The sequence below is a fragment of the Mesorhizobium sp. CNPSo 4670 genome, from assembly GCF_057784235.1.
In genome coordinates, this window is record NZ_JBWJFQ010000020.1 from 1 (window position 1) to 57,671 (window position 57,671).

The following is a 57,671-nucleotide window of genomic DNA, read 5'->3' on the forward strand; positions in this document are numbered from 1 at the left end:
GCGCTCAACGAAGCCGCGGGCTTCCATCTTGTCGAGCAGCCGGGCGAGTGTGATCGGCATGATCTCGATCAGGTCGGCCAGTTTGTTCTGGTGGATGCCTTCATGCCGGGAAAGATAGGCCAGCACCTGCCACTGGGAGCGGGTCAGCCCCGACGCCTGCGACCGCTGCTCGAACCGCTTTCGAAGCAGACGCGCGACATCGTGCAGCACGAAGCTGATGTTGGGTGACGATGGCATGGGAGGGGCTGGTTTTCTGAACGCGACTTTTAGTGAGCATGCTTATTATCATCATGCACATAGATGGGTGATGGCCAGCAATTTGATAACTGCAGATGCTCGGAAGAGGGTCTTTGGCGATTGCGAAGATTGGCCCTTCTCCGCTCACCGAGCGACTGCCGGCACGTTGTGATGAGGCTGTTCAGGCGGTTGCCCGACCAATGCGAACTTACAGGCGAACCGCGGTCGCTTTGGCTTTCTGTTCTTTGATCGCACCGGTGAGAAAGAAACGCCCTCGAGCAAGAGTCCGAGGGCGTCGGGCAGGTCCCTCGTCTGGATGAGTTCAGTCGTTCGGGCCGTAGCCGTTCGGATAGTATCCGCCATCGCCGCCATTGCCCATCAAGAAGGCGCTGCCGGTGTCGACGCGAAGTGTCTGGCTCAGGCCATCGATCTGGTGCAACAACTGCTGATACTCCCCGACCGACATCTCGCCACGTCCGGCCGCCCTTTGGGCCGCCTGGCTGATGTGTGCGGCCCGCATATGCAGTCTATGCGCCTCGGCCGGCTGGATCTTGTTCAACTGCATCGCATTTGCGATGCCTTGGTCCAAGCCCTGTATTTGATCCATCAAGGCCGTGACGCGGTGGCCAGGGACGCCTTGATCCGCGCCTTCTGCCGGATTGATCGAGCCTGTCACGACTGGATCAGCGTGGAATGCCTGGCCATTGATGTTGTCGGTGGCATCAAGTGCGCCGGCAGAGGCAACGCCGGCGGCGGAAAGAGCAAGCGCTGTTCCCATATAGATAGTTTTGATGTTCATCACATGGTCTCCTTCTCTGGGTTGAGCGATCGTCCCATCGACGACCGCAGTGGTAATCTGCTGGCAGTTGAGGCTGGCTGGATCGACGCTGGCACGAAGGTGCGGGCTGCCTCAGCGAGGCCCGGATGCCTTAGGTCTAGCGATGAATGGAGTTCGACGGCGGCTTGACTACGGGCAGTAATAGCGATGCCAACCGCGCCCGAGATGCGTACCGCTGGCCGGGCCGTACGAGCGGTAATCTCCGCAGTACGGCCCATATTCGCCAAGTCCAAAAAATGGGACAAACCCGGAGAAGTCGTCCAAGTCGTCACTGCGATGGAAGCGATCGAAATGGCGCCTTCTGTAGAAGCGACGATCGCCGTTGAAGCCGCGATGCATGCCGAAGTCACCACGGCCCCTGGCGAACGGATGGCCGTCGAAGCTGCGACCACCGAAGCCGCCATGACTCCTGATGAACATGGCGCCGCGATCATCGCCGCCACTAGCGAGCGACACCGTTGCGGAGCCGGTCGCCAGCATGGCGCCCAAGGCGACCGTGGCCAGGATTGTCCTTGAATTACTCATAACACGCACTCCTTCGAGCAGAAGGCTACCGGCTGCTCGCCGTAGTAATGGAGGCACGGTCGAATCTGGAGACGCGACCCTTCAGCATCACAGAGCTGGCGTTCGAGATCCTGCCGTCATGTCGGGTCGCCTTGAGGCTCCCGCCGACGGTTCTCGATCCGCCTGGACTCGAGATGGGCATTGGCCGGCAAATGGATAATTGGTGATACCCGGAAGAAGGTATTTGGATATTACGAAGACTGTCCCGTATGATCGAACCGGCGCGGGTCACGTCTGCTGTCGATGCGCCGCTCCGGAACTGGATGGCGCCGCCCGCCCTTGGCGCCGCCATGGGGCCGCGACCAGGCAAGTAGCCTGAATGGGAACAATCGGTCTGAATCGTCCGGCACTGACCATCACGATGTCGCGACGAGGCCTTCTCGCCGGGTGCGCGGTTATTGATTGGCTGCCTTTCGCTACATATTTGCGCAGGGCGTCGCGTTCCGCGTCAGAGCGAACCGCCCGACCAGGAAATTGGTGATTGGCCGGCGTCCTGGCTATCGAGAGTATTGGAAGGAGCTGTTTGGCTTCGACGAAGAATGGCTCCTATCCAGCTCACTGAACTGACCGCCTTCGTGGCAGTCGCGGAACATCTCAGCTTCACCAAAGCAGCGGCGGAGGTCGGAATCGCCCTGCCCACCATGAGCCAGACCATCCGGTCGCTTGAGGAGCGGCTCGGCGTTCGGTTGTTCAATCGGACGACGCGTAGCGTTGCCATGACGGAGGCCGGGGTTCGGCTTCTGGCTGAAGTACAGCCGATCCTCCAAGGCATAGATCAAGCTGTCGAGAGTGTAAATTCGTTCCGCGACAAGCCAATTGGGACATTGCGTTTAGCTATCTCACGGCCGACCGCCGCGATATTGGCACCTATGGTGCTCGCGCCACTCATCCAGCCGTTTCTCGCGGAATACCCTGCCATTCACCTTGAAATCCATGTCGATGATACGAGCAACGACATTGTCAGCGGCAGGTTCGATGCCGGAATTGGTGTCGGGCACAGGATCGAGCGCGACATGACGATCTTGCGCATCGCGGACGAGTTCAGGATGCTTGCGGTCGCCGCTCCGACTTATCTGACGCGCCATTCGAGACCGTCGCTTCCAAAAGATCTGCATGCCCACGACTGCATCCAATTCCGTTCGCCCTTCAACGGCTCCATACAGCCCTGGGTCTTCACCCGGGGCGACCAGCATGCCGAGATCGCCGTCGAAGGCTCCCTCATCGTCAATGACCTTGATATGCTACTGAGCGCAACTCTCGAAGGAGTCGGCATTGGCTACCTCCCGGAGCCGATTGTTGCGAGGCACCTTGCGCGAGGCCGGCTGGTGGCCTTGCTGGAGGGCTGGAATCGTACCCTGCCTGGCGTTTTCCTTTATCATCCCAGCCGTCGTCAAACGCCCATGCCGCTTCGGGTCTTTCTTAGATTCATCGAGAAATGGCGCAAGAGCGCCGTGACAGCCCATCGCTTCTCATGAAGCGGCTGCAACGGTGGTCAAGCGGCATAATACGGGCGAATAGAAGGCTCTTACGTCGTCCTCGGTTGATATGCCGTTGCGTGGGCTTTGGCCTCCAGTTCGATCTCTTCTAGCTCACTGAGCGCCGCCGTGCTCAAGTCGCAACGGATCGCCGCTCCCACACCGTTTTGGGCTCGTCGTTGTAAACTTGCGCTCCTTTATCACCCGGTAGTGCTCGGGCTCGATACAACGCTCATCATGGCAAAGGCTGGTGTGTCCGGCGGGTCTTCTTCACCTTTGCGAACAATGACGGAATGCCAGATGGCCTCGAAGTTGTTAGCGCCGGCAATGTCTGATGCGCATTCTATGGCGGCAGCAAAGTTGTGTGCATTGATGCTCGAGGGACGCTCCGAAGGTCTCTCCATTTGCCAGCCACCTTCGTTACAAGCATCTGTTTCGGAGGGCCAGACCTCAAGACGCTGCACGACGGGTTGGAACAGCAGCGCCACGGAAGCGACGAAGGCAAACGATATGGGTGGCGCGGTCTTCATGCGGCCAGTCGATAGTCCAGGCCTGCCGGAGCCCGTCATCGCGCTTTAGGCTACGAAATGCGATCAAGAATATCTTGACCTGACGAAGGCCGGCGGCAGCTGTGAACTGGACACACCGGCGCATTGGATTGCCGGTAGCCGCGATGACACCGAAGGTTTAAGGTTCGAGCGGTTGCTCCTGAAGCTTGTTTTCGCGCCCGCCCGCAGCGCCTCTGCCCCTGCAGGCCCGGGTCCCTTCAAAGAGATTCCGTCAGACTTGGCTACCAAATCGGCAGAGATCGCCGAATAGTGAGCAAGCATTTTTGGGCCTGTGGCCGAGGAACAGAACTGGCCTAATTGCACGTCGTTGCCGCCGATTACCGCACGCGTCGACGCAAGGTCTTTCGAAACTGGGAGTGTTGAGCTACGTGGGACGAGTACCATCAACGAGGGGAGAAACTTAATCTAATGGTACCGTTGGCTGGGATCGAACCAGCGACCTCCGGATCCACAATCCGGCGCTCTAACCATCTGAGCTACAACGGCACGTTCACCGAGCCGGACCAGGTGGAAAGTTCGCTTTCCGTGATCCGCTCCGTCGTTCGGCGATGCGTCCTTACGGGCTAATGGATTTTAATTCAAGACTTTTGCTAGGCAAAGGTCGCTTGCCCACAAACAGCATCGACTTTTCGCCGGACAAAGAAAAAGGCCGGCGGGAGGAGGTGCCGGCCTTTTCCTGTTACGAGCCAGCGGGAGGAGGTGCTGGCTGGTCACCCCGGGAGCAGAGGGAGGAGGTTCCACTCGCCGGGTATTCCTTGATGGCTACCATCATACGCCTAATCGTTTTTAAGAAAATGCGACCTTTTGTTGCATCTTCAGATCATGCGCAAATGTTAGGCAACCTTGATTTCCTTCATCGCCTTCTCGAAGGCGGTCTTGATCGGCTTGGAGACGTCCTCGGCCGCTTTGGAGGCGACGGTCTGGAAGTCCTTGGCCTGCTCGACGGTCATTTCGACGCGCTTGCGCAGGAAGGCGGTCTGCAGCTCGACGACTTCCGACAGCGACTTGGCGCCGATCAGGGCTTCGAGGTGCGAGAAACCAGCCTCGGCATTGGCGCGGAGAGCGGAAATGGTCTTGAGCGACAGGTCGCTGGAAACGGTCTTGGCGGTCTCGTAGGTCGACTCCAGAGCCTTCTGGGTCTCCTCGGCGCCGGTCTTCAGCTTGGCATAGGCTTCCTTCGACTGCTCAACGCCCTTTTCGGCGAAAGCGCGCATCTGGTCGGTGGCCTTGGAAGCGTCGAAGCTCGGGAATTCAACGTTTTCGATCGTGTCGGCAGTTTTGGTCCTGGACATTTTCCATCCTTTTCAGCGTCAGCGGCTTTGACAGAAAGCCGTCTCGTTCCTGTATGATGGCAATATAAAGGCAAATTTTGTGCATTGCAATATCTTTGTTGCAGTGCACCATAAATTTCTTTTGGGCCGTTAACCAAGAGCCCAGATTCCGGCCTTTGCACGTTCTGGCTTGTGGACCTTCGCGCCGCCGGCTTTTATTAACAAAGCGTTAACCGCAATTTGCCGCTCCGTGAGGGTTCGACAAGCGCATGCCGTCCGAATATTCCTTCCTCGACGTCGCCGTGCTCGATGCGGTCCGCCAGCGTTTTGCCGCCGGCGACGCGATCGCCATTCTTTCGACGGATCTGGAGCAGGTGATCTGGGCCAATGGGCCAGGAGCCGCAGTGTTCGGCTACCCCGACATCGAGGCGATCATCGGCGCTTCCGCGCAATTGCCGTTGATCGCCAGGCGCCAGATCATGGCGACCAGCGGATTTCCCGAGATTGGCGGCGACCGTGCCATCACGTTGCGGCTGGCAACGGGCATGAGCAGCCGTGCCGTCGGCTTCCAGGCCAGCGCCGTGACCATGCCGGACGCCGAAAAGGCGATCATGCTGACCGTGCCGGCGGCGCAGACGGGCTCACGCAGCGCCGGCGAAATCGCCGCTCGCGCCATCGGCGGCTTTACCGAAGACGGCCATTTCATCGCCTTTGTCGATGCCAGGGGCAATGTCGAGGCGGCCTCGGAAGGATTTTCGGCACTCGGCATCTTGCCGGAGACGCTGGCGGCGCTGGTTGCCGACGTCGCGGATGAGAGCGACCGCATCGTCAAGCGCCTCGTTCCCGGCGGCGCGACCTCCTATCCGGCAGGGCTGGCCAGATTGACCGAGGAACGGCATCTGCTGGTGGTGATCGACGAGGACCAACTCGACGACACGTCCGCTGCCGATGACAGCGGCGCGGACGCACAAGCGCCTGCCCAGATTGAAACCGCGGCGGCGGAAAGCGCGATTGCCCAGCCGGAACCGGGCCAGGACAACAGACCTGCAATCGGCATCGAACACCCAGCCGTGGACGTACCGAGCGTTCCGGAAGCCGCCGAGATTATCCCGATGCCGGCAGCGTCTGAGAATGCCGATCCAGCGGGGCAGCCTGCGGAGGCGGCGGATAACGACCCGGGGACTGCCGGCGCGACGCCAGCGCAGCATGATCACTGGTACTTCAATGCCGGCGAAGACACGCAACGGACCGACCGGGCCGCTGCAGCCGTGCCGGTTGAGCCCCCTGCCGTCGTCGCGGAGGCGGAAAATCCGACGCAGCGCGATACCGAGGCCGCCGCCCCTGTCGAACGCCCGGTCGCGCGGTCGATCGACCGCACGGCGGCGCCACTGCGCTTCGTCTGGCGCACCGATGCCGATGGCAAGTTCAGCACGCTGTCTCCGGAATTCGCCGACATTGTCGGCAAGCCGGCCGCCGACGTGATCGGCCGGCGCTTCAGGGATGTGGCGGCGACTTTCGGCCTCGATCCCTCCGGCGAGATCGCCGGCCTGCTGGAACGGCGGGATACCTGGTCCGGCCGCTCCGTGATGTGGCCGGTCGCGGGATCCGACCTGAAGATCCCGGTCGACCTGGCGGCGCTGCCTGTCTATGGCCGCAGCCGTGCTTTTGAAGGCTTCCGTGGCTTCGGCGTTGCCCGGGCCAGTGACGCGGTCGTCGATCCGGAAGCCATCGGCATGGCGCTGGTGCCCAACGGCAAGGCCCCGGAGACGCCGGAGCCGCAAGCCGTCGAACCCGTGCCTGAACAGCCCAAGGCTGAAGCGTCGAAAGCCCAGGAGCCGAAGGTCGAGGAGCCGAAGGCATCGGACCCGTTCCAGGGCGAGGTGCCGGCGCTGACCATCGTGCCGAAACCGGAGCGACGCTTTGCCGACAAGGTGATCCGGCTGGCCGAACATCGCCAGCCAGCCAACGATAAGGGCCTGTCGACGCTGGAGCGAAGCGCGTTCCGCGAGATCGGCGAAAGGCTGAAGAAGGACAGTTCCCCGGTCGAGCCGCCGGAGGCCGAGAAGCCCAGCCTCGACAATCCCAGGGGACAGGCAGCCGCGACACCTGCCGAAGCCGCGACGGAGGTGCCGACGGCGGAGACGAAGGCGCCGGCAGTCGGCGAGATTCCGTCAACACCGGATGTGGCCTCGCACGAAGAGCCGACGCTTGCCGGCGATGAGCCAGAGACCGAAACGATGCCGGTCGAGCCGTCTGAGACGGATGTCGATGCCGAGGACGAAGAAGATCTGGCGCGGCTTGACGGCGGTCACCCGGACCAAGCCGGTCGCGAGGAACCCGCCGACACCCGGCCAGGCTCGTTGCTCGACTATGCCGACCGTGACGACGAACGCGGTCCTGTCGCGGACAGCACTGACGAGGCCCCGGTTTCCGAACCAATGGCGGCGCAACCAGAGATCACCAAGCCCGTCGCCACCGGTGAAAAGCCGGCTACTGCCGATGCGACACATGGCGCCGTCGATGACGACAGCATGACATCGGCGGATTTTCGCGATGCCGAGGATAGTGAAGATTGGGCGCAGCCCGACGAAGAAGCCGCTGCCTCTGACGAGAATTTGTCCGCATCCGTGGCGGAAACTGCCGGCGCAAGCGGCGCCGCAGCACGCATCGCGCGCCCACGCCTTAATGTGCCGCCGCTCAAGGTCGAAGGGTTCGTGCCGTCGGCCTTTTCGGCCGGAGATGAGCACAAGGCTCCCGATACCTCGCTTCTCAGCAAACTGCCCGTGCCGCTGCTCATCCATTCCGGCGACCAGTTGCACTATGCGAACGAGGAATTCCTCAACCTGACCGGCTATGAGGCGCTCGACGACCTGGCGGATGCCGGCGGCCTCGGCGCGCTGTTTGCCGACCCCTACGCCCACGATGGCACCTCCGACGGCACCGATCGCGCCTTGCGACTGAAGACGCGCGATCGGCAAGAATTCCCGATCGAGGCTATCCTGCGCTCCGTCCCCTGGCGTGACGGCAAGGCATTGATGCTGGTCGTGCGCCGCACCGGCGAAGACGACGCGCCGGCGGCCCTGCATGTGGTTGGCGACGAGCAGACGCAGCCCGACATTCCCGAGCTCAAGGCACGCATCGCCGAGATGCGCACCATCATCGACACCGCCACCGACGGCGTCGTGCTGATCGGCCGTGATGGCACCATCCGCTCGATCAGCCGGCCGGCAGAAGCACTGTTCGGTTTCGACAGCGACGACGTGACCGGCAAGCCGTTCGCTTCGCTGTTTGCGATCGAAAGCCAGCGTGCGGCGCGCGACTACCTCAACGGACTGTCCGAGCCCGGCGTGGCGAGCGTGATGAATGACGGCCGCGAGGTGATCGGGCGCGAGGCGCAGGGGCGCTTCATCCCGCTGTTCATGACCATCGGCAGGCTGCCCAACGACAGCGGCTTTTGTGCCGTCGTGCGTGACATCACGCAGTGGAAACGGGCCGAAGAGGACCTGACCCAGGCACGCGCGGTGGCCGAGCGTGCGTCCTCGCAAAAGACCGATTTCCTCGCCCGCATCAGCCACGAGATCCGCACGCCGCTCAACGCCATCATCGGCTTTTCCGAACTGATGGTCGACGAGAAGTTCGGACCGGTCGCCAATGACCGCTACCGCGACTATCTGCGCGACATCAATCGCTCCGGCAACCATGTGCTCGACCTCGTCAACGACCTGCTCGATATCTCGAAGATCGAGGCCGGCCAGCAGGAGATGGCATACGAGGCAGTGTCGCTCAACGACACGCTGGCCGAGACGGTGGCGATGATGCAGCCGCAGGCCAACCGCGAGCGCGTCATTATCCGCTCCAGCTTCGCGTCGCGGCTGCCGGAAGTGGTGGCCGACCTGCGCAGCGTGCGCCAGATCGCGCTCAACATCCTGTCGAATGCAATTCGCTACACCCAAGCCGGCGGCCAGGTGATCGTCTCGACCGCCTATGAGACATCGGGCGACGTCGTCATGCGGGTGCGCGACACCGGCATCGGCATGAGCCACGCCGAGATCGAGCAGGCACTGAAGCCGTTCAAGCAGATCAACGCGTTGAAGCGCGGACGTGGCGACGGCACGGGGCTTGGACTCCCGCTGACCAAGGCGATGGTGGAAGCCAACCGCGCCCGGTTCACCATCAACTCGACACCGGGTGAAGGCACCCTGGTCGAGGTCGCGTTTCCGTCGACCCGCGTGCTCGCCGAATAAGCATTTCCGGAAAACAGTCCGGCCTCAAGCGCATGGCGCCTGTTCGGATTCAGGCGATGCGCTTATGCATGTCGTTCTCCCAAAACCTGGACCAACTTTTGGGCGACATGCATCAGAAACATGCATCAGAAAAAAGAAAAGGCGCCCAAGAGGACGCCTTAAGAGATGGGATTGCTGTCACAACGGGGCTTGAGCGAATTCAGATCCTCCGGGGGCAGAGGAACGGGATTTCTCCCTCAAGTTACGTGCGACTATCGACGCCGGGCCTTAACAACTCCTTACCGGCGCCGCGGAAAGTTTACGAATGTGTACCACTCATGAAATCTAGGTAAATTCTCGCGACATATTTGGTTAACCATGCCTGCCCGATCAGTCGGCCAACTGCGGCAGGTTCCTGAACAGCTCCAGCGCCTCGGGGTTGGCGAGCGCCTCCTTGTTCTTGATGGCACGGCCGTGGACGACGTCGCGTACGGCAAGCTCTGTGATCTTGCCGGACTTGGTACGCGGGATGTCGGTGACGGCGACGATCTTGGCTGGTACGTGACGCGGGCTCGCCCCGCTGCGGATCTTGGAGCGGATGCGCTTTTCCAGATCGTCATCCAGTTTGACGCCGGCTGCGAGCCGCACGAACAGCACGACGCGCACGTCGTTGTCGAAATCCTGGCCGATGCAAAGCGCTTCGAGTATCTCCGGCATCTGTTCGACCTGGTTGTAGATCTCCGCCGTGCCGATGCGCACGCCGCCCGGATTAAGCGTCGCGTCGGAGCGGCCGTGGATGATCATGCCGCCATGCACGGTCCATTCGGCGAAATCGCCATGGCACCAGACATTGTCGAAACGCTCGAAATAGGCTGCCTGGTATTTCTTGCCCTCGGGATCGTTCCAGAAGCCGATCGGCATCGACGGAAATGCCTTGGTGCAGACAAGCTCGCCCTTCTCCTGGCTGATCGGCTTGCCGTCGTCGTCCCAGACATCGACGGCAAGGCCAAGGCCAGGTCCCTGGATCTCGCCGGTCCACACCGGTTGCGTCGGCACGCCGAGCACGAAGCAGGAGACGATGTCGGTGCCGCCGGACACCGACGCCAGATGCACGTCCTTGCTGATGCCGTCATCGACGAAGCGGAAATCCTCCGGTGACAGCGGCGACCCGGTGGAAGAAATCGCCCGCACGCTCGACAGGTCATGCGTGCGGATCGGCTTGAGACCGGCCTTGCGCACGGAATCGATGAACTTGGCCGAGGTGCCGAAAAAGGTCATCTTCTCGGCATCGGCGAAGTCGAACAGTACATTGCCGTTTGGGTAGAACGGAGAGCCGTCATAAAGCAGCAGCGTCGCGCCCGACGCGAGCCCCGACACCAGCCAGTTCCACATCATCCAGCCGCAGGTGGTGAAGTAGAAGAAGCGATCGCCGTCGGCGAGACCCGCATGCAGCCGATGTTCCTTGACATGCTGGATCAGCGTGCCGCCGGCCGAATGGACGATGCATTTGGGAATGCCGGTCGTTCCCGACGAGAACAGGATGTAGAGCGGATGCGCGAACGGCAGCCGCTCGAAGGTGACTGGCTTGACGGCGAAAGGCGAAAGCGCCTCTTCCAGCGCCACGGCCTTGTCGATGATATCAGCGACATCGCTCGAGGTGCCGAGATAGTCGACGACTAGAACCTTGTGCACCGTGCCAAGCTTGGCCGCAACCGCGGCGATCTTGTCGGCGACCTCGATAGCCTTGCCATTGTACCAGTAGCCATCGGGCGCGATGAAGACGACCGGCTCGATCTGGCCAAAGCGGTCGAGCACGCCCTGCTCGCCGAAATCGGGAGAGCAGGACGACCAGACAGCGCCGATCGAGGCGGCAGCCAGCATGGCGGCAACGGTCTCCGGCATGTTGGGCATCATCGCCGCGATGCGATCGCCCCTCTTCACCTTGAGCGACAGGAAAAGCTGCTGCAGCCGCGACGTCAGCGCCTGCAGCTCGTTCCATGACAGCCGGCGCTCGACCTTGTCCTCGCCGCGAAACACGATTGCCTCGCCAGCGCCGGTCTTCTTCAGCAGGTTCTCGGCGAAATTCAGGGTCGCGTCGGGGAAGAAGGAAGCACCAGGCATCCTGTCGCCGTCTACAAGCACGGTCTTGCCCTTGTCGCCGACGATGCCGCCGAAGTCCCAGACCAGGTTCCAGAACCCTTCGCGGTCCTCGACCGACCAGCGGTGAAGCTCCGAATACGAAGAAAACGCTACGCCGGCTTTCACTGCCGCGGCCTTCATGAAAGCAGTCAAGGGTGCTGCATCAATCTGGTCTTGCGTCGGGGTCCAGAGCGGTACTTCGGCAGCCATGATCGTTCCTCCGCGGTCGCCACCGCTTATGCATATCGCAGCGCAGCAGAGCAAGATTTTGTTCGGTCAGTGAGACCAGATGTGCGCAAATGCCATCGCCGGGCCATAAAGACTTGAAATGCCTCAGCCCTAAGTCGTAGTGACGACTGGGGTTACACCCGTCAGGCGATTTTTGTCGGAATGGAAACATACGGGGCGATATGCCATCATCTTTGATCCGGCGCGGAATATGGGCGATCGGCACTGCCGTGCTCGTCATCGCGCTGGTCGTTGCCGCGCTGCCGTTGATCGCCTCCACCCGGATCGTGCGCGACCGCATCGCCTGGGAGATGAGTGCGTGGAGTGGTTTCCGGGTCGCCATCGACGGCTCGCCGCGCATCGAGGTCTGGCCGAAATTCCGCGCGATCCTGACCGATGTGACGCTTTCGCAATGGACCGACACCGAGGCGCCGCCGGTGGTCGAGGCAGAACGGGTCGAGGTTGACCTTTCCGCCATGGCGGCCTTGCGCGGCGACGTGGAGTTTTCGACAGCGCGGCTGGTGCGGCCGACGATCCGGGTTGAGCGAACACCGGCCGGCTTTTTCCTGCCTGCCGTCCCGACCGGCGGGCGCATCACGCGTTCCATCGACACGGCGCGCGGCGTGGTCAATGCCGATCCCGCCAAGCCCAACCTCGACAAGCTGCCGGCCGACACGTTCGGCACGGTGGAGTTCCGCGACGGTCGCATGGTCGCGTCCATCGCCGGCAAGGACGTCGAGATCCTGAGCAGCCTGTCCGGCCAGGCGAATTGGGCGGCGATGAACAGCAATGCGACGCTCTCGGCAACAGGGATCTGGCGTGGCGAAAGCGTTGCCCTGGACGTCGCCTCGCCGAAGCCGCTTGTGCTGTTTGCCGGTGGTACGGCACCGCTCACGCTGTCCTTCAAGGCGGCACCCGCGACCTTCTCGTTCGACGGCACGGCCAGCATGTCCGAAAACGCTTATTTCGACGGCCAGGCGAAATTCTCGGCGCCTTCGCTGCGGCGTGTCCTGGAATGGTCGCAGGCCGGTATCGCGCCGAGTGCTGCGATCGGCTCGGTCAGCATTTCGAGCAAGATCACAGCGACGGCAGGGCGCGTCAAATTCGACAACACCGCGATCGCGCTGGACAACAATCCAGGAATGGGTGCGCTGGATCTCTCGCTGGGCGAGGCGCAGCCGGTGATCTCCGGCACGCTCGCCTTCGATACGCTCGACCTCAGATCGTTTCTGTCGGCCTTCACGCCACTGGCGCCGACCGGAGGGGCGGAACCCGGCGACATCGACACAAGTTTTGCCGACAAGATCAATCTCGATCTCAGGCTGTCGGCAGCGCACGCCACGGCGGGGCCGATCCAACTCGCCGACGTCGCCGCCACCGCACAGGTCAAGGATGGTCTTTCCGTCTTCGATATTTCGGATGCCTCGGCCTTTGGCGGCAACATCCAGAGCAGCCTTCGCTTCGACCGCAAGCCGGAAGGCTCGCAGGTCGAGATCCGGCTGCTGGCGTCCGATATCGACGGCGGTGCCTTCGGTACGGCGGCGGGAATGACGCGGCTGGTTCCGGTCGGTACTGGAACGGTCTCGGTTATCCTCAAGGGACCGGGCAGAACCTGGGATTCCATCTTCGACAATGCCGACGGCTCGGTCACTGCAACCTTCGGACCGGGTGCGTTGAACAAGCTCAACCTGCCCGCCTTCCTCAAGCATACCGAACAAGGCGGCTTCTTCGCGCTCGACGACGTCTCCGACGGAACACTGCCGATCGACGGTGCCGAAATCAAGGCCAGCATTACGAAGGGCGTGGCGCGGATCGACAAGGCCGAAGCCAATTCGGCGAAATACAAGCTCTGGCTGTCCGGGATCGCGTCCTACGCCGGACGAGGACTGGCCCTGTCCGGCGGAATCATCCAGCCGGACCAGGCGGGAACGCAGGCCAACGGCCAGCAAGGCCCCAACCAAGCATCGTTCTTCGTCGGCGGGACGTGGACCACGCCGTTCATCTCCCCGATCAGCCGCGGCGTTTCAGGGGAATAGACGTTAGCCCCGCTTTGTCCTGACGCAATTCCCCAGGGAAAGCGCTACGCGCTTTTCCGGGGAAAACCGCAGCCACACTTTTTCCTGGAATTGCTTCAGCCGCGTTGTGCCGCCCGCTCGTCGAGTTGGCGCTGCACCTCACGCCGCTTGTTGGCGACCGAGGCGATGATGACGCCGACCGCGACAACGGCGATCAGGATGGTGCAAGCGGCGTTGATCTCCGGCGTCACGCCGAGACGCACCTGGCTGTAGATCTTCATTGGCAGCGTTGTTGCGCCAGGCCCGGAGGTGAAGCTGGCGATGACCAGATCGTCGAGCGAAAGCGTGAAGGCCAGCATCCAGCCGGACACGATCGCCGGCATGATGACCGGCAGCGTGATCTGGAAGAAGGTCTTCACCGGCGTTGCGCCCAGATCCATCGCAGCTTCTTCCAGGGAGCGGTCGAAGCTGACCAGGCGCGACTGCACGACGACGGCGACGAAGCACATGGTGAGCGTGATGTGGGCGAGCGTGACGGTCAGGAAGCCGCGGTCGAGACCGACGGCGACAAACAGCAGCAGCAGCGACAGGCCGGTGATGACTTCAGGCATGACCAGCGGCGCAAAGACCATGCCTGAAAACAGCAACCTGCCCCTGAACCGCGTGTAGCGGGTCAAGGTGAGCGCCGCCAGCGTGCCGAGCACGGTCGCAACCGTGGCCGAAATGACGCCGACGCGGGCCGTGACCCAGGTGGCGTCCATCAGGCCCTGATTGTGGAACAGCGAAACGTACCATTTGGTCGAGAAACCGCCCCAGACGGTAACCAGTTTCGACTCGTTGAAGGAGAAGACAATGAGCAGGACGATCGGCAGGTACAAGAAGGCAAAGCCCAGCACGATCGAGGTGACGTTGAAGCGGCTCCAGGTGGTGTTCATTTGTCCTGCTCCTGGGCGCGCGCCTGGGCCTGCTGGAAGAACATGATCGGCACGGTCAAAAGCAGCAGAAGGATGACGGCCACGGCCGACGACACCGGCCAGTCACGATTGGCGAAGAACTCGTTCCACAGCGTCTTGCCGATCATCAGCGTCTGCGATCCACCGAGCAAATCGGGAATGACGAACTCGCCGACGGCGGGGATGAACACCAGCAGACAGCCGGCGATGACGCCCGGCAGCGACAGCGGAAAGGTGATCTTCCAGAACGCGCTGGTCGGCGGGCAGCCAAGATCCTTGGCGGCCTCGATCAGCGAATAGTCCATCTTTTCAAGCGACGAATAGAGCGGCAGCACCATGAACGGCAGGTAGGAATAGACGATACCGATGAAGATCGCCGTGTAGGTGTTGAGGATGATCAGGGGCTGGCTGATGATGCCTGTGGCAAGCAGCAGCTGGTTGAGCAGCCCCTCGGGCTTGAGGATGCCGATCCAGGCATAGACGCGGATCAGGAACGAGGTCCAGAACGGCAGGATCACCAGCATCAGCAATGTCGGACGGATCGTTGCCGGCGCGCGTGCCATGCCGTAGGCGATCGGGTAGCCGACGATCAGCGTCAGGACCGTCGAGATCGCGGCGATGATGACGCTTGTCACATAGGCGTTGAAATAGAGGGCATCCTGCGTCAGCCAGGCGTAGTTGTCGAAGCTGAGCGCGCCAAAGCCGCCGAAGAACCCGGAGATGCCGTCCTTGAAGTCGAGCACCGGCGTGTAGGGCGGCATGGCGATCGCCGTCTGCGACAGCGAAATCTTGAAGACGATGATGAAGGGAATGAGGAAGAAAAAAAGCAGCCAGACATAGGGGATGATGATGACCAGGCGGCCAACGAAAGCCGCTCCCAGCCTGGCCAGGATGGATTGGTCGGAATTGGTTGCCGGGGCTGATGCGGAGGTGACGGCGGCGTTCGACATGACCGCCCCCTACCGCGTCAGCACGACGCCGGCGTCGGGCCGGAAAGAAACCCAGGCGCGGTCGTTCCAGCTTAGCGGATCCTCGGTGATGCGGGCCGCATTCATGGTGCTGGCCCGCACCATCTGCCCGTCATCCAGCCGGACGTGAAAAACGGTCATGTCGCCGAGATAGGCAATGTCATAGACTTCACCTTCAAGTGCATTCACCGCATCGGCCGGCTTTTTAGACGAAATCTTGATCTTTTCCGGCCTGATGGCGAACACGATATCGGCGCCTGCAGCCGTCTTGGCGGCGTTGTCGACGACGATCTGGGCTCCGCTCGAACCCGCGATGCGTGTCGTGTTTGCGGTCTGCTCGGCGACCTTGCCCTCGAACATGTTCACGTTGCCGACGAAATGGGCGACAAAGCGCGATGTCGGGGCTTCATAGACTTCGGCGGGCGTCGCCACCTGCATCACCTCGCCCTTGTCGATGATGGCGATGCGATCGGCCATGGTCATCGCTTCTTCCTGGTCGTGGGTGACGACGACGAAGGTCAGGCCGAGATTCTGCTGCAGGTCCATCAATTCGAACTGTGTTTCCTCGCGCAGCTTCTTGTCCAGCGCGCCGAGCGGCTCGTCGAGCAACAGCACCTTGGGCCGCTTGGCAACCGAGCGGGCGAGCGCGACGCGCTGGCGCTGGCCACCGGACAATTGATGCGGCTTGCGCTTGGCGAACTGCTCGAGCTTGACCAGCTTCAGCATCTCGGCGACGCGAGACGCGATCTCGGGCTTCGGCATGCCGTCCTGCTTGAGGCCAAAGGCGATGTTATTCTCGACCGTCATATGCGGGAACAGCGCATAGGACTGGAACATCATGTTGACCGGCCTCCGATAAGGCGGAATGCCGCGCAGATCCTGGCCGTCGAGCAGGATGCGGCCGGCTGTCGGCTCCTCGAAGCCTGCGAGCATCCTGAGCAGCGTCGATTTTCCGCAGCCCGACGCTCCGAGCAGGGCGAAGAACTCGCGCTCGAAGATGGTCAGCGACAGATTGTTGACGGCGGTGAAGTCACCGAACTTCTTGGTGACATTGTCGAACTGGATGTATGGCTTGGCGTTCGGGTCGTTCCACGGCGCAAAATCCCTGCGGATGCTGCCAAGCGATTTCATGTCCCACTCCGTACGTGTTTCTTGCTTCTTGCCCCAGAAAGAATCGGTCCCGGCAGGTGGCTGCCGGGACCGTCTCAGATTGCTTATTGGCCGGTGACGATCTTGGTCCAGCTGCGTGTGATCAGACGCTGGGTCTTGGGATCGTAAGGCTGGACCGTATAGAGCTTCTGCAAGGTCGCCTCATCGGGATAGACTGACGGGTCGTCGAGAAGCGCCTTGTCGACGAACTGCTGCGACGCCTTGTTGCCGTTGGCGTAGAGCACATAGTTCGACGATTTGGCGATCACTTCCGGCGTCATCATGTAGTTGATGAATTCGAGCGCCTCGGCGACATGCGGCGCATCGGCGGGGATCGCCATCTGATCGAACCACATCTGAGCGCCTTCCTTCGGCACGGAATAGCCGATTTCCACGCCTTGCTTGGCCTCGACCGCGCGGTTGCGGGCCTGGAACACGTCACCCGACCAGCCGACGGCCAGGCAGATATCGCCATTGGCGAGTGCGTTGATGTACTCCGAGGAGTGGAACTTTCTGATGTAAGGCCGGACCTTGAGCAGGGCCTCCTCGGCCTTGGCGATATCGTCGGGCGAGGTGCTGTTGGGGTCGAGACCGAGATATTTGAGCGCCGCCGGGATGATGTCGGCCGGTGAATCCAGCACATAGACGCCGCAGTCCTTCAACTTGGCCAGACTGTCCGGATTGAAGAACACATCCCAGCTGTCGATCTTGTCGGTGCCGAGTGCCGCCTGCACCTTCTTGATGTTGTAGCCGAGACCAACCGTGCCCCACATATAGTTGACCGAGTATTCATTGCCGGGGTCGTATTTGGCGGTTCGCTCCGAAACCGTGTCCCACATGTTGGAGATGTTCGGCAGTTTCGACTTGTCGAGCTTCTGGAACACGCCGGCCTGGATCTGGCGCGCGAGGAAGTTGCCGCTGGGCACGACCACGTCATAGCCGCTGCCGCCGGCAAGCAGTTTGGTTTCGAGGATTTCGTTGGAATCGAAGGTGTCATAGACGACCTTGATGCCGGTTTTCTTGGTGAAATCATCGATGATCGAACTGTCGATATAATCCGACCAGTTAAAGACGTTGACGACACGATCTTCGGCATGGCCACCGACGGTGAAAAGCGTCAGAAATACCGAGGTCGCCGAAAGCCAGAGCGCTTTGCGGATCATGCTATTCTCCTTTGGTGAGTGTTCCTTCGCCGGCTCGTCGCGGACCCCGCGCGGCCGGGCTTTTGTTTCAGACTATTGAGCTTTCCAGGAAGCAACAAGCGCCAACTGCCGACAGCATGCGGGCGGTTCGATGAGCGGCGGGTGGTGGGTTTGTGTCCCTGTCGCTGCCTGGGAGGCGTGCGGATACCGTCAAAGGCTTTCGCCGTGGCGGGGGCAGAGATACGACGATGTGGTCCGGTCTCGATCTGACCGGCAGGGAGACTTGGCAAGATACGCCTGTCTTGTTGTTGCGTAGTCTCAGCCTGCCCGCGCGGCAGCGAATTTGTCAATGGCAAAGCTGCACGCGGCGTCAATTAGGCGATGGCACCCCGGTGACCCCTGCGCGCTCGGGTCGTGCCTGGCGCTTGAATTCGAGCCCGATATGGACGAGCAGCGCCGTCACCACCACCGCGCCGCCGATGATGGTGCGCCCCGACGGCACCTCGGAATGGACCAACCAGACCCATATCGGGCCGAGGATCGGCTCGAACGTGCCGATCAGTGCGGCGACGGCCGCCGGAATCAGCCGCGCCCCGGTGGCGAAGAAGGCAAGGCCAAGACCGAGATTGATAACGCCGAAGGCAAAGAGAAAGCCCATGTCACTGGCCGACACGGCGAATGTCGATGCCTGCGAGGCGGCAAAGCCCGCCGCAAGCATGGTGCCGACGCAGGTCGCCGGCGTCATGCGCACGCCGGAGAACCGCCGGGTGATGACGGTGGCGATCGAGAACATGACAGCAATCAAGAGCGCCAGCCCGTCGCCTATCGGCGAGACGGCGCCATCAAGCGATTCCGACACCATGATGGCGACACCGGTGATGACGGCGGCAATCGCCAGCCAGGTCGCGACACTCACCCTCTCGCGAAACAACGCCCAGGCAAACAGCGCCGCCAGAAGCGGCACGCCGGCCTGCATCAGCAGGATGTTGGCGACGGTTGTGTAGGCAAGTGCGACGACGAAGGCGGTCGATGCCGTGGCGAAGCAGAGCCCGACGGCCAGGCCGGGCAGACCCATGTCGCGGAACAATTTCAGCGTGCCGCGCCAGCCGTCGCGCCAGACCATGAAGCAGATCAGGAAGGCCGCTGCCCAGACGGAGCGCCAGAAAATAACCGTCCAGCTGTCGCCGACGGCGATGAAGCGGGCAATGGTGCCGCCGAAACTCCACATCAGCGCCGACAGAAACACCAAAAGCATGCCGACGCGTTCCTCGCGCGGCGAGACGGTCGACAAAACAACGCTCGGTGATGGTGCTGTGTCGGTCATGGGCGCGACTGTCAGGCTTTTGTGGACGGGACGATGCGCAAGGGACGACAAAAAGATACTCCGTTCGCGTAACGCAAAGGCGAAGGCCGGGGGTGAGCCAGTGACCGACGACAATTGTGGCACCCAGTCCGGCGTCACTGGCGCCCGGCGTTACTGAAAGTCGAAGGCGCTCAGGCCGGTCACCATCTCGTCGAGGCCGAGCGGACGCGTCACCGGCGGCTCGGCGCGCGCCAGACAGCCGACGCGTTCGCAAAGCCGGCAGGCGGGCCCGACCGGCGTCGCCGTGACGCTGCCCGCCTTCGTGGTAGCTGCCGCGCCGGGAAGTGCCGCGCCATAGACGATGTCATCGCGAAAGCCGATGTCGCACCCAAGCAGCAGCGCCGTGCGGCGCGGACGCTCGGAGAAGGCGCCTTGCGGGCCTTCCAGCGTGCGGGCGATGCAAAGGAACTCGGCGCCGTCGGGCATTTCCACCGCCTCGACGAAAATCTGGCCGGGTTGGGTAAAAGCGACATGCACGGGCAGCTTGGGACAGCCGCCACCGAAGCGGCTTTGCGGAAAGCCCTGGCTGCCGGCCTTGCGGAAGCGGTTGCCGGCATTGTCGACCTCCAGCATGAAGAACGGCACGCCCTGAACGCCCTGCCGCTGCAGCATGGTCAGCCGGTTCGCCGCCTGTTCGAAGGAAACGCCGAAGCGCGAACGCAGAACGTCGATATCATAGCGCGCACGCACGGCAGCCGCGTGAAAGGCCTGGTAGGGCATCATCAGAGCATGCGCCGCATAGCGGCCGAGTTCGAAACGGGCGAGACGGCGGGCCTCGTCGGTGGTCAATTTGAGCGCCTGGATCTCGCCGGCGACCGCGACCGTCATGCGGATCAGGCAGGCCTCCATCGCCACTTCGCGCAGCTGGTCGAACGGCGAGAGCCGTTCGGACAGGAACAGGCGCTGCGAGTGGCGATCATAACGGCGGCGCCAGTTCGGCATGGTGGCAACCGGCAGCACCTTTACCACGATGCCGTATTCGCGCTTCAGCCAGGCCTTCAACGCACCGAACAGATCGTCGCCGGGATCAAGCACCGAGGTGAACGCCGCGGCCTCTTCCTCGAGTGCCGCGAAATGGTTGGGCCGGCGCTCGAAAATCTCGTGCACCTCGTCTATCGGCAAGCGAGCGCCGGAAAGTGCGGTCGCCCGACCTTCGCGCGCCAGGAGCTCGTTGAGGTCGGACAGGCGCTCGGCCTGCTCGCGATAGGCGCGGAACAGTTTTACCACCGCTGCGGACGCGTTGGGCGCCGCCTCGGCAAGCTCGATCAGTTCCTGATCTCCCGGTAGCTCGCCGACCAGCAGCGGATCGGTGAACACTTCCTTCAAGGCGGCGATGGACCCCCTTGCCTCGCCCTGCAGTTCGTGCGGATCGACCTTGTAGACGGACGCCAGCTTGAGGATCAATTGCACCGTCAGCGGCCGCTGGTTGCGCTCGATCAGGTTGAGATAGGACGGCGAGATGCCGAGCCCCTCGGCCATCGCCGTCTGCGTCAGGCCCTTGGTGTTGCGGATGCGTCGGATGCGCGGTCCGGCAAAGATTTTCTGGTCAGCCATCGACTATCCTTGACAAGAATTTACATAACTTCGCAGGGACCGTCATGCATCCGGCCTTTTACAACCTTGACAAATTTACAGCGGCTCGCGGTCAAACACAACACAGATTTTCCCTTATGTTCGTGCAAATTCCCTAATTTAACTAGCCCATTTCGCGCTGCAATGTAAATTCAGTCATATTCCGGTGCGCAGATGATCGGTGCCCGGACACGATGTAGCAATCCTTCGGAGTGACCGATGACTGACTTTTACAATCTCGTCCCCTCGGCGCCGGAAGGTCGTTTCGACGGCATCGAACGGCCCTATTCTCCGGAGGATGTGAAGCGGCTGCGTGGTTCGGTTCAGATCCGCCAGAGCCTTGCGGAAATGGGCGCCAACCGGCTGTGGAAGCTCATCCACGAGGAGGACTTCGTCAACGCACTCGGCGCCATGTCCGGCAACCAGGCGATGCAGCAGGTGCGCGCCGGGCTGAAGGCGATCTACCTGTCGGGCTGGCAGGTTGCCGCCGACGCCAACACGGCTGGCGCGATGTATCCGGATCAGTCGCTTTATCCGGCCAACGCAGCGCCCGAACTGGTCAAGCGCATCAACCGTACGCTGCAGCGCGCCGACCAGATCGAGACCTCGGAAGGCAACGGGCTTTCGGTCGAGACCTGGTTCGCGCCGATCGTCGCTGATGCGGAAGCCGGTTTCGGCGGCCCGCTCAACGCCTTCGAGATCATGAAGGCCTTCATCGAGGCGGGCGCGGCCGGCGTCCACTACGAGGATCAGCTGGCGTCGGAAAAGAAGTGCGGCCATCTCGGTGGCAAGGTGCTGATCCCGACCGCGGCGCACATCCGCAACCTCAACGCCGCGCGCCTGGCGGCGGACGTGATGGGCACACCGACCCTGGTCGTCGCGCGCACCGATGCGGAAGCCGCCAAGCTGCTGACGTCCGACATCGACGAACGCGACCAGCCTTTCGTCGACTACGGCGCCGGGCGCACCGTGGAAGGCTTCTACAACGTCAGGAACGGCATCGAGCCCTGCATTGCCCGCGCCGTCGCCTATGCGCCTCACGCGGACCTGATCTGGTGCGAGACTTCCAAGCCGGACCTAGCGCAGGCCAAGAAATTCGCCGAGGGGGTGCGCAAGCATCACCCCGACAAGCTGCTCGCCTACAATTGCTCGCCATCGTTCAACTGGAAGAAGAACCTCGACGACGCGACGATCGCCAGATTCCAGAGGGAGCTTGGCGCGATGGGCTACAAGTTCCAGTTCATCACGCTCGCCGGCTTCCACCAGCTCAACTACGGCATGTTCGAACTGGCGCGCGGCTACAAGGCACGGCAGATGGCGGCCTATTCCGAGTTGCAGGAGGCTGAGTTCGCGGCGGAGGCCAATGGCTACACGGCGACCAAGCATCAGCGCGAGGTCGGCACCGGCTATTTCGACGCCGTGTCGATGGCGATCACCGGCGGCCAGTCGTCGACCACCGCCATGCATGAATCGACCGAGCACGCGCAATTCAAGCCGGCCGCCGAATAGCAAACAGAACAACACAGAGGAAACGCCCAACAGGGCTTGGAACACAAGGAGAAGACCAATGGCATCGATAAGCCGTGTCAAGGAACGCGCCGAAGAACAGGCCACAACGATGACCGTCGACCAGCAAGCGACGATCCGCATGCTGGCCAATGATCTGCACCGCCTCAACCAGTCGGTGATGAAGGCAGTCGAGGCCGGCGTCTCGGTGGAGCTCGTGCGCTCGGCACGGCATCACGGCGGCGACGGAAACTGGGGCGATCTCTTGATCCCAGTGATCGTCACGCAGCAGAGCCACGGCTGATCGAACTCGCGCAACCGACCCTTCACCTGCGCAGTCTCTGCGCAGGTGAATTTTCTTTTTATGAAGCCCACCCGTGGACAGTTGAGTACAGTAGCGTTGCTTGAAATTCACTGTTCCCAGAGATGATTTCGGGGCCTTTTATTTCAACTTGACATAGGCCGCGATCTCACGCCAATTGCGCTCCAGATTCAACTCTGCATTGAAATAGGGGCGAGCTTCTTGGCCGACTTGTGTGCCCAGTGAATCGTGAAGGCGAGACTCCAAGACACCTGAATTTTGTTGCCCGCGACTCGGACACAGAGACGGTCCGCGATCCATCGCAAGTGCTCGTCGTCTGCAGATCGCCAATCAATCGCGTGGTGATTTCGAAGATCGTCGAGCGATCCGGGCTCAAGCCAATCTCGGAATCTCCCGACATGGCGGCTAAGATCTTGCGCTCCCTCATTCCCGGTGCGGTTGTCCTTGACGGTGGCGCCGACAACAAGGACTGCGACAATCTGATGTCCAGCATCGACGCGTTGCGGCGGGCCTCCGGCAAGTCGCTCCCGGCGGTGATCCTGCTTTCAACTAAGAATGGCACGCCGGAGAGCCTGGGCCTGTCGAGCGTCATCGACATTGTGGTCGCCAAGCCGATCACGCCCGAACGGCTGCAGCCGGTGATCGATCGCCTGATCAACCGCTAAAGCGATTCATCGTTTCATGGAGACGCAGAACCATTGTATCTCTTTGTTTGACGCAATTCCGGACGGAAAACCGCTTCACACTTTTCCTGGAATTGCTTGAGATCAGCCCGAATTGACAATGCTTTCGACCAGTCCGGGCAGTTGTCCGAGATCGGATATCTCGCGGAAGCGCGGCTCGGCCACCGGAGCCTCGACATGCTCCAGCACCCAGGTCAGTTCATGCGGCACATGGACACCCCAACCACCGGCCTCGATGGCCGGCACCACATCCGACTTCAGCGAATTGCCGACCATCATGCTTCTTGCCGGACCATCGCCGTGGCGGCTGAACAGGCGGGCATAGGTTGCGGCACTCTTGTCGCTGACGATCTCGACCGCGTCGAACAGATCTCCGAGTCCCGAGCCAGCCAGCTTTCGCTCTTGGTCGAAGAGGTCGCCCTTGGTGATCAGCACCAGGCGGAATGGGCCGGCAAGCTTCTCGACAGCATCGCGCGCATGCGGCAGGGCCTCGATCGGATGGCTCAGCATCTCGCGGCCGGCATCGAGAATTTCTGAAATCACCGAAGCCGGCACGCGGCCTTGCGTGACCTCGATCGCCGTTTCGATCATCGACAGCGTAAATCCCTTGATGCCGAAGCCATAGACGGCAAGGTTGCGTCTTTCGGCCTCCAGCAATCGCGCCGAGATGTGCCCGGCTTCGCCATGGTCGGCAAGCATGGCGGCAAAGCGCTTTTCCGTCATGCGGAAGAACTGCTCGTTCTGCCAGAGCGTGTCGTCGGCATCGAAGCCGATCGTCGTCAGTTTGCTGTCGTGCCGCATGTAAAGTCTCTCTTGGGATTGGGGTCTCGATTGGGAATTGAAGCGGCCGAAACTAGGCCGATTGGCGTGATTTTCAACCGTGTCGACCAACGCCCGGCGTGGCTCCCCTTCCCTTCCACAGGGGCGCACGGCTATAGTCCACAATCCGCAACCCAATCTGGTGAATGATGCCGCCTGCAAAAAAGGAAGTCCGTCCGTCGAGCCGCGGAGGACGGGCGCGTACGCCTGCCTTCGTGAAAAACCAACGTGGCGTCAAGAATTGGAAGGAAGCCAGCGCCTGGCTGGAATGGCGCGGCATCGAGGACATCGAGTGCATCACCCCTGATCAGGCCGGCGTCGCACGCGGCAAGATGATGCCGTCGAAGAAATTCACCTCCAACACCTCGCTGGCACTGCCATCGGCTGTCTTCATGACGACGATTTCCGGCGGCTACCCCGAGGATGGCAACGGCTTCCACTATCCGGAAGACGATGGCGACCTCAAGCTGATGCCGGATTTGTCGACGCTGACAGTGGTGCCCTGGGAAGAAGACCCGACGGCCGCTGTCATCTGCGACCTCGTCCACCAGGACGGACGCTCGGTCGAATTCACGCCGCGCAATGTGCTCAAGCGCGTGCTTGCCGCCTACGACAAACTCGGGCTGAAGCCGGTGGTGGCGCCCGAGATCGAGTTCTATCTGGTGCGCAAGAACCCCGATCCGGACTATCCGCTGACGCCACCGGTCGGCCGTTCGGGGCGCGCGATCGGCGGCGGCGCCGGCTATTCGATCGCCGGCGTCAACGAGTTCGATGAACTGATCGACGACATCTACCATTTCTCCGAGGGTCAAGGCCTGGAGATCGACACACTGATCCATGAAGAGGGCGCCGGTCAGCTCGAAATCAACCTGCGCCACGGCGACCCGATCGAACTGGCCGACCAGGTGTTCATGTTCAAGCGCACCATTCGCGAGGCCGCGCTCAAACATGAGATCTATGCCACCTTCATGGCCAAGCCCATTCAGGGGCAGCCCGGCTCGGCCATGCATATCCACCAGTCGATCATCGACAAGAAGACCGGAAAGAACATCTTTTCGGCGGAGGACGGCTCGGAAACCGAAGACTTCTTCCATTTCATCGGCGGCATGCAGAAGCATGTGCCGAACGCGCTGGTGATGTTCGCGCCCTATGTCAATTCCTACCGCCGGCTGACACAGGCGGCGTCGGCCCCGGTCAACAACAAATGGGGCTACGACAACCGCACCACGGCGTTCCGCGTGCCGCGCTCGGATCCGGCGGCGCGACGCGTCGAAAACCGCATCCCCTCCTCCGATGCCAATCCCTATTTGGCGCTGGCGGCATCGCTTGCCTGCGGGCTGATCGGCATCACCAACAAGATCAAGGCCGAGCCTCCCGTGCTGACCACCGCCAACGCGGCCGAGATCGACCTGCCGCGCAGCCTGCTCGAAGCCGTCGACCTGTTCGAGGGCGATGAGGAACTTTGCGCACTGCTCGGCAAATCCTTCGCCGCGACCTATGCGGCGATCAAGCGGGCGGAATTCGAGACGTTCATGGAAGTGATCAGTCCGTGGGAGCGGGAGTATCTGTTGCTGAATGTGTAGGGAGTAGGGGAGTAGGGGAGTAGGAACAGATGGTCGAAAAAACAGGTTCCTACAAGGACTTGCTGGTTTGGCAGCAGGCCATGGACCTTGCGGTAGCAGTTTATGGCGCTACGAAATCCTGGCCTAAAGAAGAACTATATGGACTGACCAGCCAGGTCCGACGCTCTGCAACCTCAGTGCCGGCGAACATAGCGGAGGGGTATGGCAGAGAAATCCGAGGTTCTTATCAGCAGTTTCTTCGTATAGCTCAAGGATCGCTGAAGGAACTGGAAACTCAGCTTCTGATCGCTGAACGTATCGGCATCTCGCCGAAAGCGACGTCAGATCCATTGTTGGCGAGTACCGAGAGTGTGGGAAAACTGCTTCGACTTCTAATCCGCAAACTGTCAGCCGACTAGCCTACCTACTCCCCTACTCCCCTACTCCCCTTGAGGATCATGCCCTACCAATCCCCGATTTCACCCGGCCGATCCTGGTATGAGGACACTGCCGGCCCACGGCCTGAATATCCGGCGCTGGATGGCGACCGGACATGCGATGTCGTCATCATCGGTGGCGGATTCACTGGCCTTTCGGCGGCTGCTCACCTTGCCAAGGCGGGCACGAATGTCGTGTTGATTGAGGCCTGCCGCTTCGGCGATGGTGCCTCTGGGCGCAATGGCGGGCAGCTCGGCACCGGCCAGCGCGCCTGGGTCGAGGACCTGGAAGCCGAATACGGTTTCTCCCGCGCCAAGGCGCTGTTCGACCTTGCCGAAGAGGCGAAGGCGCATCTCCTCGAGTTCGCCGCCGCCAACCAGATCGATATCGACTACATGCCGGGCCAGCTCTCGGTGGCGCACAAGCCGCGCTATGTCGACGACTACAAGGCGCATGCCGATATCATGGCGAGCCGTTTTTCCTACCAGCATATCTCGTTCATGGATGCCAAGGAGACGGCGGAGCGGCTGGGTTCGACCGCCTATTTCGGCGGCACGCGCGACACCGGCACCGGCCATATCCACCCGATGAAACTGGTGATCGGCACCTCGCGGGTGGCGGCGCAGGCCGGTGCACAGCTGTTCGAGCAGACGCCATCGACCGCAATCATTTCCAGTGGCGGCAAGGTCAAGGTTTCGACACCGAGAGGCACGCTGACAGCGCAGAAATGCCTGATCGCGGTCAACGCCTATGGCGGCACGCTCGAACCGGTGAGTGCCGCGCACATCATGCCGATCGGTTCGTTCATCGGCGCGACGGTGCCGCTGGGCGCGGACTCGACAGTGCTGCCGGGCGGCGAGGCGGTCGACGATTCCCGCTTCGTGGTGCGCTATTTCCGCAGATCGAAGGACGGGCGGCTACTGTTCGGCGGACGCGAAGTCTATGGCGTCAACGATCCGAAGGATATCCACATCCACATCCGGCGTCAGATCGTCGAACTCTATCCGGCACTCAGGGATGTCGAGATCACGCATGGCTGGGGCGGCTATGTCGGCATCACGGTGCCGCGCAAGCCGTTCGTGCGCGAAGTGATGCCCAATGTGATCTCGGCCGGCGGCTATTCCGGCCACGGCGTCATGCTGTCGAACTTCTTCGGCAAGCTCTATGCCGAAACCGTCGCCGGCAACCGCGACCGGCTGAAGCTGATCGAAGATCTGAAGATCCCGCCATTCCCCGGTGGCCGGCGCTTCCGCGCGCCGCTGCTGTTCCTGGCGCTCAACTGGTTCGCGTTGCGCGACAGGATCTAGAGGCTGTTGTGTTCCGGTGGAATTGGGACGCTATCGGTTTTTAGAGCGTGATCTCCAGCGAAAGCCGGATGCCACTTTTCGGGATCGTGCTCCAGACGGACAGGACCGCTCTCATCTATGTAATATTGTTGTAATATTTGTTGCCGTAACGGCACATTGCAGAATCCCCTCCAAAGGAGCAGAATCCCTAATGAGGGCGTAGTGATGCCACAATCAGCGATATAAAGATGCCGGTTGTGGGTTACTGACGGGGAATTCTGCGGGCTTGCCCGCTTTGATTCTTGGGACTGATGCAGATCTGGCGCCAGGTTCTTGGCATTTGATCGGAAGAACATCGGCCCGCTTATGGAGGTGGCAAGAGTGAGAGAGCCCTTCAGTTTCGGTACGCCGGAACGTCGGCGCTTTGCCATGCAGTTCGGATATGACATGCGACCGTCCTTCTGGCAGGAGGTCCGCTCGAATTCGCATCTGGTGATCGCCGCGATCGGCACAGCCGCACTGCTTGGAGTCGCCGCGGTGGCGCTATGGCTGGCGTTGCCGGCCAATGACAGGCAAGCGGCGGCGAGCCCCGAGCAAACCATTCCAACCATTCCGGTGAAAACGACGAAAATCGCTCCGGGGGGGGCAGCAGTGGCTGCATCAGCCGTGCCGCAGGCGGCGCCCAAATCGGACAAGATTTTACCAGCCGTGGCGGCCGCGCAAGCCACCATTCCGGCACTGCCAGCCAATGATCCGCGTTGGACCGGTTCGCAGTCGAAGGCCGCATCCGCTGCCAGTACGCCTGCTCCCGGCAAGGTGGCGAACCAGGCTGAACAAGCACCGGGCAAAGCCGCGGTGGCATTCGCGCAACCGGCAGCAGATAGCGATGCTGCCAGCGAACTTGCCAAGGTTGCCGCACCCACTCCGCCGGCGGCTAGCCGTCCCGATGGCGCGAAAACCGCAGCCATCCCGGCGGTGCAGCCGCAAGTGCCGTCAGAACAGCCCGCGGCGGCGGAAGGCGACGACAGCCAGGCCAAGGCGAAGCCACGCAAGGTCGAGGCCGCCGGAACAGGACAGATACTAAGGGCCGTGACCATGCGCAGCGGCCCGAAGAAAAATGCCGCTGCTATCCTCACCGTGCCAGCCAAAAGCTCGGTGCAAGTGATGAGTTGCAAGAAGTGGTGCCAGATCACCTACAACGGCAAGACCGGCTGGATTTACAAGACCTACATCAAGACCGGCGCCTGACGCCTGTCTCGATCCGCCGCCGAAACGCCGTGCAGCATTTTGATTTGCGTCGGCGCTCTCAGATGCAGCGTCCGCCGTCGACCTCCAGCGCCACACCGGTGATGAAGGCGGCTTCATCCGACGCCAGCCAAAGTGCGGCGTTGGCGATATCGAGTGGTGTCGAAAGCCGGCCGAGCGGGATCGACGCGCGGAACTTCTCGCGGATTTCAGGCGTGTCGGCGCCCATGAACTTCTCCAGCATGCCGGTCTCGCCGGCAACCGGGCAGAGGCAGTTGACACGGATGTTTTTCGGCGCCAGTTCCACCGCCATCGACTTGGTGGCGGTGATCGCCCAGCCCTTCGAGGCATTGTACCAAGTGAGGCCGGGCCGCGGCCGGAGACCCGCGGTCGAAGCCGTGGTCAGGATAACGCCGCCGCCTTGCCGATCCATGATCGGCACAACGGCGCGTGCGGCGTGATAGATCGCTTTCATGTTGACGGCGGTGATCAGGTCGAAGGTTTCCTCGTCGACGTTGAGCATGTCGCCGTTGCGGTGGGTGTAACCGGCATTGTTGACCATGATGTCGATACGGCCGAAGGCGCTCTTGGCGGCATAGACCATCTCGTCGAACTCGGACCGCAGCGAAACATCGGTCTGGGTCCAGATCGCCGCCTCACCGATCTCGCTGGCGACACGCTCCGCGCCCTTGGCGTTGAGGTCGGCGACGACGACCCTGGCGCCTTCCCCGGCAAAGCGCCTGGCGATGCCCTCGCCAAAGCCCGCCGCCGCGCCGGTGATGACGGCAACCTTGTTTTCCAGACGCATGCTTTTCCCGCTCATGATTGGTGACGTTCGACCGGAGTGCCCGCGGCACATGCAAAGCCATGACTTCTGACGGGGCCACGGCTTCTAGCCATGCTGGTCGAAAGATGTGCGGTCATCGCCGATTTCTCCTTTGGCTTTCGCTTCGATCCCGCTCTATGCTGCAACTGCGAAGGCTTCCGGGGCCGCGCCTGTCGACAAGCCTCCGAGGTATCGGGCTGTCAAGAGGCAGGCGCAACACTCAGATGTGACACCATGGCACTGGAAAATTTAAATCGATTAGATTATATCAGCCGCGTCACAGCGACCGGCGTCAGAGCGGACAGACCATGACCAGCCAGATCATCCCCGTCGATCCTTTCGACTTCATCATTTTCGGCGGCACCGGCGATCTGTCGGAACGCAAGCTTCTGCCGTCGCTCTACTATCGCCAGCGCGACCATCAGTTCTCCGAGCCGACGCGCATCATCGGCACGTCGCGCTCGAAGATGACCGACGAGGAATTCCAGGCCTTCGCCAAACAGGCGATCTCGGACCACGTCAAGGCTGCCGATATCGACGCCAAGGAACTGAAGACCTTCCTTGCCCGCCTCTCCTACGTTTCGGCCGATGCGACGACGGGCGCCGGCTTCGACAAGCTGAAGAAGGCGATCGGCGATAGCGACCGCATCCGCGCTTTCTACCTGGCGGTGGCGCCGGCGCTGTTCGGCGATATCTCGCACAAGCTGAAAGAGCACAAGCTGATCACGCCGAACTCGCGCATCGTGCTGGAGAAGCCGATCGGCCGCGACCTCGCCTCGGCGCGAGCACTCAACGACCTGGTCGGCGACGATTTCCACGAAAGCCAGATCTTCCGCATCGACCACTATCTCGGCAAGGAGACTGTGCAGAACCTGATGGCGCTGCGCTTTGCCAACGCGCTCTACGAGCCGCTGTGGAATTCCGCCCATATCGACCACGTGCAGATCACCGTGGCCGAGACCGTGGGGCTGGAAGACCGCGTCACCTATTACGACAAGGCCGGCGCGCTGCGCGACATGGTGCAGAACCATATGCTGCAGCTGTTGTGCCTGGTTGCCATGGAAGCGCCGTCGTCGATGGATGCCGACGCGGTGCGCGACGAGAAGCTGAAGGTGCTCAGGGCACTGAAGCGCATCAACGGCAACGAGGCGCCGAAGCATACTGTGCGTGGCCAGTACCGCGCCGGCGCCTCGGCCAGCGGAGCTGTGAAGGGCTATGTCGAGGAGCTTGCCCACGACAGCAACACCGAGACCTTCGTCGCCATCAAGGCCGAGATCGGCACCTGGCGCTGGGCGGGCGTTCCCTTTTACCTGCGAACCGGCAAGCGGCTGGCGACGCGGGTTTCGGAAATCGTCATCGAGTTCAAGCCGATCCCGCATTCGATCTTCGGCGACAGCGCCGGGCCGATCTTCGCCAATCAGCTGGTCATCCGGCTACAGCCGGACGAAGGCGTCAAGCAGTTCATCATGATCAAGGATCCGGGTCCGGGCGGCATGCGGCTGCGCCAGATCTCGCTCGACATGAGCTTCGCGCAGTCCTTCGACGGCCGCGCGCCGGACGCCTATGAACGGCTGATCATGGACGTCATCCGTGGCAACCAGACCCTGTTCATGCGTCGCGACGAAGTCGAGGCGGCGTGGAAATGGATCGACCCGATCCAGAACGCCTGGGAGAGCGCCAGACAGGAAGCGCAGGGCTACACAGCGGGCACCTGGGGACCGTCAGCCTCCATTGCACTGATCGAACGTGACGGGCGGACATGGCACGAGAGCAATTGAACAGCGTCGCCTATAGCTGGAACGGCTTCGCCGGGCGTCAGGAACTGGCCACCGCCCTTGCCGGCCATGTCGCCGGGCGCCTGACCAAGGCAATCGCCGAGCGCGGCACAGGGTTGCTCGCCGTCTCCGGCGGCACCACACCGGCCAAATTCTTCGCCGCCCTTTCGGTGATACCCATCGCCTGGGACAAGGTGATTGTGACGCTGGTCGACGAGCGTTTCGTGCCTGCGTCCTCGCCGCGCTCCAATGCCGGGTTGGTGGCCGCCAATCTCTTGCAGAACGCGGCAAAAGCGGCACGGTTCGTACCGCTCTATCACGAAGCCGTCGGCATCGAGGATGCGGCGGCGTCGGACAACGCAGCGCTGCAGTCATTGCCCTGGCCGCTCGATGTCGTCGTGCTCGGCATGGGACCGGACGGCCACACCGCCTCGTTCTTTCCCGATGCCGATGATCTGGCAAAGCTGCTCGACCCGTCGTCCGACAGGATCGTGCTGCCGGTTCATGCGGCGAGCGCCGTCGAGCCGCGGCTGACCTTGTCGCTGGCGCGCATTGTCGATGCCGGCTTCATCGCGCTGCACATCGAAGGCGAGGACAAGCGCACCGCTTTCGACAGCGCGGTCGCGCCTGGACCGCGAAAGCCAATCCGCGCCGTGCTCGATGCCGCACCCAAGCCCGTAGAGGTTTTCTGGGCGCCCTGATTTGAACGTGCTGAGGGTCCCGGCAGACAGCCGGATTGTGTTCCGGGACCTCGCCTGAAAGGACCGACACCATGACCGCCAGACGCGACATCGAAGCCATCACCGAACGCATCCGCCAGCGTTCCAGACCAGGCCGCGACCGCTACCTCGGCCGCATCGCCGAAGCGTCGAACCGCACCGCCAACCGGGCCGTGCTGTCCTGCGGCAACCTCGCCCACGGCTTTGCGGTGTGCAGCCCCTCGGAAAAGCTGGCGCTGGGTGCGGACACGGTGCCGAACCTTGGCATCATCACCTCCTACAACGACATGCTGTCGGCGCATCAGCCGTTCGAGACCTTTCCGGCGCTAATCAAGGACGCGGCGCGCGAGGCCGGCGGCATCGCCCAGGTGGCCGGCGGCGTGCCGGCAATGTGCGATGGCGTCACGCAAGGACAGCCCGGCATGGAGCTGTCGCTGTTTTCGCGCGATGTGATCGCCATGGCCGCGGCGATCGGCCTGTCGCACAACATGTTCGACGCCGCCGTCTATCTCGGCGTCTGCGACAAGATCGTGCCAGGGTTGGTGATCGCCGCACTCACCTTCGGCCATCTGCCGGCGGTGTTCATTCCGGCCGGGCCGATGACCACCGGCCTGCCGAACGACGAAAAGGCCAAGGTCCGCCAGCTCTATGCCGAAGGCAAGGCGGGACGCGCCGAACTGCTGGAGGCCGAGTCCAAGTCCTATCACGGGCCTGGTACCTGCACCTTCTACGGCACGGCCAATTCCAACCAGATGCTGATGGAGATCATGGGCCTGCACACGCCGGGCGCTTCCTTCGTCAATCCCGGCACGCCGCTGCGCGAGGCCTTGACCCGCGAGGCGACGAAGCGGGCGCTGGCGATCACCGCGCTCGGCAATGCCTACACCCCGGTCGGCCGGATGATCGACGAGCGTTCGATCGTCAACGGCGTCGTCGGCCTGCATGCTACAGGCGGCTCGACCAATCACACCATCCACCTGATCGCCATGGCGGCGGCGGCCGGCATCACCATCACCTGGCAGGACATTTCCGACCTGTCGGAGGCCGTGCCGCTGCTGGCGCGGGTTTACCCGAATGGTCTCGCCGACGTGAACCACTTCCACGCGGCGGGTGGGCTCGGCTTCCTGATCCGCGAACTGCTCGACGAAGGCATCCTGCACGAGGATGTGCAGACGGTGTGGGGAGAAGGTCTGCGGCCCTATGCTGTCGAGGCCAAGCTCGGCGCCGACGGCGGCGTGGTGCGCGAAGCCTCGCCGCGCGAAAGCGGTGACGAAAAGGTGCTGGCGCCGCTCAAAAAGGCGTTCCAGGCAACCGGTGGTCTCAAGGTGCTGTCGGGCAATCTCGGCCATGCCGTCATCAAGACCTCTGCGGTAAAGCCGGAGCGGCGCATCATCGAGGCGCCGGCCAAGGTCTTCGACAGCCAGCAAGGGCTGAACGAGGCGTTCAAGGCAGGCACGCTGACCGGTGATTTCATCGCCGTCATCCGCTTCCAGGGGCCGAAGGCCAACGGGATGCCGGAACTGCACAAGCTGACCACGGTGCTCGGCATCCTGCAGGACCGCGGCCAGCGCGTGGCGCTGGTCACCGACGGGCGCATGTCGGGCGCCTCCGGCAAGGTGCCGGCCGCCATCCATGTCACGCCGGAAGCAGTCGAGGATGGACCGATCGCCAGGATCCATGACGGCGACATCATCCGGCTCGACGCCGACGCGGGAACGCTGGAAGTGCTGGTGCCGGCCGGCGAATTTGCACTGCGCCGGACGGCGGATGCCGACCTCATCGGCAATGAATTCGGCTTCGGCCGCGAGCTTTTCGCCGGCTTCCGGCAACTGGTGGGCCGTGCCGATCATGGCGCCAGCGCCTTCGGCACGGCGTGACGAAATCATTGTCCTGTCGATGAAAAAGGGGCGGCTCATAGCCGCCCTTTTTTGCTACCGGTCAGACAGCAGTCATGGCGTAACGGTGATCTCGGTACGCTCGCCAGCCTTGACCGTCACCGGCATTTCCTTGTCATGGCCTCCATCGGACATGTGCCGGACGACCACATAGTCGCCGGCCGGAATGGTCTGCTGCCAGGCGTCGCCATAGCTCAGGCCAAGCGCCTTGCGATTGCCCTGGATGTCCTTTTTCGGCGACAGGACCTCGATCGAGTAGGCGCCAGGGGCCGACATGGCCAGAACGCCGGCATCGAGCGGTACCTTGATGTCCTGATTGTCGCCGACCTTGACGCTGAACGGCTGCTCGACGGTCGCAAGATCAAGCGTGGTGAGCGCGACATAGTCGTCCGGCGGCAGCCAGAACTTGCTGTCCGGTCCGTAGGAATGCTCGACATCGTCGCGTGAACCATCGATCTTCTTCTTCGCCTTGACGATCTGGAAGCCGAGGCCGGAACTGTCGGCCTTGTCGCCTCCGGTGACATAATAGGCGTTGAACACGACATGCCCGACGCCGACGACGACGTCCTTTTCGATCGTCTGCCCGGCGGTCAGCTGGATGGTCTCGACCACCGAGCCGCTGCCGATCTGGACCGTGACCTTCTGTTCACCCGCCGGCACGACGATCTTGGTGTCGCCATAGTGGGTGGTGTTGCCGCCGGGATAGGTGAAGTCGACATGGGCCTCGTCACTGATGTCGGCGCCCTGGCTCGGCCGCGGATGAATGAGCATGGTGCCCGCGTTCAAGGTGAAAAGCGGTTTGTAGACCTGGCCGGCCTCGATCTTGACCTTCTGCTCCACCTTGGCCTCGTCGTCGCGTGCGACGACGATATAGTCGCCGGGCTCGAGATTGCCGTTGTAGGCGCCATACTCGGTGGTCACGGAATCGCCGCGCGAGCCGTCGGAGTTCGCCTTGTAGATCTCCCAGGCGTTGCCGTCGGTGATCGGCTGGCCACCTTCGGCCATCACCACCGTCGGCTGGAAGTTGAATTCCGGTTTCGCGGGCTCCGGCGCAGGCGTCGGGGCGGGAGCCGGTTCGGGAGCAGGTGCTGGCGCTGGTGCCGCCACAGTCTCGACCAGCGCCTCCTGCAACGCCTTCTCGTCGGAGGCCTGGATGTACTTGCCGCCGGTGTTGTCGGCGAGGCAGGCGATCTGCTTGCCTTCGTCGGCGGTGAGGCCGAAGCCGACGACGTCGGCGGTGAAATCGACGCCGGACGCCTCGAGTTCCTTGCCAAGCGCGCAGGGATCGCCACCGCATGTTTCCAGCCCGTCGGTGATGAGGACGACGGTCGCCTTGTCCTCGGTGTATTTCAACGCTTCGGCCGCCTGCTTGACGGCGGCGGTCAGCGGTGTCTTGCCGAGGAATTTCAGGCTGTCGGCGGCGGCCGAGATGGCGCTTGCCGAGCCTGCCTGTGGTGGCACGATCAGCTGGATGTCGTCGCAGCTGCCTTTTTCGCGATGGCCATAGGCCATGAAGCCGATTTCATCGTCAGCGGGAACCGACTGAAGCACGGTTCTCAGCGATTCACGGGCGATTTCGAGCTTGGGCTTGCCGTCAATCTGCGCCCACATGGAACCGGAGGCATCGAGAATGATGATGACCTTGTTTGCGGCAAAGCCGAACGTCGTCATCGACAAAAGGAGGATCGCCGCAGCGACGCTCCGTGCAAATCCCGCCATCGAAATCTCCTCAAATCCGCCCCGATCCGGGCGGGAAGCTATTTGACGCGGCGTCAGGACACAAGGCCGGGCGCGGCTGGGAGGGGACGGAATGTCAAACTTTTGAGCGGAAGCGAAAATCTCCGCTCAGTAGGTCGTGCGACGCTCTTCCGAGGGCGGCCTGCCGAATTGCAGGCGGTAGCTCTGGGCAAAATAGGAATGCGAGGTGAAGCCCGTGGCGATCGCAACATCAAGGATCGGCATGTTGGTCTGGCGCAGCAATTCGCGCGCCCGCTCGAGCCGCAGCCGCATGTAATAGCGGCCGGGCGTGACGCTGAGATGGCGCAGGAACAGGCGCTCGACCTGTCGCACCGACAGGCCGGCGGATTTGGCCAGTTGCACCGCCGACAACGGCTCATCGAGGTGGTCGGCCATCAGTTCGACGATGCGCCTGAGCTTCTCCGACTTGCCGGTGAGATCGCGTTCCGGTCCGACACGCTGGCGGTCGCCGGCCGAGCGGATGCGTTCGTGCTGGAACTGGTTGGCGACTCCATTGGCGAGGTTGGAGCCGAAATCGCCGCGCACGATCTCCAGCATCAGGTCGATCGATGTGGTGCCGCCGGCGCATGTGTAGCGCTTGCGGTCGATCTCGAAGACGTTGCCCGTGCAGTTGATGTCGGGGAAGCGTTCGACGAAGCCGGCGCGGTTTTCCCAATGGATGGTGCACCGATAGCCTTCGAGCTGGCCGGCCTCGGCAAGCAGGTAGGAGCCGACCGACAGCGCACCGAGCGCGTTGCCGCGCCGGCCCCAGCTGCGCAGCGCCGCCAGCACCTTGCTCTTACCGGGAAATTCCGTCGTCAGTCCGACCGAGACGAAGAGGATGTCGACCGGAGGCAGGTCGGCAACGGCATAGTCGATCTTCAGCGGCAGGCCATTGGAGGCCATCACCGGATCGCCATCCGCGGAGACGGTCGTCCAGCCATAGAAGTCGCGGCCAAGCAACCGGTTCGCCGACCGGAACGTATCGATCGCCGCGGCCAGCGAGAACATCGAGAACTTGTCGACCAGCAGGAAAGCGAACTGCCGGCCGCCTTGAACGGGATCCGTCATGACCGGCCGTTCTACAGGAACAGTTGGGTTCGGCAAAGCTGCGGCTTTCTGGCGGGTCAGAAGGACGGCCGTTTCAATCCGGCCGCAAGGTAGGCTGAGGCTAACGTATTGGCCATCAGCATGGCAATGGTCATCGGGCCGACACCACCGGGCACCGGCGTAATGGCGCCGGCGGCCTTCGCCGCTTCGGCATAGGCGACATCGCCGACGAGGCGCGACTTGCCCTCGCCCTTTTCCGGCGCCGGAATGCGGTTGATACCGACATCGATGACCGTGGCGCCGGGCTTCACCCAATCACCCTTGATCATCTCCGGCCGACCGACCGCTGCGACGAGAATGTCGGCGGTGCGGGCAAGCGCCGGCAGGTCCCTGGTGCGGCTGTGGGCGATGGTGACGGTGCAGTTGGCGGCAAGCAGGAGGTTGGCCATCGGCTTGCCGACGATGTTGGAGCGGCCGACGACGACCGCGTTGAGGCCGGACAGGTCCTTGCCGCGCACGCGCTCGATCAGGAGCATTGAGCCGGCCGGCGTGCAAGGCACGAAGGCGGTCTCGAGTTCGCCGGTGCCGAGCTTGCCGACATTGATGAAATGGAAGCCATCGACATCCTTTTCCGGCGCGATGGTCTGGATGATCTTGCCGGCGTCGATATGGGCGGGCAGCGGAAGCTGTACCAGGATGCCGTTGATGGCGGGATCGGCGTTGAGGTCGCCGATGATCTTCAGCAATGCCGGTTCGGAGGTTTCGGCCGGCAGCGTGTGCTGGACGGAATGAAAGCCGCATTCCTTGGCGGTGCGCGACTTGGAAGCGACATAGACCTGGCTGGCCGGATCTTCACCGACGATGACCACGGCAAGACCGGGCTTGGCCTTGCCTTTCGCGACAAGGTCGGCCGTCAGGGTCTTGACCGTCCGCACCACGTCTTCGGCGACGCTCTTCCCATCAATCACTTCGGCCATGGACCACCCTTCAACACCGTTCCACCCAAGCGGCCGCATTCGAAAACATGAATGCGGCACCCTGGATCCTTGTCTGACGCATGCCGCGAAACCCGCGCCCCGGGTCAAGCCCCGGAGCGTGCCTTCGGCACCATGCAGCGCGGCATTTTCACGAAAATTCCAACACGCAATCCCGTCAAAGCGCCGTCCCATGCCGTTTACGCGAAACCGGCATGTTTTTGTTCGGCAGCGCGACTTATTTTGTGGCTCAGAAGTAGCGGCGGCGCGCGCGGGTCTCGGTAAGTTCGCGGACCGCTTCGCGGAATTCGCGCAGGCTGGCGCGGATCTCGTCGATCGGCGCGTGCGGTTCGACATCGTCCGCGGCCCGCGGCGCCGCCACCGATGGCTCGTCAGGCTGAGCTGCCTGCTGCGGTGAGGCGGGCTGTTGCGGATAAGGCGCGGAAGCGGGCTGGGGCGGATAAGGCATCTGCCCGGCATGGGGCATGGGCTGCGGATAGGGATAGCCCGGCTGCTGTGGCACCTGCCAGTGCTGCGCCTGCGGAAGGCCTATCGGCTGCCCATAGGGATAGGCCTGCGGACCCGAATACGGTCGTTGCGGCACCATGTGGGGAGGCAATGGCGGCTGCGCCGCCTGTTGCGGATAGGGAACGTGGCCGCCGGGCCGGAAAGGTGGCGGCGGATAGGCTGCTGCGGCAGCCGGCTGAGGAGGCGCAAAGGCCGCTGCCGACTGGGAATAGGCGGGGTGCGTCAAATCTTCCGTTGGCTTCCCATCGGCAAAGGGTGAGACCCATTCATCGGTATCGATGGTGTCCTGCGGGGACTGCTTGCGGGACATCGCCTTGCGCAGCTTCGACAGCAACGCACTGATGCGACCGGGACCTTCGGTTGGCGTGATGTCAACCTGCTGAAGAGGCGGGGGTGGTGCAGGCGGTGGCGGGGGCGGTGCTGGTGGCGGTGCCGCTGGCTGCGGTGCTGGCGGCTTTGGTGGCGGTGCTGCCTGATATGCCTTGTCTTCGTAAGGCGTCCGGCGTTCGTCCATGCTGCTGTCGCGGCGCGAGCGCGATGTCGCGGTGTCACGCAAGCTCTCATAGGCGCCACGCATGGCGCCGAGGCCAACGCCGGAGGCAAAGCCCAGCAACAGGCCGGCAACCGCCACCACGACCCGCGACGGCCCGTTCGGCTCGAGCGGCGCGAAGGCCTTCGAGATCACATTGATGTTGGCGGTGTTGATGTCCTTCTGCTCGCCGGTCTCCTTGGCGCGCAGCAGATACTGTTCATAGACGGAACGCTTGGCGGTGGCCTCGCGCTCCAGTTCGCGCATCGAGACCAGGTCGCTGTTGACGTCGCCGCTGCGGACCTTCAGCCGCGCCAGCCGAGAGGCGAGATCCTGTTCGAGCTGGACCGCGCGCTTGAGGTCGACCTGCAGCGACGAGCCGATGCGACGCAGTTCCGCGGCGATGCGGTCGCGTGCGCCGGCAAGCTGGGCATTGAGCGCCTGGAGTTCGGGATGCCGCGGACCAAACCGGATCGCGGCGCGATCAGCCTCCTGCTTGAGCGACGCATACTGCGAACGCAGATCGCTCATCGTGTTGGAGTTGATCTCCTCCGGCAAGGTGCCGGTGAGAACCGAGTTGACGTCGACCGAACGCGCCGAAGCCGCCCGGGCATTGAGTTCCAGCGTGCGGGCGCGTGCAACCGACAACTGCTCGTTGAGCTTCAGCATCTCGTCGTCGCTGATGAGGTGGCCCTGCGCGTCGACGAGGTCGTGCGTGGCCCTGAAATCCTCGACCTTGCGTTCCGCCGCCTCGACGCCCTTGCGCAATTCATCAAGTCTGGCCGTCAGTTCGTCGGTGGCGCGGCCGGCGGTATCGGACTGGATCTGACCGAAAGTCTGCAGGAAGACATCCGTCATCGTGTTGGCGATGAGAGCCGATTTCTCGCCATTCTGCGTGGTGGCGCTGACGGTGATGACGAAGGTCTTGCCGCCGCGCTCAACCGAAAGGCTCTCGCCCAGATTGCCGACCGTAAGCGCCCGGCGGCGGGTCTCGTCGACACCGCCCGGCCAGTCGTGGCGTGAAAGCACTGAGCGGATGAGCGACATGACGCCGAGGCCGCCGCCGCCCTGCCCATTGAATTCCGGGTCGTTGACGAGATTGAGCTTGTCGACGACCTTGTTCAAAACGGTGCCGGACGTCAGCACCCGGACCTGGTTTTCGACGATGGCCAGCGTGGCGTCGGAGGCGACGACCGATTGGGTGAGGTCGCGGTCGGTGAGCTTCAGGTCGCGCGGATCGACGATCAGTTCCGTGGTGGCTTCGTATTTCTTCGGCGTCGACAGCGCGATGGCGATGCCGAGCCCGGCACCCAGTATCGTCGTCGCCACGATCAGCAGCTTCGACTTGCCAACGCCGCGGACGACCTGCATCGGATCGATCAGCGGCTTCCATTGCTGGCTGTCCGCGCCCTCGTTGTGGGACGCCCGCGCGTCGCCTGAATGGTAAGGTTCGGATGTGCGATCGGGGCGATAGGTGGTGCCTGCGGTTTCAGCAGTCCGTGACGTGGTTTGCGCGTAGTCCGATGATGCCGACCTGGTTGCTGAAAAATCGTCGGCGGATCGACCGCCTTCAGGCGGCACCTGCGCAGACGAAGCTGGCTCATAGCCAGCCTGATATCCATCTGTTGCAACGGCGTCCGACAGCTTTGGATTCGACAGCGCCTCGCGCTGCGAAGGGTTCGTCCGCGCTTCGCGCTGTGACCGGGCGAGACGATGACGCGTGGCGGCATCCTCGCGCCATGACGGGTCCGCCCGGTCCCCGATCGAGACCAGGGAGGCGTCGGGTTCGTCGTCGCCGCGCACAGCCTTGCCAAGCGCCAGCAGCGAACGCTCGCGCTTCCAGTCTTCACGGTTTTCCCTGTCGACCATCGTCTGGAGCTTTACCCTTGGCGGCCTGCAAACGGCGCTTCGCCATTCGTTAAACCACGCTAAACAGGCATGGAAAACAAAAGGTTAATTTTCGCCCGCCGAAGTCGCCGTTTCTCCCTCCGCCAGCACCTATTTTTCAACACGCCTCTGGGCTCCAGAACGGCACGTTAAGTTTTCCGACCTAAGCTCTCCCTGGAGATATGACGCAAGCCAGTGACATACCGCAAAGGCGGCCAACCCTCGCCCGGATCGGCACTTTTTTGGCCGAACGACGGGGGCTGCTGCGCGACTATTTCTCGGCGATCAGCGGCGCCGGCGGGCGACTGGTGTTCTCACTCGCCTATTTCATCGCGCTGGCCAACACGCTGTCGATTTCCGAGTTCGGCATGTTTGCCACCGCATCAGCGGCCGGCGTCATGCTGTCGCGCATCCTCGCCTTCGGTTTCATCTCGGCGCTCTATCGCACGGCCACCATCCGCCCCAATCTGATCGGCACCTTCACCGCCGGCTTCCTGCTGCTCGGCCTGCTGTCGCTGCCGCTGCTGGCCGCGGCCTCGTTCGGCGTCTACCTGATCTTCTTCGCCGACACCGTGCCGCTGTCGGTGTTTGCGGCAATCGTCTTTGCCGAAGCGCTGTTGTGGCGGCCGGTGGAGGTGGCGCTGATCGTCAACAATGGCCTGGGCAAGTTCGGCCGCGCCGCGCTGCTGGCAATCCTGGCGACGGCGCTGCGGGCGCTCGGCGCGGTGCTGTTCATGTTCTGGGCGCAACACAGCGTCTGGATATGGTCGTGGTTCTACATCGGTGCCAATGCCGCCTCGCTGGTGATCGCCTTCGGTTTCTTCTACCCGCGCCAGCGCTTGCGGCTGCGCATCGAGCTTTATCTCCGGCGGTTGGCCGACTCCATCTACGTGGCTGGGGCCGAAGTGCTGTTCTACCTGCAGATGGAGTTCGACAAGCTGCTGGTCCTGGCGATCGGCGGACCGCATCTGGCCGGTATCTACGCCATCATCATGCGGCTGGTCGACTTGACGGCCATTCCGATCCGCACCTTCTCGATGATGCTGGTGCAGCGCATGATGCGCGCGCCGGAGCTGCTGTCACGGCTGGCGGTCAAGAGCGGCATTGAAGGCGGCGTTTTCGCGGTCTCGACGCTGGCGCTGTTGACGCTTGGCATCGTGCTGCATTTCTTCCCCAATGCGCTCGGCAAGAACGTCGCCGAGGCCGCCCCTCTGGTGGCGCTGGCGATCTGCGTCCCGGGACTGCGCAATCTGGTCGAATACCAGGCCGAGCTGCTGTTCGCCCGCGGCCAGACGCTGGTGCGAGCGCTCAATCTGGGACTGCTTGCCGGGCTGAAGGCGGTGCTGCTGACCTATGTGCTGACGACCATCCTCGACACGCCGAACCTGGTGCTGTCACTCAATGTCGTCTTCCTGCTTCTGTATCTTGCCTCGACGCTGCTTACCTATTCGGCGATGCGCAAGCCGGCAAAGCCGGTCTAGGACCCGCTTCGTTCGGGCATGATCTCTACCGAAAACCGGGTCCCAGTTTTCGGGATCAGGGTTTAGTCAAGCCCGATCAGACGGCGGATGCGGCCGATATCGGTGCCGATGAAAGACTGCATGCCGATTGCCACCTGCTCCGGCGCCATGGCGGCGACGAAGCGGCGGAACTCGTCGTCCGAGAGCGCTTGCCCGGTCCAGTGGACGCGGCAGAACTCCTCCGAAGCGTGGAAGTGGCCGGCACCCTCCAGCAGATCGTCGACATAGCGGCCGTAGATCATGCATTCGGAGAACTTGCGCGCCGAGCCGACAACCTCGACCCAGGCACGCGCATGGACCTTCTCGATCTCGCCGCACATGGCCAGCACGGTGTCACGCCGCCACGCGATCAGCGTCGAGATATAGTCATGGACCGATGTCCGGGACGGGTCGATACCGAGTGCCGCACCGGCGTTGCGCGACCAGATGCGATGCTCCTCATGCCCCTCGTCCGCCAGCACCCCGTCGCGGCGGAACAGCCGCGCCTTGCCCTCGCGCCAGAAGGCGCCGCAGTCGAAAGGTTTGAGGAAGGCGACGTCGGAATCGCAGAAGATCAGGACGTCTTCCCCGGCATGCGCTGATATCGCGATACGGCGCAATTGCTGCACGTGCCAGCCGCGCAACGGCTGCGTCTTCAGGCTGAGCCAGACACGCCGGCGAAACAGGCTGAGCGGATCGTCGAAGGCATGCAGCCAACGCGGCAGCAATTCCCGCTCATCGACGATGCTGCGACGGCCGTTCTCCAACTGACGAAAAAGCTTGATATCGCGATGTTCGACAAGGATATAGTGGTGCGCCGCGCCCGAGACGTGGCGGTCAAGCGTTTCGCATAACAGCCGGCAACGCTCGAAATCCGGCGCATAGCTTGCCGTCACTATTGCCGCCGTCGATACCTGCCGAAGCGAGCTTGGCTCGATCGCGGCGCCTGGGACGAACCGGCTGTTCAATGGATGTCTCCCGCAGCTGCCGACGTACGCGAGAGTTTCTGCCTGACGACGCGCAGCAGGAACAAGGGATTGCCGACCACGTAGCGGCGCCACAATCGACCGGGTTCGACAGCCAACCGAAACAGCCATTCGAGCCGCAGCCGGCGCATCCACAAGGGCGCCCGCGGTACCGCGCCGCTGAGGAAATCGAGCAATGCGCCGACGGCGATCGGCAGCGTGCAGTGACGCGCGTCGATATGGCGTGCGATCCACAATTCCTGGCGCGGCACGCCCATGGCGACGAGCAACACGTCCGGCCGCAATTCTTCGATCCTATCGACTATTCCCGCCTCCTCGGCAGGCGAGAAATAGCCGTCATGGATGACCACGAACCTGTGTTGCACGGCAAGTGCTGCAAGCTTGGCCGACGCCGCTTCGGCGTTGACGCGCGTCGCGCCGAGCAGCCCGACCGTCAGGGGCGTCGTCGCGGCCTGCAGGAAGGCGGGGACGAAATCGGTGCCGTTGAGATTATCCGGAAACGGCGCCCCATAAAGAAGTTTCGCCGCCAGATCGACACCGATGCCGTCGGGCAGGATGAGGAAATCATCGAGCGCGTCGGCAAAGACCGGGTCGGTGGAGGCGAGGTTGGCGTTGTGGGCGTTGAGGAAACTGACCTTGGTGAAGCGCCGCTCGGCAATCAGGCGGTTCAGCAGGCCGACCGCATCGTTCCAGCGGATGGCGAGCACCGGGATACCGAGGATCGTCTTCGAAGTGTCGAGCCCCGACGGGGTGCGGGCGGCATGCATGTTCATGCAAACGCCTCCTGCCTGACCGGCCGGAGCTTTTCGAGGCCGAGCCGGATGGCGGCATCGAGCGCCTTGACCTGCAACCGACGGAAAGCGCTGCCGTCGACGTCATGGATGACGGCTGCCGCGGCCTCCAGGGCCCGGGCAAAATCGGCCGGATCGTCGGTAACGACACAATTGGCCGGGCGATGATCGATGCCGCGCAGCGAGCGGCTGGTGGCGACGGAGGGCAGGCCGAGCTCGAAGGTCTCGATGGTCTTCAACTGGACGCCGCTGCCAGCGGTGCTGATCAGCGGGATGACGGCAGCACTGCGCACGAAAGCCTGCGCATCCGGCACACGGCCGACGAATTCGACACCGGGATGCTTCGACGTGACGCCCGAAGGCATGCTGCCGGCGATGCGGATGCGGAAACCGGGCCGCAGATGCGGCACCACCTTGCCCAGGAACCAGTCCAGGCCGATACGGTTCGGCTGCCAGGTCCAGGTGCCGATCAGCGCTGCCTCGCAGTCGATGCGGCGCAAAGCTTCCTCGGTCGGCGCCTGCGCTCCCGTCACCAAAGGCAGCACCGCCGAGCGGTCGTCGGAGGCGACACCGAGTGCAGCGCGGTCTTCCTCGGCCAGCGTGAAGATGAAGCGCGCGCCGCGGCAGAGACGCTCTTCCATGGTCTCGAGCAACTTCGCCTCGCGGCGAAACAGCAGGCGCTGGAAGAGGCTGCCGGCGGCAGCGGCATTCTCCTGCGCCGAAAGATGCTCGACATTGTGGGCGACGAAGATCGAGGGCTGGTCGGCGAACAACTTTTCGAAGGCGCCGGCGAACTGCACGGAATTCAACACATAGCCGTCGAACGGACCGGCGCGTGCGACCGCGGCGAGAACGTCGCTGTCGGGCACTGCGCGCAACTTGACCGAGGCGAAGGTGAGGCCTGAGAGCAGCGCCTTGCCGACCCAGGCCAGCTTTTGTTGTGCAGAGGCTGTGTCCGTGCGCACGTCGATCGCACCCAGCACCACGGTGTTTTCGGGGTCGTCTGCGGGCTTTCCCGGCCAGGTGAAGCCGATGACGGTGACGCGCGCGCCAGCGCGCCGCAAAGCAGCGATGATTGCAGCGTTGGCGATCTCATAGCCCGAGGCAAGAGCGCCGTCGGGCACGATCGATGTGGCGAACAGCAGATGCATCTCACCTATCCTGTGGTGTAGCCGGTAGCAAAGTGCGGTGAACCCTTGATTAAGCGAGCACAATCGACGAGCGAAAGCCGCTGCCTGGCAGGCTTCTCCGTGCAAGGTGATTAACGAAACCTTATCACCGTGGTGCTACCAGAACCCAACTCACCATGTGGCTGGACACGGATGATCCCTTTGCCATCGGACGGTTCGGTATCGATCGCGGGGCGCTCGCCCCGGCTTGACGTTGAGGCTGTCGAAGTCGTCGTCACCTTGCCGACCTTCAAGCGGCCCGAGCAGGTGCTGGAAACGCTGGCGTCGCTGCGTGCGCAGCAAACCGGCCGACGCTTTGCCGTCATCGTCATGGAAAATGAAGCCGAAGCGCGTGCCGGCGCCAAGGCGACGGTGCCGCTGTTCGAGCGCGGCGAGATTTCAGGTCTGGTCATCATCGCCCATCAGCGCGGCAATTGCAGCGCCTACAATGCCGGCTGGCAGACAGCGATCCTGCAATTCCCCAACTTCAGGCATCTGCTGGTCATCGATGATGACGAGACCGCCGATCCGCAATGGCTGGAACGGATGTGCGGAGCAGCCGAAACGCTCGGCGCCGATATCGTCGGCGGTCCGCAGGTGCCCGACTTTGCCGACCCCGCCCATGCGAAATGGGCCGAGCATCCGGTGTTCGCGCCGCCCTACCGGGAAACCGGACGCGTGCCGGCGCTCTATTCGTCCGGCAATCTTTTGGTCGGACGCAACGTTCTGATCGCCATGGGTCCGCCCTTTCTCGATCTGAAATTCAACTTCATGGGCGGCGGTGATTCCGATTTTCTCAGCCGGTCCGCACAGAGAGGCTTTGTGCTGGGCTGGTGCGCCGAGGGACAAGTGCATGAAACCGTTCCGGCCCGGCGCGTCGAGGCCGACTGGATCCGTGCCCGCAGCCTGCGCAACGGCGTGATCTCGACACTGGTCGAAAAGAAGAAACGCGCCGGCACGCCGCTGGCCGGCGCCATGGTGTTGCTGAAGAGCCTGGCGCTGCTTGCCGCCTCGCCGTTTCGCGGCATACTCCGGCTGGCGCGGACAGGATCGCCGGCGATCGCCATCTACCCCGTCCATGTCGCGCTGGGCCGCGTGCTGGCCGAATTCGGATATGTCAATGAGCAATACCGCCAGCCTGAGAAAAACTGAGCGCGCGCCGCTCAGCGCCGCGTTCACGCGCGAAGGCGTGGCGACCGCGATCGCAGCACTGCTGTTCACCGTCATCATGGTGTCCTTCCGCCCGTTCCAGCCGGCCGGCGCCGAACTGACCGGCGAAGGCGGCGACATCGTCAACCAACTTGGCTTCGGCTCGCTCGGCGCCATGTCGATCTTCTCGCTGATGGCCTTTGCCGATCCGCGCGTGGTGCGCTCGCTGCTCAGCCCGTCCTGGGTGCTGATGTTGGGCTTCTTTTTCCTGTCGGTGGTGCTGGCAACCGACCCGCCCACGGCGATGCGTGCCGCCTCGTTCACGCTGATCGGCATTTTGACGATGGCGACGATACTGGTCTTGCCGCGCGACGCCGAAGCCTTCTCGAAGGTCATCATCTTCACCGCCGTCGTGGTCATGGGCCTGTCCTATCTCGGCCTCATCGTCTTTCCGCACGAAGCCATGCACACCGCGGACTCGCAGGAGCCCGAACATGCCGGCCTGTGGCGCGGTGTGTTCACCCACAAGAACATCGCCGGCCCGATCATGGCCTGTTTCAGTTTCGCGGGCCTGTATCTCTACCGGCGCGGGCAGCGGCTTTGGGGCGGGGCGATCTTCTGCGCGGCGATGATCTTCATGCTGCACACCGGCTCCAAGACGACGGCCGGCCTGGTGCCGTTCTCGATCCTGATCGTCATGTTTCCGAGCCTGATGGGCATGCGGCTCGGCACGCCGGTCCTGTTTGCGCTGGCGATGATCGGCACGGCGGTCGGCACGCTCGGCATCGTCTTCCTGCCGCCGGTGAAACATCTGGCGGCGATCTATTTCCCCGACCTCACCTATACCGGGCGAACGACGCTGTGGGAGTTTGCCGGCTCCATGCTGGCGAAGAAACCATGGACCGGCTACGGCTATGAAAGCTTCTGGGGAACGTCGCTGCTGCTCAACCAGGACCAGCCCTTCGACCGGCCGTGGGACATCCGGACCATCGTGCACGGCCATGACGGCTATCTCGACATCGCCGTGCTGATGGGCATTCCGGCACTTTGCGTCGCGGTCTACACCTTCCTCATCGCGCCGATGCGCGACTACATGCGCATCCCGCTGCGCAAGGAAAACATCTATCTCGGCGACTTCTTCATGATGGTGGTGCTGTTCACCGCGCTGAACGCCTTCCTCGAGAGCTTCTTCTTCCACCGCGGCGACCCGGTCTGGCTTTTCTTCGTGCTCGGCGTGCTCGGCCTGAGGCACGTATCGCTGCGGCCGATGGCAGTGCGCGACCCCGATCGCGGCTAGCGGCCTTCCCGCCCGTCCTGACGGGGCTTCCCCACCGAACCGCTTGCGTCTATGTGAAGGCCTTCCTTCGGAGGGTTTCCATGACGATCAGGCTTGTTCTCGCCGGCTGCGGCAATATGGGTTACGCCATGCTCTCGGGCTGGCTGAAATCTGGCAAGCTTCAACCATCGGCGGTGTTCGTGGTCGAGCCCAATGCCGACCTGCGCAATCGCGCAGCAGTGCTGGGTTGCGGCACATCAGCCGATGCCGGCGGCATTCCGGCCGATGCCTTGCCCGATCTCGTCGTCATCGCGGTGAAGCCGCAGGTGATCCGCGACGTGACGGCCGCCTACAAGCGCTTCGGCGACGGCCGCACCACCTTCGTCAGCATCGCAGCCGGGACACCGGCAGCCACCTTCGAGGAGATCCTGGGCAGCCGCGCGCCGATCGTGCGCTGCATGCCCAACACGCCCGCTTCGATCGGCAAGGGCATGATGGTGGTGTTTTCCAACAGGCTGGTCTCCGACGACACCAAGCGTTTCGTCGCCGACCTTTTGTCGGCGAGCGGCGAAGTGGCAACCATCGAAGACGAGAGCCTGATGGATGCGGTGACCGCCGTGTCCGGATCGGGGCCGGCTTACATCTTCCATTTCATCGAGGCGCTGACTGTCGCCGCCGAGAAGGCCGGACTGCCGACGGCGACCGCCAAGCTGCTCGCCATGCAGACCGTCTACGGCGCTGCCTCGCTCGCCGCCGAAAGCGGCGAGGAGCCGGCCGTGCTGCGCCAGCAGGTGACCAGCCCCAACGGCACGACGGCAGCCGCTCTCGGCGTGCTAATGGGCGAGGACCGGCTGACTCGTCTTCTCACCGAAGCGGTGGAGGCGGCGCGGCTGCGGTCGGTCGAGCTGGGGAAGTAAGCGAACGTCCAGCTAGGCGAGATCTGTGTGCGAGAAGTCATTGCCCTTGTAGAGTAGGGCTAAGCTGTGGCTCTTCGCGCAGGCATAAGATAGGCAATCGGCAAGGTTGAGCTGAGCGGGATGCCCACGTCCCTTTCCGTAGTCTGAAAAGGCCTGGATCGCGAGCTTGGCGTCGCCGGCGTCGATCGGCACGATTTCGATTTCAGCCTCGTGCAGAAAAGCCTCTATCGCCGCTTCCGCGACGACAGGTTCGACGGCAAGCATGGTGGAAAGCCGCATCGCCGCTTCAAGTACTACCAGAGGGGAGGTAATCCTATGGGGGGCGGCCTCGATGCGATTGCTCCACTCGCCGGCATCCCCTTCTGCCGAAAGAATTGCGACAACCACCGAGGTGTCGACGAACATCAGGGGTGTCCCCACATGTCGTCGATTTCGTCCTTGCTTACAGGCCGGCCGCCCTGGCCCGCCTTGGCCTTGAAATCGTTGGCAATGGCAGCCAGCCGATCCGCCAGGGGAATGCGCCCGCTTTCCCGCTTCAGCTCGGATTCCAGCGCTTCGATGACTGCCTCGGTCATGGAAATCTTGCGTTTGGCGGCGAGCCGCCGTGCTAGTTCACGCGCACGCGGGTCCCTGATCTGGAGGTTCATTGGCCGATCCTCAGCGATTTGTCACTACAATATAGTGCATTTGTCATGACAGCGCCACAACGGCCTGCTCGGGCACGATCTTTCCGAAGACCGATTCCCACATTTGGCCAACGCGGACCTTTCGCTTCGGGATCAAGCTTTCCCGTACAGCATCTCGTCCTGCAGCCGGCGCAAGGCGAACAGCCTGGTGGTCTGATCGGGCGCGGCATTGTCGGCGGTCAGCAATTCGCCTTTCCTGACCGGCTTCAGCACCTTGCCACCCTCGAGCAGGCCGACCGGCACAGCGCGCTGGGCGCGAGCGTCGCCGACGGTCATGGTCCAGGAGCGGTAGCAGGTCTCGCCGATCGCATCGAAGGTTTCGCCGGCGGCGAGATCGCGCTTGGCGACGGCGCACACTTCGGCCACTGGCCTTGGCAGCGGCACCATGTCGGGCTTGCCGAAAAGCACGATGCGGGCGGCGGTCAACGGCACTTCCAGCGAGGTCAGATGATACGGCCGGAACAGGCTGTAGTAGGGGCCGTGGCCGATATGCAGATCGTCCATGCGCTCGATGATGCGCGGATGCGTCGCCTCGACGATGACGAAGACGCCGGGCGCGACGCCCTTGCCGACCGTGTAGTCGACGACGCCTTTCTTCAACAACAGCCCGCCATCCTCGCGCGGAATGAGCACTTTGGCGAGGTCGTCGCGATCGGCCTTCGGGCCGTGCATGCCGGGGACATCGGGCACCAGCCCGGTGGCGTTGGCGATGGCGCACATTTCGACCATGGTTTTCGAGCCGTCGACGAACTCGACCAGCATGCGCGGGTTCATGTTGCGGCGGATCGCTTCCTCGCGATAGTCGTCCGGCACAGCATCGTGGTTGAGCGGGTTGTTCTTGCCCTTGCCGGCGGAGACGATGGTGTAGCCGAGCGCGGACGCAAACTCGATCAATTCCATGCAGCTTGACGGCTCGTCACCGGCACCGACCGAATAGACGACGCCAAGCCGGTCGGCCTGCTGCTTGAGATAACAGCCGATGGTGACGTCGGCCTCGACATTCATCATCACCAGATGCTTGCCGTGCTCCATCGCCATCAGATCGAAATCGGCGGCGACGCCCGGCTTGCCGGTCGCGTCGATGACGACGTCGATCAGTGGATTGGTGACCAGCATTTCATTGGAGGTGATGGCGATCTTGCCGCTCTCGATGGCGCCGGTGACTTTCGACGCGGTGTCGGCTTCGACCGCCATCGCTTCATCGCCATAGGCGATACGGATGGCCTCGCGCGCGGTGTGCGGACGGCGCGTCGAGATGGCGCAGACCGAAATGCCCTTCATCAGCATGCCTTGCGTCACCAGATCGGTGCCCATCTCGCCCGAGCCGATAACGCCGATGCGCACCGGGCGGCCCTCGGCGGCACGCCTGGCAAGATCGCGGGCAAGCCCGGTCAGGGCGACATTGGTCATGCTGGGACGTCCATGCTTCTCGATTTGGAGGCGGCAATAGCAGGGAAACACCCCCTTTTGCCAACAAAACCGCAAGCCGGCGGCAATTTCTCGCTCGTCAATGCAGTGTTAGAGCAGCCCTCCCATCCATCTCCGAGCATTGAAACCGGGTTCAGACCACCCTGACATAGCTTGTCATTCCCGATTTCTGGTGCTCGATGATGTGGCAGTGCAGCAGCCACTCGCCGAGATTGTCGGCGACGACGCCCAGGCTCACCTTCTCGTTGGGTTGGATCAGATAGGTGTCCGAAATCAGCGGCTGAACCTGGCGCGTCGAGGACGACAACACCTTGAAGCTCATGCCGTGCAGATGCATCGGATGGGATTGCGGCGTCAGGTTCTCCATGTCGATGACATAGCTTTTGCCGAGCTTCAGTTCGGCCAGCGGCGCGGTTGGATCGGGCGTATCGCCTGGCCACGGCACCTTGTTGATGGCCCAGAAACTATAGCCAAGCGAACCGCAGATGCCATCGCTCGGGACGTTTTCCGCCGTGGCGCTGAGCGCCAGCGAAATATGCTGGGCGGTGGTAAGATCCACCTCGGCCACCGGATTGACCTCGAGCGGGGGAACATCGCGAATGTCGCGCTTGAGCGAGCCTCCAGTGGCGCGCAGGGTCGCGAGCACCTTGGGCTTGGTGCCCCTGACGTCTCGCAGGCTGACAATCGCGCCCTCGTCGTCGGGCATGCGGATGGCCAGTTCCATGCGTTGGCCGGGTCCAAGCAGCAGAGCATCGGGTGAAAAACGCTGCGGCACCGGATTGCCGTCGAGCGACATGACTGTCGCCTCCGCCCCGTCGACAAGAAAAGCATGGATCCGCGTGACGTCGGTGATGGCGACCCTGAGCCGCACCAGCCCGCCGGCCGGCGCGTCATATTGCGGCTGATCGAGCCAATTAGCGGTGCGTACGGTGCCGTATGTGCCTGTTCTTGCGGCATCGCGCGGCCGGAACTGGTCGATGAACTGGGCGTCGTCGCCGAGCCGCCAGTCGCGCAGATTGAGGACCGTCTCGGCATCGAATTTCGGATCGCCGGGGTTTTCGACCACGATCACGCCCGTCAGGCCGTGGCCCATCTGGGTCAGCGTGTTGCAGTGCGGGTGGTACCAGAAGGTGCCGGCGTCGGGCGGCGTGAAGGCGTAGTCGAAATGATCGCCAGTATAGACATAGGGCTGGACCAGGAACGGCACGCCATCCATCTTGTTCGGCACGCGGATGCCGTGCCAGTGGATCGTCGTCGGATCGTCGATCGCATTGACAAGCCGTGCGGCGAAGGGCTCGCCCTTTTTCATCCTGAGTACCGGCGGCATTCCGGCATTGCCATAAGTCAGCACATCCCTGGTCTGGCCGACATCCATCAGCTTCGCCTGGATTTTGGCCGTCTGCAGCACCACCGGCTTAGGCCCGGTAGCGGCCCAGCCAGCAAACCGGCCCATGGCCGAGAGCCCTACCCCGCCGGCGCCGGCAATCGCTGCCGTTTTCAAAAGCCTGCGGCGTGTGAGTACAGTCATTTGGCGCTCCAACTGCAAAGACGGCTACCCCGAAGGTGTAACCGCCACGCCATGGATCACAAGCCGGCAACCAGAGCAAATTCTGTTGACGGCACAGCGTGAACCAGGGTCAAAACACCTGCGCCTGAGTCGCGTTCACACGGACTGTCAGAGCGAAAAGGCGACAGAGCTTGCCGCGCTATTCAGCCGCCTCGGCATGGTGCGCCGGAACATAGTTGAGGATGGGTCCGAGCCAGCGCTCGACCTCGGCCAACGGCATGGCCTTGCGGCGTGCATAGTCCTCGACCTGGTCGCGTTCGACCTTGGCGACGCCGAAATAATAGCTTTCGGGATGCGACAGATAGATCCCCGACACAGACGAGCCCGGCCACATCGCATAGCTTTCGGTCAGGCTCACCCCGGCATTGCCTTCGCCGTCGAGCAGCCGGAACAGCGTCGCCTTCTCGGTGTGGTCCGGTTGCGCCGGATAGCCGGGCGCCGGACGGATGCCGCGATAGGGCTCGCCGATCAGTTCGTCTGGCGCCAGATTCTCGTCTGCCGCGTAGCCCCAGAACTCCTGGCGCACCTTCTCATGCATGCGCTCGGCGTAGGCCTCGGCGAAGCGGTCGGCCAGCGCCTTGACCATGATCGAGGAATAGTCGTCGTTCGCCCGCTCGAACCGCTCGGCGATCGCCACCTCCTCGATGCCGGCGGTGACGATGAAGCCGCCGACATAATCGGGCTTGCCGCTGTCCGACGGGGCAACGAAATCCGACAGCGCGACATTGGCCTTGCCGTCGCGCTTGGTCAGCTGCTGGCGCAAGGTGAAGAAGGTCGCCAGTTCCTGCGAGCGTGCTTCGTCCGTGAACAGTTTGATGTCGTCGCCGACGGCGTTGGCCGGCCAGAAGCCGATGACGCCGCGTGGCGCGAACCATTTTTCGGCAATGATCTTCTTCAGCATTGCCTGCGCATCCTCGAACAGCTGGCGAGCAGCGGGACCCTGCGCCTCGTCCTCGAGTATCTTGGGATAACGCCCCTTCAACTCCCAGGTCTGGAAGAATGGCGTCCAGTCGATGTAACGCGCGAGTTCGGCGAGGTCCCAGTTTTCAAAAACCTTCACGCCTGAGAAGGACGGCTTTGGCGGCTCGCAGCTCGACCAGTCGATCCGGTGCGCGTTGGCTCTCGCCTTGGCCAGCGGCAGCCGCAGCTTGTCGGCTTCGGAGCGGGCATGCGCATCGGCGACCTTCTGGTATTCGGCGCGCACCGCGTCGACATAGCCGCCCTTGGTCTCGTTCGACAGCAAGGACGAGACCACGCCGACCGCCCGGCTGGCGTCGGTGACGTAGACTGTCTGGCCCCTGGCGTAGCGCGGATGGATCTTCACCGCCGTGTGCACGCGGCTGGTCGTCGCGCCGCCGATCAGCAGAGGGATGTCGAGGCCTTCGCGCTCCATCTCGGCGGCCATGTGCACCATCTCGTCGAGCGACGGAGTGATCAGGCCGGACAAGCCTATGATATCGACGTGCTGCTCGCGCGCCGTCTGCAGGATCTTGGCCGCCGGCACCATGACGCCGAGATCGATGATCTCGTAGTTGTTGCAAGCGAGAACGACGCCGACGATGTTCTTGCCGATGTCATGGACATCGCCCTTCACCGTCGCCATCAGGATTTTTCCCGCCGTCCGGCGCTCGCCATTGTCGATGCCGTTGGCGGCGTTCGCCAGCTTCTCGGCCTCCATGTGCGGCAATAGCCCTGCAACAGCTTGTTTCATCACCCGCGCGGACTTCACCACTTGCGGCAGGAACATTTTTCCCGCGCCGAACAGGTCGCCGACGACATTCATGCCGGCCATCAGCGGGCCTTCGATGACATGCAACGGGCGCTCGGCCGCCAGCCGCGCTTCCTCGGTATCGGCATCGATGAACTCTGTGATGCCGTTGACCAGCGCATGGCTGATCCGCTGCTCGACCGGCAATTCGCGCCACGCGAGATCGCGCTCCCTGGCTTCCTGGCCCGCCGTGCCCTTGAAGCGTTCGGCGATCTCCAGCATGCGTTCGGTGGCGGTGCCGCCGGCCCTGGGCGCGCGGTTGAGCACGACATCCTCGCAAGCCTCGCGCAGTTCGGGCTCGATCGTGTCGTAGACCGCAAGCTGGCCGGCGTTGACGATGCCCATGTCCATGCCGCGCTGGATCGCGTGGTAGAGGAACACGGCATGCATCGCCTCGCGCACCGGCTCGTTGCCGCGGAACGAGAAGGAGAGGTTCGACACGCCGCCGGAAATATGGACGTGCGGCAGCGTCGCGGTGATCTCGCCGGTCGCCTCGATGAAGTCGACGCCGTAATTGTCGTGCTCCTCAATACCGGTGGCGACGGCGAAGACATTCGGATCGAAGACGATGTCTTCCGGCGGAAAGCCGGCTTGCTCGGTCAGGAGCTTGTAGGCGCGGGTGCAGATCTCGACCTTGCGCGCTTTGGTGTCGGCCTGGCCTTCCTCATCGAAGGCCATGACGACCATCGCCGCGCCATAGGCGCGCACCAGCCTGGCATGATGCAGGAACGCCTCCTCGCCCTCCTTCATCGAGATGGAGTTGACCAGCGGCTTGCCCTGAACGCATTTCAGGCCAGCCTCGATGATCTCCCATTTCGAACTGTCGACCATCACCGGGACGCGGGCGATGTCCGGCTCGGCGGCGATCAGGTTGAGGTAACTGACCATCGCCTTCTTCGAATCGATCAGCCCCTCGTCCATGTTGATGTCGATGATCTGGGCGCCGTTGGCGACCTGGTCGCGCGCCACGTCCAGCGCGGCGGCATAGTCGCCCGCCGTGATCAGCTTGCGGAACTTGGCCGACCCCGTGACATTGGTCCGCTCGCCGACATTGACGAACGCAATCTCGTCGGTCAGCGTGAACGGCTCCAGCCCGGACAGGCGCATCTTCGGCTTGATCTCCGGGAGGGCGCGCGGCGGATATTTCCGCACCGCCTCGGCGATCGCCCGGATGTGATCCGGCGTCGAGCCGCAGCAGCCGCCGACCACATTGACCAGCCCTTCGCGGGCGAAATCCTCGATCTGCGCCGCCATGAATTCCGGGCTCTCGTCATATCGGCCGAATTCATTGGGCAGGCCAGCATTCGGATAGGCGCAGGTGAAAGTGTTGGCGACGTCCGAAATCTCGGCCAGATGCGCGCGCATGGCCTTGGCACCGAGCGCGCAGTTGAGGCCGATGGTGAACGGGCTGGCGTGACGCACAGAATGCCAGAAGGCGGTCGGCGTCTGGCCGGACAGCGTGCGGCCGGACAGGTCGGTGATCGTGCCGGAGATCATCACCGGCAGGTGCACGCCTTTCTCGATGAAGATCTCGTTGCAGGCGAAGATCGCCGCCTTGGCGTTCAGCGTGTCGAAGATGGTCTCGATCAGGATGATGTCGGCGCCGCCGTCGATCAACCCGCGCAACTGTTCGCCATAGGCGAGGCGCAGATCGTCGAAAGTCACGGCGCGATAGCCGGGATTGTTGACGTCAGGCGACATCGACGCCGTTCGGTTGGTCGGCCCCAGCGCGCCGGCGACGAAACGGCGTTTGCCGTCCTGCTGCTGCGCCCTCAGCGCTGCGCGGCGCACCAGCCGCGCGCCGTCGCGGTTCAGCGCATAAACAGCATCCTCCATGCCGTAATCAGCCTGGGCGATCGAGGTCGAGGAGAAGGTGTTGGTCTCGAGGATGTCGGCGCCTGATATGGCGTACTGATAGTGGATTTCCTCGATCGCCCCGGGCTGGGTCAGGATCAAAAGGTCGTTATTGCCTTGCTGATGGCAGGCGCAGCCGGCGAAGGCCTCCCCGCGAAACTGGCCCTCGTCGAAGCCGAGGCCCTGGATCTGCGTGCCCATGGCGCCGTCGAGGATAAGGATGCGTTCGCGTGCTGCCGCCGTCAGCGCCGCAAGCACTTCCGAACCGTCGGGCTTTGCCGCAACGGGGCCGAACAATGCGTCCAGCGATGCAGAATTCTGCGACATTTTTTATCCCTCTGGCGACAAGCCAATTCATGTCACATAAGGATATCTTTATGTCAATATACGCCAGACGATCAACGATGTCACGCGTCGTGGCAATCGCCTGGTTCCCGAGGGCAATCGTTGCCTCAGTGCAGTCCAGCCAGCAAGGCTTGAGCCTCAGCGAGATTTTTTTCTGAACCATCGCCTTCTCATTGCGGGCGGCGCCGAGATCGGTCAGCACGTCGCACAGGCTGTCAAGTCCGGGGGCAAGCGGTGTTCTTGTCGTGAGCCCAGATGCCGGCTGGCTTTCAAGCGGCGACCGGATAGTGTTCTGCAAAGAGGGCCGTCACCATCCGCGACGGTTTCGGCCTGGAGCATGATCCCGAAAACCGCAATCCGGATTCGCTAGAGATCATGCTCAAGAAGACAGAGCCTTTCAGGGGAGGTTGCAATGACAGAGTTCACACCAAAGTTCGATCTGGCCGGTAAGGTGGCGCTGGTCACCGGCGCCTCGCGCGGCATCGGCCGCGCCTGTGCGCTGGCCTGTGCCGGGTCGGGGGCCGACATGATCGTCGGCGTGCGCAGCAAGGCCGACGGCGCGGAGCTTGTCGCCGGGATAGAGAGCTTGGGCAGGCGAGCGCTTCCCGTGCAGATGGATTTGACCGACCTCGCCACGGTACGGGCCGCTGTCGCCGAGGCGCACACTGCCTTCGGCCGCATCGACGTGCTGGTCAACAATGTCGGGCTTGGGCCGGAAAACCTGGCCGAAAACGTCACCGAGGAGGATTTCGACCTGACGGTGAACGTCAACCTCAAGGGTACGTTCTTCACCACCCAGGCGGTCGGAAGGCTGATGATCGCGCAGAAATCCGGGCGCATCATCAACATCAGCTCGCAGGCCGGCACGGTGACGCTGAAGGGCGAGGCGATCTACTGCATGAGCAAGGCGGCGATCAACCATTTGACGCGTTGCCTGGCCGCCGAATGGGCGCAGCACAAGATCGCCGTCAACAGCGTGGCGCCGACCTTCATCTGGACCGACGGCACGCGGCCGTCCCTCGCCGAGCCGGCATTTCACGCCCATGTCTTGGGGCACATTCCGCTCGGCCGCATCGGCGATCCGATCGATGTCGCAGGAACCGTCGTGTTCCTGGCCTCGCCCGCAGCCTCGATGATCACCGGCGCCAATATTCTGGTCGATGGCGGCTGGTCGGTGGCGTAAGATCGCGCGTTGTGAGCGAAATCAAAAAGGGCGCAATCGAAGCTGTCGCTCGTTCAGTCCGTCCTTTTTGCGTGAGATGCGCGTATACTTTTCGAAAGGAAGGAAGGCGGCATGTCCATCAATCGCAAGCTCAAAGAGGCGGGCAACTTCACACCGTCCGAGATGGGACTTCTTGGGCGTGTCTTCGACCAGGCAAAGCGCGAGGGCGACTCTGATGCCAGCCGAGAAGCGCTGGCCTCCCGCATTATCGCCAACTATATGGCCGGAATCACCGACGAGGCCGAGCTCCTCGCCTTGTCACGGCAGCCGCTTGGTCGGTGACGCGGCACTGTGAATTCGGGACCTTCCGACGTCCGCGTCTTCCACTTCGAGCCGTCTTCCGGTTTGATCCGGTAGCGTTTGGCCAGTGTCCTCAGGCTCTCTTGACTATGTTGTATCGCTCGGCGGATCGCCTATGTCGTCGTGGCGCTCCCATGAAGAACTTGGCCCATAGCACATCCGTTGATTAGGACGACAATGATGCCCGATCAAAGCCAGGGATCAAACACCTGGCATAAATCGGGCGC

The 57,671-nt window shown here is 62.8% G+C and carries 45 protein-coding genes, 1 tRNA gene and 1 pseudogene; 20 read left to right on the plus strand and 27 right to left on the minus strand.

The features are described 5' to 3' along the window. The 3 genes from AC0ZT5_RS27120 to AC0ZT5_RS27130 all read right to left on the minus strand — a co-directional run. Positions 1-237: MarR family winged helix-turn-helix transcriptional regulator (locus AC0ZT5_RS27120; RefSeq protein WP_488497803.1), on the minus strand; the 237-nt coding region annotated here is incomplete at its 3' end. 322 nt (positions 238-559) lie between these two features. Continuing rightward, positions 560-1,036 carry a hypothetical protein gene (locus tag AC0ZT5_RS27125; protein WP_488499020.1) on the minus strand — a complete coding sequence of 159 codons (477 nt, stop codon included), beginning with the start codon at positions 1,034-1,036 and terminating at the stop codon, positions 560-562. Positions 1,037-1,204: 168 nt separating this feature from the next. Beyond that, entirely contained in the window at positions 1,205-1,600 is a 396-nt protein-coding gene (locus AC0ZT5_RS27130) for a hypothetical protein (protein ID WP_488498936.1), read from the minus strand. A 578-nt stretch (positions 1,601-2,178) separates the two neighbouring features. On the opposite strand from AC0ZT5_RS27130, the gene AC0ZT5_RS27135 reads away from it, so the two are divergent. Continuing rightward, positions 2,179-3,114, plus strand: a complete 936-nt coding sequence (locus AC0ZT5_RS27135) for a LysR family transcriptional regulator (protein ID WP_488498937.1) — start codon at positions 2,179-2,181, stop codon at positions 3,112-3,114. A gap of 362 nt (positions 3,115-3,476) precedes the next feature. Next, positions 3,477-3,659: a hypothetical protein gene (locus AC0ZT5_RS27140; protein WP_488498938.1), complete on the plus strand. Its 183-nt coding sequence runs from the start codon at positions 3,477-3,479 to the stop codon at positions 3,657-3,659. A gap of 433 nt (positions 3,660-4,092) precedes the next feature. Here AC0ZT5_RS27140 and AC0ZT5_RS27145 read toward each other — a convergent pair. Beyond that, positions 4,093-4,169, minus strand: a tRNA-His gene (locus tag AC0ZT5_RS27145). A gap of 347 nt (positions 4,170-4,516) precedes the next feature. After that, on the minus strand, positions 4,517-4,975 hold the full coding sequence (locus AC0ZT5_RS27150) for a phasin (protein WP_095088547.1): 459 nt from the start codon (positions 4,973-4,975) through the stop codon (positions 4,517-4,519). A 248-nt stretch (positions 4,976-5,223) separates the two neighbouring features. Here AC0ZT5_RS27150 and AC0ZT5_RS27155 point away from each other — a divergent pair, with 248 nt between their 5' ends. Then, positions 5,224-9,198 carry a PAS domain S-box protein gene (locus AC0ZT5_RS27155; protein ID WP_488498939.1) on the plus strand — a complete coding sequence of 1,325 codons (3,975 nt, stop codon included), beginning with the start codon at positions 5,224-5,226 and terminating at the stop codon, positions 9,196-9,198. A gap of 369 nt (positions 9,199-9,567) precedes the next feature. Here the strand turns inward: AC0ZT5_RS27155 and AC0ZT5_RS27160 are convergent, their stop codons facing one another. Then, on the minus strand, positions 9,568-11,526 hold the full coding sequence (locus tag AC0ZT5_RS27160) for an acetoacetate--CoA ligase (RefSeq protein WP_488498940.1): 1,959 nt from the start codon (positions 11,524-11,526) through the stop codon (positions 9,568-9,570). Positions 11,527-11,726: 200 nt separating this feature from the next. Here AC0ZT5_RS27160 and AC0ZT5_RS27165 point away from each other — a divergent pair, with 200 nt between their 5' ends. Beyond that, entirely contained in the window at positions 11,727-13,580 is a 1,854-nt protein-coding gene (locus AC0ZT5_RS27165; RefSeq protein WP_477289727.1) for an AsmA family protein, read from the plus strand. 95 nt (positions 13,581-13,675) lie between these two features. Here the strand turns inward: AC0ZT5_RS27165 and AC0ZT5_RS27170 are convergent, their stop codons facing one another. From AC0ZT5_RS27170 to AC0ZT5_RS27195, 6 genes are all read right to left on the minus strand, one after another. Beyond that, entirely contained in the window at positions 13,676-14,494 is an 819-nt protein-coding gene (locus AC0ZT5_RS27170; protein ID WP_095088554.1) for an ABC transporter permease, read from the minus strand. Next, positions 14,491-15,462, minus strand: a complete 972-nt coding sequence (locus AC0ZT5_RS27175; RefSeq protein ID WP_488498941.1) for an ABC transporter permease subunit — start codon at positions 15,460-15,462, stop codon at positions 14,491-14,493. The genes AC0ZT5_RS27170 and AC0ZT5_RS27175 overlap by 4 nt, the downstream gene beginning before the upstream one ends. A gap of 9 nt (positions 15,463-15,471) precedes the next feature. Then, complete coding sequence (locus tag AC0ZT5_RS27180) at positions 15,472-16,611, minus strand: ABC transporter ATP-binding protein (RefSeq protein ID WP_095088558.1); 1,140 nt, start codon at positions 16,609-16,611, stop codon at positions 15,472-15,474. A gap of 83 nt (positions 16,612-16,694) precedes the next feature. After that, entirely contained in the window at positions 16,695-17,792 is a 1,098-nt protein-coding gene (locus AC0ZT5_RS27185) for a polyamine ABC transporter substrate-binding protein (RefSeq protein WP_488498942.1), read from the minus strand. Positions 17,793-18,141: 349 nt separating this feature from the next. Further along, positions 18,142-19,095, minus strand: coding sequence for a DMT family transporter (locus AC0ZT5_RS27190; protein WP_488498943.1), 954 nt, complete (start codon positions 19,093-19,095; stop codon positions 18,142-18,144). A 150-nt stretch (positions 19,096-19,245) separates the two neighbouring features. Beyond that, entirely contained in the window at positions 19,246-20,688 is a 1,443-nt protein-coding gene (locus AC0ZT5_RS27195) for a helix-turn-helix domain-containing protein (RefSeq protein WP_488498944.1), read from the minus strand. Between the two features lie 237 nt (positions 20,689-20,925). On the opposite strand from AC0ZT5_RS27195, the gene aceA reads away from it, so the two are divergent. The 3 genes from aceA (at position 20,926) to AC0ZT5_RS27210 (ending at position 23,199) form a co-directional block, all read left to right on the plus strand. Continuing rightward, positions 20,926-22,215: an isocitrate lyase gene (gene aceA / locus AC0ZT5_RS27200; RefSeq protein WP_478352429.1), complete on the plus strand. Its 1,290-nt coding sequence runs from the start codon at positions 20,926-20,928 to the stop codon at positions 22,213-22,215. 58 nt (positions 22,216-22,273) lie between these two features. Continuing rightward, positions 22,274-22,516, plus strand: a complete 243-nt coding sequence (locus AC0ZT5_RS27205; protein ID WP_488498945.1) for an SMc00767 family acetate metabolism repressor — start codon at positions 22,274-22,276, stop codon at positions 22,514-22,516. A gap of 230 nt (positions 22,517-22,746) precedes the next feature. Next, positions 22,747-23,199 (plus strand): ANTAR domain-containing protein, encoded by a 453-nt coding sequence (locus tag AC0ZT5_RS27210; RefSeq protein WP_488498946.1) that lies wholly within the window; start codon positions 22,747-22,749, stop codon positions 23,197-23,199. 102 nt (positions 23,200-23,301) lie between these two features. Here the strand turns inward: AC0ZT5_RS27210 and AC0ZT5_RS27215 are convergent, their stop codons facing one another. Further along, positions 23,302-24,018 (minus strand): HAD family hydrolase, encoded by a 717-nt coding sequence (locus AC0ZT5_RS27215; RefSeq protein WP_488498947.1) that lies wholly within the window; start codon positions 24,016-24,018, stop codon positions 23,302-23,304. 164 nt (positions 24,019-24,182) lie between these two features. Here AC0ZT5_RS27215 and AC0ZT5_RS27220 point away from each other — a divergent pair, with 164 nt between their 5' ends. The 4 genes from AC0ZT5_RS27220 to AC0ZT5_RS27235 all read left to right on the plus strand — a co-directional run bounded on the left by AC0ZT5_RS27220 (position 24,183) and on the right by AC0ZT5_RS27235 (position 28,570). Beyond that, the gene (locus tag AC0ZT5_RS27220; protein ID WP_477289718.1) at positions 24,183-25,619 is read left to right on the plus strand and encodes a glutamine synthetase family protein; all 1,437 of its coding nucleotides are present in this window, start codon (positions 24,183-24,185) and stop codon (positions 25,617-25,619) included. A 29-nt stretch (positions 25,620-25,648) separates the two neighbouring features. Then, positions 25,649-26,017 (plus strand): four helix bundle protein, encoded by a 369-nt coding sequence (locus tag AC0ZT5_RS27225; RefSeq protein WP_488498948.1) that lies wholly within the window; start codon positions 25,649-25,651, stop codon positions 26,015-26,017. A gap of 39 nt (positions 26,018-26,056) precedes the next feature. Then, entirely contained in the window at positions 26,057-27,343 is a 1,287-nt protein-coding gene (locus tag AC0ZT5_RS27230; RefSeq protein WP_488498949.1) for an NAD(P)/FAD-dependent oxidoreductase, read from the plus strand. Between the two features lie 360 nt (positions 27,344-27,703). Continuing rightward, positions 27,704-28,570 (plus strand): SH3 domain-containing protein, encoded by an 867-nt coding sequence (locus AC0ZT5_RS27235; RefSeq protein ID WP_488498950.1) that lies wholly within the window; start codon positions 27,704-27,706, stop codon positions 28,568-28,570. Between the two features lie 58 nt (positions 28,571-28,628). Here the strand turns inward: AC0ZT5_RS27235 and AC0ZT5_RS27240 are convergent, their stop codons facing one another. Next, positions 28,629-29,375, minus strand: a complete 747-nt coding sequence (locus AC0ZT5_RS27240) for an SDR family oxidoreductase (RefSeq protein ID WP_477289715.1) — start codon at positions 29,373-29,375, stop codon at positions 28,629-28,631. A gap of 326 nt (positions 29,376-29,701) precedes the next feature. On the opposite strand from AC0ZT5_RS27240, the gene zwf reads away from it, so the two are divergent. From zwf to edd, 3 genes are all read left to right on the plus strand, one after another. Next, positions 29,702-31,171, plus strand: a complete 1,470-nt coding sequence (gene zwf, locus AC0ZT5_RS27245; RefSeq protein WP_477289714.1) for a glucose-6-phosphate dehydrogenase — start codon at positions 29,702-29,704, stop codon at positions 31,169-31,171. Beyond that, positions 31,153-31,869, plus strand: coding sequence for a 6-phosphogluconolactonase (pgl, locus tag AC0ZT5_RS27250; RefSeq protein ID WP_488498951.1), 717 nt, complete (start codon positions 31,153-31,155; stop codon positions 31,867-31,869). The genes zwf and pgl overlap by 19 nt, the downstream gene beginning before the upstream one ends. A 71-nt stretch (positions 31,870-31,940) precedes the next feature. Continuing rightward, entirely contained in the window at positions 31,941-33,764 is a 1,824-nt protein-coding gene (edd, locus tag AC0ZT5_RS27255) for a phosphogluconate dehydratase (RefSeq protein WP_488498952.1), read from the plus strand. Positions 33,765-33,836: 72 nt separating this feature from the next. Here the strand turns inward: edd and AC0ZT5_RS27260 are convergent, their stop codons facing one another. From AC0ZT5_RS27260 to AC0ZT5_RS27275, 4 genes are all read right to left on the minus strand, one after another. Continuing rightward, positions 33,837-35,501 carry a vWA domain-containing protein gene (locus tag AC0ZT5_RS27260; protein ID WP_488498953.1) on the minus strand — a complete coding sequence of 555 codons (1,665 nt, stop codon included), beginning with the start codon at positions 35,499-35,501 and terminating at the stop codon, positions 33,837-33,839. Between the two features lie 126 nt (positions 35,502-35,627). After that, positions 35,628-36,590: a GlxA family transcriptional regulator gene (locus AC0ZT5_RS27265; protein WP_013530232.1), complete on the minus strand. Its 963-nt coding sequence runs from the start codon at positions 36,588-36,590 to the stop codon at positions 35,628-35,630. 56 nt (positions 36,591-36,646) lie between these two features. Continuing rightward, positions 36,647-37,546, minus strand: coding sequence for a bifunctional methylenetetrahydrofolate dehydrogenase/methenyltetrahydrofolate cyclohydrolase FolD (gene folD, locus AC0ZT5_RS27270; RefSeq protein ID WP_488498954.1), 900 nt, complete (start codon positions 37,544-37,546; stop codon positions 36,647-36,649). 247 nt (positions 37,547-37,793) lie between these two features. Further along, a complete protein-coding gene (locus AC0ZT5_RS27275; protein WP_488498955.1) occupies positions 37,794-40,469 on the minus strand; it encodes a GNVR domain-containing protein in 2,676 nt (891 codons plus the stop codon). A gap of 200 nt (positions 40,470-40,669) precedes the next feature. Here AC0ZT5_RS27275 and AC0ZT5_RS27280 point away from each other — a divergent pair, with 200 nt between their 5' ends. Continuing rightward, positions 40,670-41,968, plus strand: a complete 1,299-nt coding sequence (locus AC0ZT5_RS27280) for a lipopolysaccharide biosynthesis protein (RefSeq protein WP_488498956.1) — start codon at positions 40,670-40,672, stop codon at positions 41,966-41,968. Positions 41,969-42,030: 62 nt separating this feature from the next. Here the strand turns inward: AC0ZT5_RS27280 and AC0ZT5_RS27285 are convergent, their stop codons facing one another. Genes AC0ZT5_RS27285 through AC0ZT5_RS27295 form a run of 3 tightly spaced genes read right to left on the minus strand, consistent with a single transcriptional unit; the run spans position 42,031 to position 44,914 of the window. After that, positions 42,031-42,954 (minus strand): DUF6492 family protein, encoded by a 924-nt coding sequence (locus AC0ZT5_RS27285; RefSeq protein WP_488498957.1) that lies wholly within the window; start codon positions 42,952-42,954, stop codon positions 42,031-42,033. After that, positions 42,951-43,745, minus strand: coding sequence for a WecB/TagA/CpsF family glycosyltransferase (locus AC0ZT5_RS27290; protein ID WP_488498958.1), 795 nt, complete (start codon positions 43,743-43,745; stop codon positions 42,951-42,953). Before AC0ZT5_RS27290 ends, AC0ZT5_RS27285 begins: the two co-directional genes overlap by 4 nt. Continuing rightward, complete coding sequence (locus AC0ZT5_RS27295; RefSeq protein ID WP_488498959.1) at positions 43,742-44,914, minus strand: glycosyltransferase family 4 protein; 1,173 nt, start codon at positions 44,912-44,914, stop codon at positions 43,742-43,744. Before AC0ZT5_RS27295 ends, AC0ZT5_RS27290 begins: the two co-directional genes overlap by 4 nt. A gap of 171 nt (positions 44,915-45,085) precedes the next feature. Between AC0ZT5_RS27295 and AC0ZT5_RS27300 the strand changes: the two genes are divergently transcribed. The 3 genes from AC0ZT5_RS27300 (at position 45,086) to proC (ending at position 48,274) form a co-directional block, all read left to right on the plus strand. Beyond that, the gene (locus AC0ZT5_RS27300) at positions 45,086-46,084 is read left to right on the plus strand and encodes a glycosyltransferase family 2 protein (RefSeq protein ID WP_488498960.1); all 999 of its coding nucleotides are present in this window, start codon (positions 45,086-45,088) and stop codon (positions 46,082-46,084) included. Beyond that, positions 46,053-47,378, plus strand: a complete 1,326-nt coding sequence (locus AC0ZT5_RS27305) for an O-antigen ligase family protein (protein ID WP_488498961.1) — start codon at positions 46,053-46,055, stop codon at positions 47,376-47,378. The genes AC0ZT5_RS27300 and AC0ZT5_RS27305 overlap by 32 nt, the downstream gene beginning before the upstream one ends. Before the next feature lie 80 nt (positions 47,379-47,458). Beyond that, entirely contained in the window at positions 47,459-48,274 is an 816-nt protein-coding gene (gene proC / locus AC0ZT5_RS27310; protein WP_488498962.1) for a pyrroline-5-carboxylate reductase, read from the plus strand. A gap of 12 nt (positions 48,275-48,286) precedes the next feature. Here the strand turns inward: proC and AC0ZT5_RS27315 are convergent, their stop codons facing one another. From AC0ZT5_RS27315 to metH, 5 genes are all read right to left on the minus strand, one after another. Beyond that, a complete protein-coding gene (locus tag AC0ZT5_RS27315; RefSeq protein WP_488498963.1) occupies positions 48,287-48,679 on the minus strand; it encodes a type II toxin-antitoxin system VapC family toxin in 393 nt (130 codons plus the stop codon). Continuing rightward, positions 48,679-48,921, minus strand: coding sequence for a type II toxin-antitoxin system VapB family antitoxin (locus AC0ZT5_RS27320; protein ID WP_488498964.1), 243 nt, complete (start codon positions 48,919-48,921; stop codon positions 48,679-48,681). The genes AC0ZT5_RS27315 and AC0ZT5_RS27320 overlap by 1 nt, the downstream gene beginning before the upstream one ends. A gap of 132 nt (positions 48,922-49,053) precedes the next feature. Next, the gene (locus tag AC0ZT5_RS27325; protein ID WP_488498965.1) at positions 49,054-50,370 is read right to left on the minus strand and encodes an NAD(P)H-dependent oxidoreductase; all 1,317 of its coding nucleotides are present in this window, start codon (positions 50,368-50,370) and stop codon (positions 49,054-49,056) included. 151 nt (positions 50,371-50,521) lie between these two features. After that, a complete protein-coding gene (locus tag AC0ZT5_RS27330; RefSeq protein ID WP_488498966.1) occupies positions 50,522-51,916 on the minus strand; it encodes a multicopper oxidase family protein in 1,395 nt (464 codons plus the stop codon). A 178-nt stretch (positions 51,917-52,094) separates the two neighbouring features. After that, a complete protein-coding gene (gene metH, locus AC0ZT5_RS27335; protein WP_488498967.1) occupies positions 52,095-55,904 on the minus strand; it encodes a methionine synthase in 3,810 nt (1,269 codons plus the stop codon). Positions 55,905-56,334: 430 nt separating this feature from the next. Here metH and AC0ZT5_RS27340 point away from each other — a divergent pair, with 430 nt between their 5' ends. Together AC0ZT5_RS27340 and AC0ZT5_RS27345 are read left to right on the plus strand one after the other, a co-directional pair. Further along, positions 56,335-57,105: an SDR family NAD(P)-dependent oxidoreductase gene (locus AC0ZT5_RS27340; protein ID WP_488498968.1), complete on the plus strand. Its 771-nt coding sequence runs from the start codon at positions 56,335-56,337 to the stop codon at positions 57,103-57,105. 111 nt (positions 57,106-57,216) lie between these two features. Next, complete coding sequence (locus tag AC0ZT5_RS27345) at positions 57,217-57,426, plus strand: hypothetical protein (protein WP_095088617.1); 210 nt, start codon at positions 57,217-57,219, stop codon at positions 57,424-57,426. Between the two features lie 26 nt (positions 57,427-57,452). Here the strand turns inward: AC0ZT5_RS27345 and AC0ZT5_RS27350 are convergent. Beyond that, positions 57,453-57,554: pseudogene (locus AC0ZT5_RS27350) on the minus strand (IS481 family transposase); the annotation flags it as partial. Positions 57,555-57,671: the final 117 nt, after the last annotated feature.

What these genes read in the sequence shown, in the direction of transcription:
- AC0ZT5_RS27290 (WP_488498958.1), bottom strand. Translation starts at nt 43,745, where the DNA reads ATGAACATGCATGCCGCCCGCACCCCGTCGGGGCTCGACACTTCGAAG.
- AC0ZT5_RS27160 (WP_488498940.1), bottom strand. Translation starts at nt 11,526, where the DNA reads ATGGCTGCCGAAGTACCGCTCTGGACCCCGACGCAAGACCAGATTGAT.
- AC0ZT5_RS27325 (WP_488498965.1), bottom strand. Translation starts at nt 50,370, where the DNA reads ATGACCAATGTCGCCCTGACCGGGCTTGCCCGCGATCTTGCCAGGCGT.
- AC0ZT5_RS27175 (WP_488498941.1), bottom strand. Translation starts at nt 15,462, where the DNA reads ATGTCGAACGCCGCCGTCACCTCCGCATCAGCCCCGGCAACCAATTCC.
- AC0ZT5_RS27230 (WP_488498949.1), top strand. Translation starts at nt 26,057, where the DNA reads ATGCCCTACCAATCCCCGATTTCACCCGGCCGATCCTGGTATGAGGAC.
- pgl (WP_488498951.1), top strand. Translation starts at nt 31,153, where the DNA reads ATGGCACGAGAGCAATTGAACAGCGTCGCCTATAGCTGGAACGGCTTC.
- AC0ZT5_RS27180 (WP_095088558.1), bottom strand. Translation starts at nt 16,611, where the DNA reads ATGAAATCGCTTGGCAGCATCCGCAGGGATTTTGCGCCGTGGAACGAC.
- AC0ZT5_RS27195 (WP_488498944.1), bottom strand. Translation starts at nt 20,688, where the DNA reads ATGGCTGACCAGAAAATCTTTGCCGGACCGCGCATCCGACGCATCCGC.
- AC0ZT5_RS27260 (WP_488498953.1), bottom strand. Translation starts at nt 35,501, where the DNA reads ATGGCGGGATTTGCACGGAGCGTCGCTGCGGCGATCCTCCTTTTGTCG.
- AC0ZT5_RS27205 (WP_488498945.1), top strand. Translation starts at nt 22,274, where the DNA reads ATGGCATCGATAAGCCGTGTCAAGGAACGCGCCGAAGAACAGGCCACA.
- AC0ZT5_RS27225 (WP_488498948.1), top strand. Translation starts at nt 25,649, where the DNA reads ATGGTCGAAAAAACAGGTTCCTACAAGGACTTGCTGGTTTGGCAGCAG.
- AC0ZT5_RS27130 (WP_488498936.1), bottom strand. Translation starts at nt 1,600, where the DNA reads ATGAGTAATTCAAGGACAATCCTGGCCACGGTCGCCTTGGGCGCCATG.
- AC0ZT5_RS27165 (WP_477289727.1), top strand. Translation starts at nt 11,727, where the DNA reads ATGCCATCATCTTTGATCCGGCGCGGAATATGGGCGATCGGCACTGCC.
- AC0ZT5_RS27155 (WP_488498939.1), top strand. Translation starts at nt 5,224, where the DNA reads ATGCCGTCCGAATATTCCTTCCTCGACGTCGCCGTGCTCGATGCGGTC.
- edd (WP_488498952.1), top strand. Translation starts at nt 31,941, where the DNA reads ATGACCGCCAGACGCGACATCGAAGCCATCACCGAACGCATCCGCCAG.
- proC (WP_488498962.1), top strand. Translation starts at nt 47,459, where the DNA reads ATGACGATCAGGCTTGTTCTCGCCGGCTGCGGCAATATGGGTTACGCC.
- AC0ZT5_RS27345 (WP_095088617.1), top strand. Translation starts at nt 57,217, where the DNA reads ATGTCCATCAATCGCAAGCTCAAAGAGGCGGGCAACTTCACACCGTCC.
- AC0ZT5_RS27275 (WP_488498955.1), bottom strand. Translation starts at nt 40,469, where the DNA reads ATGGTCGACAGGGAAAACCGTGAAGACTGGAAGCGCGAGCGTTCGCTG.
- metH (WP_488498967.1), bottom strand. Translation starts at nt 55,904, where the DNA reads ATGTCGCAGAATTCTGCATCGCTGGACGCATTGTTCGGCCCCGTTGCG.
- AC0ZT5_RS27240 (WP_477289715.1), bottom strand. Translation starts at nt 29,375, where the DNA reads ATGCGTCTGGAAAACAAGGTTGCCGTCATCACCGGCGCGGCGGCGGGC.
- AC0ZT5_RS27330 (WP_488498966.1), bottom strand. Translation starts at nt 51,916, where the DNA reads ATGACTGTACTCACACGCCGCAGGCTTTTGAAAACGGCAGCGATTGCC.
- AC0ZT5_RS27220 (WP_477289718.1), top strand. Translation starts at nt 24,183, where the DNA reads ATGATGCCGCCTGCAAAAAAGGAAGTCCGTCCGTCGAGCCGCGGAGGA.
- AC0ZT5_RS27125 (WP_488499020.1), bottom strand. Translation starts at nt 1,036, where the DNA reads ATGAACATCAAAACTATCTATATGGGAACAGCGCTTGCTCTTTCCGCC.
- aceA (WP_478352429.1), top strand. Translation starts at nt 20,926, where the DNA reads ATGACTGACTTTTACAATCTCGTCCCCTCGGCGCCGGAAGGTCGTTTC.
- AC0ZT5_RS27340 (WP_488498968.1), top strand. Translation starts at nt 56,335, where the DNA reads ATGACAGAGTTCACACCAAAGTTCGATCTGGCCGGTAAGGTGGCGCTG.
- AC0ZT5_RS27150 (WP_095088547.1), bottom strand. Translation starts at nt 4,975, where the DNA reads ATGTCCAGGACCAAAACTGCCGACACGATCGAAAACGTTGAATTCCCG.
- folD (WP_488498954.1), bottom strand. Translation starts at nt 37,546, where the DNA reads ATGGCCGAAGTGATTGATGGGAAGAGCGTCGCCGAAGACGTGGTGCGG.
- AC0ZT5_RS27280 (WP_488498956.1), top strand. Translation starts at nt 40,670, where the DNA reads ATGACGCAAGCCAGTGACATACCGCAAAGGCGGCCAACCCTCGCCCGG.
- AC0ZT5_RS27170 (WP_095088554.1), bottom strand. Translation starts at nt 14,494, where the DNA reads ATGAACACCACCTGGAGCCGCTTCAACGTCACCTCGATCGTGCTGGGC.
- AC0ZT5_RS27215 (WP_488498947.1), bottom strand. Translation starts at nt 24,018, where the DNA reads ATGCGGCACGACAGCAAACTGACGACGATCGGCTTCGATGCCGACGAC.
- AC0ZT5_RS27295 (WP_488498959.1), bottom strand. Translation starts at nt 44,914, where the DNA reads ATGCATCTGCTGTTCGCCACATCGATCGTGCCCGACGGCGCTCTTGCC.
- AC0ZT5_RS27135 (WP_488498937.1), top strand. Translation starts at nt 2,179, where the DNA reads ATGGCTCCTATCCAGCTCACTGAACTGACCGCCTTCGTGGCAGTCGCG.
- zwf (WP_477289714.1), top strand. Translation starts at nt 29,702, where the DNA reads ATGACCAGCCAGATCATCCCCGTCGATCCTTTCGACTTCATCATTTTC.
- AC0ZT5_RS27265 (WP_013530232.1), bottom strand. Translation starts at nt 36,590, where the DNA reads ATGACGGATCCCGTTCAAGGCGGCCGGCAGTTCGCTTTCCTGCTGGTC.
- AC0ZT5_RS27320 (WP_488498964.1), bottom strand. Translation starts at nt 48,921, where the DNA reads ATGAACCTCCAGATCAGGGACCCGCGTGCGCGTGAACTAGCACGGCGG.
- AC0ZT5_RS27305 (WP_488498961.1), top strand. Translation starts at nt 46,053, where the DNA reads ATGAGCAATACCGCCAGCCTGAGAAAAACTGAGCGCGCGCCGCTCAGC.
- AC0ZT5_RS27300 (WP_488498960.1), top strand. Translation starts at nt 45,086, where the DNA reads ATGATCCCTTTGCCATCGGACGGTTCGGTATCGATCGCGGGGCGCTCG.
- AC0ZT5_RS27185 (WP_488498942.1), bottom strand. Translation starts at nt 17,792, where the DNA reads ATGATCCGCAAAGCGCTCTGGCTTTCGGCGACCTCGGTATTTCTGACG.
- AC0ZT5_RS27190 (WP_488498943.1), bottom strand. Translation starts at nt 19,095, where the DNA reads ATGACCGACACAGCACCATCACCGAGCGTTGTTTTGTCGACCGTCTCG.
- AC0ZT5_RS27315 (WP_488498963.1), bottom strand. Translation starts at nt 48,679, where the DNA reads ATGTTCGTCGACACCTCGGTGGTTGTCGCAATTCTTTCGGCAGAAGGG.